Origin of the sequence: Chryseobacterium sp. PET-29, assembly GCF_025736815.1 — a bacterium.
GTDB classification, from domain to species: Bacteria; Bacteroidota; Bacteroidia; order Flavobacteriales; family Weeksellaceae; genus Chryseobacterium; species Chryseobacterium nepalense.
In genome coordinates this window covers 461371-519041 of record NZ_CP107053.1, presented here as the reverse complement: position 1 = coordinate 519041, position 57671 = coordinate 461371, and the positions used below count along the sequence as shown (strand labels likewise).

The window sequence follows — 57671 nt, the reverse complement described above, 5'->3', positions numbered from 1 at the left end:
TTTTGTAATCTTCCGAATCCGGAACATCCGCTGATCAGCCTTATTGATTACAGCAAAGTACAGTATCCGGTAAACGATACGGAGCTGAAATGGATCCAGAATTTCTACTCGGTAGGTCTGAAACGTAACGTTAATGCAAAATTCAATTACGGACAGCAGGAATACGATTTTGACTCCGGTGTACTGTGTTTTGTTTCGCCGCTTCAGTTCCTGAGCCTGGAAATGAAACCTGATGTGGTAGCGGAACCGACGGGCTATTTACTGCTCATTCACCCTGATTTCCTTTGGGGAACTTCCCTGATCAAAAAAATCAAATCGTACGAATTTTTCAGCTACCAAATCAATGAAGCACTTTTTCTATCAGATAAGGAAGAGAAAATCATCGTTGATCTTTTCAGGAATATTGAAAAAGAATACCAGAACAATACCGATAAATTTACCCAGGAGCTGATCGTCGCCCAGCTTGAACTGTTCATGATCTACGCCGAACGTTTTTATGAACGGCAGTTCTTTACCCGCAAAAAATCCAGCCACGAATTATTGGAAAAATTTGAAGAAACGCTTTCGCAATATTTCAGCAGCGGAAATCTTCTGGAAAAAGGGATTCCTTCGGTAAAATCCATCGCGGAACAACTGAGTATTTCCCCGAACTACCTGAGCAGCCTGTTGCGGATTCATACGCAGCAAAACACGCAACAGCACATCCAGAATAAGCTGATCGACCATGCTAAAGAACGTCTGAGCACGACCAATTTGTCCGTCAGTGAAATTGCTTATGAACTTGGTTTTGAGCATCCGCAGTCTTTCAGTAAGTTGTTTAAGCAGAAGGTGAAGCAGTCGCCGGGGGAGTTTAGGAGGGCGTTTAATTGAGATTATCTTTATAATCTTACAAAAAATCCGTTTTTTACTGATAATAATTTAAAGGTGTTTTTTTATTTTTGAATAGACTAATAACAATTCAAATTTTATAACATGAAAAAGATTCTTTATTATTATTTGTATTACACTCCTAAAGATCTTAAGAAATCAAACACCAATCCGACAATAGATATTGAAAGAAAAGCTGCCTTAGGTTTTCTTATAGTTTTTGCCATAGATATAATTAAAAAATAAAAAAAGAGAAGTCCAAAACTTCTCTTTTTTTTTATCCAAACTTCTTCTTCCTCAACCAGAAGAACAATCCTCCTAAAATCCCGATGATTACTAACGGCAGCAGCAAATTAAACCATTGCCAGTTGTTTTTCTCTTCGGTAATTCTTTGTCGGTCCAGAAGCCTTTCTTCGATATTTCGGTTTCTGAGTTCCATAAGGTTGCTGTCGTCCAGAAGATAGTCGAGGGCATTTCTCAGGAACTGTTCGTTGCCAAACTGTTCGTTGGTGAGCAGATCTACACCCAAAGGAAGAGGCTCGCCTTTCAGCACTTTATTTCGGCCTACGTCGCCGTCGGCAATCACGATCATTTTATTTTCAGGACTTGAATTTTTGAAATTCGGGTATGATTTTCTTTCAATCCTTGAAGCATACGCAGAATTGAACTTTCCTTCCAATGCTACTGCATAGATTTTCGGGGTGCTAGGTTTTTCCATTTGCCCAAGGCTGTCGACACTGGAAATTTCTTTTAAATCCACATAATTCGGAACCTGCTTGAGCAACGTTCTTTCACTTGATTCGAAAAGCACATTGGTCTTAATATTTTTTCTTCCGCCCAAGGTATCAATGGAGGTCGGGAATTCAAATTTCACCGGATTGATATTTTTGGTAATCGGATTTTTGTTTTCTGCGATTCCTAATGGATAATACGGCCACGGAAGACTGGTGTACTGAGGATTTCCACTCACTTCTCCGGTCACTAATCTCAACAGGGCAAATTTCTTCACATCTTTTACCAAAGCAGGGTTGATCCTGATCCCGTAGTTGAAGAAAAAGTCGGTCATATTGATATCTACCGGGAACGGCATTACTTTTTTAGACCTCATCAGCGTATCCATTTCCGCATTTACGGCATCAATCATCCACAACGTTTTACCACCGTTCATGATGTATTGGTCAAGGATCACTTTTTCTCCGTCGGTGAAGGCTTTTCTTGGTTTTGCAATGACAAGCGCACTCATCTGCTTCAGCATCGGAACATCAGCAAGGCTAAGCTCTTTCTGATTTTTAGGAATAATAGGTCCTGCATCATAACTTTCCGTTGCCAGCTGCATGAATCCCTGGAATTCAGTGGGGCTCAGCTCATCCTGGTTGATCAGTACCCCGATTTTTTTTCTCCGGTTTGCTGCAATATTTTTGATATTGGAAATCAGATTATATTCTAAATTTTCGATGGATTTTGTTAACTGCTGATCTGCATCAATTCCGGACTGCTGTACTACCAACGGAATGGAAACTCCTTTTTTGTCATATTTTACCACCGCATACGGAAACAGCATAATTTGCGAAACTTTCCCGTCTTTGATATCCGGAAGTACGGAAGGCTGCATTCCCATTGCCATCAGGGTATCCTGAGACATTTTGGTTTTGATGGGATCAATAAATTTGAAATCGATTTTCGGATTGATCTTCCTGAATTCTTCGAGCATGAATCTCGTTTCACTCTGAAGCTGCTTGAAGCTGGCAGGAAAATCGCCTTCCAGGTAAACGTCCACCACCAAAGGTTTATTTACCGATTCTAATACTTTAACGGTATTGTCTGAAAGTGTATACCTTTTTTCTTTGGTTAAATCCAACCTGATGCCTGAAACGGCGAGAATAATAACCAGCGGTAATATGACGAAAAGTAAAATTCCCAGCGGAGATTTAAATGATATCTTCTTCATAATTCTACTTTTTTTTATTAATGAAATGATTGGACAAAACTAAGGTAATACCGATGATCAGCACAAAATAAGCTACATCTTTAAAATCAATAAGTCCTCTTGTAAAACCTAAGAAATGCTGATAAAAGCCTACATTCTGTAAAATAAAGTCTGCGCCTCCAAGCAATTTATAACTTGCCAACTGCTCAATCCCGAAGTACATGATGAAACACATGAAAACACCCAACAGATAAGCCATGATCTGGTTTTGGGAAAGCGAAGAAGCCAGAATTCCAACTCCCGAAAATGCTGCAATTAAAATAATTAACCCGATATAACTTCCGAAGGTCATCCCTAGATCTATATTTCCTGCCGGAACACCTAGTACATAAACGGTGTATAAATAAATCAGTGATGGAATCAGGCATAAAATACCAACAATCCAAACGGACAAGAATTTTCCGAATACCAAATCCGAAATTTTTAAGGGTTGGGAAAACAGCCAGTTTAATGTTCCGGTCTGCTGTTCTTCCGCAAAAGTTTTCATCGAAAGAGCCGGAATGATGAACATTAATAGCCAAGGAACCAAAACAAAGTAGCTTTGTAGAGAAGCCATCCCGATCTCAAAAATATTGGAATCGTTGTCGAAAAAAAACAGAAACAGCGTCGTGATCAGACTGAAGGCGGCAATGATCACCCATGCGCTCCAGTTTCCGAAGTAACTCCAAAGTTCTTTTTTTAAAATTGCAATCATAGTTTTTATTGTCAAATGTTGTTAGTTAATTGTTGTTAGTTGTTAGCTTTTTACGATCAACCATGAGCAAACAACCATTAACCAATCATTACTTTTTCTTATTTTTATTAACCAATTTCACCGTCATCATAATTAAAAATACCAGAACGAAAAATCCGGTGATTAATTGCCACCAATATTCAATAACCTGAGATTTTAAGATCACCGTAAATACAACAAGGAACAAAATAAATGTCGCAATTTCATTCGCCTGTCTTAGTTTGATATTGGCAGTTTCCAAGGTATTTCCGTTCAGTTCTTTCAGTTGTAACACTTTTTTCCAGCACCAGTAATGGTAAATTGCGAGGCCGATAAGAAACGTGAGCTTCAGATGAAACCAAGGCGTTTTCATCAATCCTAAATTCAAGAAGATCATGGTTATTCCGCAAAGTGTCATGATTACACCCGCCGGAACGGTAATGATATTCCACAGCCTGCGTGCCATGAAGGTATACTGTTCTCTTAAAATTTTCTTTTTATCCTCGGCAAATTCGTCGGTATCTTTATAATAAACAAATATTCTTACAAGGTAAAAGATCCCTGCAAAATAGCTTACCATAAAGATAATATGAAGCGCTTTTATGATGGTATAAAGCATGTTTAATTAAAATAATTAATTTTTGAAATTCTGCATAATCTGTCATAGCTCTTAAGCTCTGAAAAAAATTTACGAATTAAAAATTTTAAAGTTATAATATTAATAAATAGAGATGTGATTCCTATTCCAAAAAAAAGAAAAGCAGTCTTATAATCAGACAATGATATCATATATATTGGTAATAAAAAAATAAAAATAATATATATTAAAACATCGTTATATAAATATCCTATTCTTACATCCAAGTAATTTTTCTCATTTTTTTTGATAAATTTTCCAGTTATGGTAGGGGAATTTTTCCATGTGCTTAACTGAATTTGAAAACTATTTTCACTTGTTGTACCTATATATTCTTTTCCTATATCAAAGATACTTTTAGACAATTTATCATCTATATTTGTTAATAACTCATTTTTAGATTTTGAAAATTCAATGATGTATTTGGATTTAAAAAACATTTAATTGAAAATTATGAGCAAAGATAAGTTTTTATATAAATTTTAAAAACAAAATTCTGTTGATTTGAAAATTCATTTATAAGAAAATGCTTCGACAGGCTTAGCATGACATTGTGATATTAATCTTTTTAAAGCAAATTTCTAGCGTTGCCGTGCTGAACTTGTGGAAACATTCCATCCAATATTATTAATTAAGAAATCACACCCAGCTCTTTTCCAACTTTTTCAAAAGCAGCAATTGCTTTATCGAGATGTTCTCTTGTGTGAGCTGCGGAAAGCTGAACTCTGATTCTTGCTTTTCCTTTCGGCACTACCGGATAGAAGAACCCGATTACGTAAATTCCTTCATCCATTAATTTTTCCGCCATTTTCTGAGCTAAAGGTGCATCATAAAGCATTACCGGAACAATCGCCGCGTCACCATCCGGAATATCAAAACCTTTTGATTTCATTTCCGTTCTGAAATATTCTGCATTTTCCATTACTTTATCACGCAGAGAAGTATCTTCGGAAATCATATCCAATACTTTCAATGCTGCTCCCACGATTCCCGGAGCCAGTGAGTTCGAGAATAAATACGGTCTTGAACGCTGTCTCAGCATATCGATGATTTCTTTTTTACCGGAAGTAAATCCTCCCAAAGCACCTCCCAATGCCTTTCCTAAAGTGGAAGTAATGATGTCTACTCTACCCATCACTTCGTTGGCTTCATGCGTTCCACGGCCTGTCTTCCCGATGAAACCTGTAGCATGAGAGTCGTCTACCATCACCAAAGCGTCATATTTATCTGCCAAATCGCAAACACCTTTCAGATCGGCAACAATTCCGTCCATTGAGAAAACACCATCCGTAACGATGATTTTAAAACGGTGATTTTTTTCGGAAGCTGCAATTAACTGGGCTTCAAGATCTTCCATATTGTTGTTTTTATAACGGTATCTTGCCGCTTTACAAAGACGAACGCCGTCGATAATGGAAGCATGGTTCAGCTCATCCGAAATGATCGCATCTTCTTCTGTGAATAATGGTTCAAAAACTCCTCCGTTTGCATCAAAACATGCTGCATAAAGGATCGTATCTTCAAGACCTAAAAAATCCGCAATCTTCTGCTCCAGTTGCTTATGAATATCCTGGGTTCCGCAGATAAAACGAACGGATGACATTCCGTAACCGTGAGATTCTATCATATCCTGAGAAGCTTTCATCACTTCCGGATGGTTGGATAATCCCAGGTAATTGTTGGCACAGAAGTTCAGCAGTCTTTTCCCGTTAGCTTCTATTTCCGCACTCTGCTGAGAAGTAATAATTCTTTCTCTTTTGTAAAGCCCGTCGTTGTCGATATTCTGCAGTTCATTCTGTAAATTTTCAAGATATTTTTTAGAGATCATTTTAGATAGATTTTTTGATGCGCTAATTTAATAAAATCACGGTAAAGTATTCTATTTTATGATTTTTATTCTGAGCGTTTAAATAAAAATTTAATATTTTTCCAAATAGTCTACAATTTAAGTAGACTAATCGTTATATTTGTTACTCTAAAATCAGGAAAATGAGATTATCACCAGTACAAAAAATTAAAAAAATAACATCCGAAGATTTCCTCAAAACCTATTTAAAACCTTCAAAACCAATTATCCTGGAGGATTTTGTAGACTCAAAAAGTCCCGCTTTTGAAAAATGGAATTATTCTTATTTTAAAAAAATCGCCGGAGAGCACAGAGTTAATATTTATGGAAGCGAAATTGAATCGCTGGACAGAGTCGCCAGCAAACCAATCGGGCAAAGTACTTTCTCAGAGTATCTGAACCTGATCACTTCTTCTCCCACTGAACACCGTCTTTTTTTATTTAATTTATTAACCGTTAAACCCGAACTTAAAAATGATATCCATTATAACGATGTTACGAAAGGAAAAATCATAAAATGGCTGCCTTTTATGTTTTTCGGTGGTGAAGGCTCAATTACCAGAAATCATATTGACATTGATATGTCTCATGTTTTTATCACCCAGTTCCAGGGAATTAAAAGAATCTGGCTTTTTCCGTGGGAACAATCTGATTTGATGTATAAGCTTCCTTACAACTTCCACAGTATCACCAATATTAAGGATCCTGATTATGAAGAATTTCCCGGACTGAAATATCTGGACGGATATGAAGCAATTATAAAACCGGGTGAAACCCTTTACATTCCTTCCGGCTGGTGGCATTATATCCAATACGAAACCGAAGGCTATTCTGTTTCTATACGGGCTTTACCTTCCAGTTTACTTGAAAAATGGCGGGGTTTTAAAAATCTGGTTCTGATAAGACATTTTGATAACCTGATGCGAAACATATTTAAACAGAAATGGTTTGATTTTAAAGTGGAAAAGGCAAAACGTAAAGCCAACAGGGCTATTAAGCGCCAGAAAAGTTTTCAGATTTAATTTAAATTTTAACCTTAAAAATATCAGCTATGGAACTCATTGATTTAGTATTGTCGGCAGAAAGATCATTAAACATCTATTATCCAATTCCAATTATTCATTTTTAAACAAAAAAACCTTCAGAGATTCTGAAGGTTTTGACCTGATAGGTACAGTTAATAATTACTTTTTTAAAAACTTTATATTCTTATCATTAATTTTAAGAATATACGCTCCGGGAACAAATTCTGATGTATTGATTGGTTTTCCGGGCTGATATATCCCTTTTTTTACGAGTTTTCCGTCTATGAAATAAATGGTAAATTCGGAGGATTTGTCAATGCCTTTGATATTAATTTGATTGTTGGCGGGATTCGGGTAGATTGTGAATTCATCTTTAGCCGTCTCTGCTGTTCCCAGCGTATTATCCTGGGCCACTGTTGAATTTTTTTCTAAAATCTGGTATTCATAATTAAATTCTATGCTGGCCACCGGAAAGGCCACGGATTGCGTGAAATACTGATTGTTTGTCGTATTATTTAATGCCAGATAGGCAACCTGCCCTCCGGTTCCGTTTACTTTAATCGGAAGAGGCATCTCAAAAAAGCTTACCGTAGGATTGCTTTGCGTCTGTGAAGCTCTTATGGTTAAAGTATTTCCTATCTGTTTCCAGCGGATAGTATAGGTGGGATAGCCCTGTCCGTAGATCCAGTCGTTGAAAAATTCTGTAAAATCTTTACCGGTGGAAGTCAATAAAGAAGCATTAAGATCCTGTGTTCTTACATAATTATAGGCAAGTGCAGGTCTTGAATGATATTCCTTAATAGCTTGGTAAAATGCTGCATCTCCAAGGATCCATTTAATCATTCTCAGTACATATCCGCCTTTTGCATAAGACAATCTTCCATTGAAAATAGTTCCCACACTCCAGAGATTTGAATCGGCAACATATACACTTCCACCTGTTGCGCTTGTAATATAGTTTTTCTGTCCCAGAAGATAATTTAAAAAGTTGGCATTGGTCATCAGCAGCTTTTCATTAGCTAAATGTTCACCAAATGTTGCGAAACCTTCATTAAGCCAGATATCATTCCATGCGCCGCAGGTTACTTTGTCTCCGAACCATTGGTGGGCAAGTTCATGGGCAATTAAATCTCTGGACCAACCGCCCATGGATGACATGGTCTGATGCTCCATTCCGCCGCCGGCCTGAAATTCCATATGTCCGTACTTTTCATTCCGGAAAGGATAAGGCCCGAAATAATTTTCAAAAGTATCCATCACTGTTTTCGTCCATTCAATATTGCTCATGCTTGTTGTATTGTTGGAAGTAGACGGAAAAATATAGTTTACAAAAGGGAATGGCGGATTTCCCATAGTGTCATTTAACTTAACAAAATTAGTAATAGAAAACGCGATAAGATAAGCCGCAGTAGGATATTGTGTTCTCCAGAAAGTACGTTTTTGTCCGTTTCCAAGAATGGTTTCAGACATAAATTTACCGTTTCCAGCCACACTATATTGGGAAGGCGTGGTTACTTTTATATCAAACTTTTCGATTTTATCATTTAAGCTTTGTTTGGTAGGAAACCAATCCTGCGCACCATACGGTTCGCTAAGGGTAGATAAAACCGCAGTTCCGCCCTGTGTTCCGTTAAAGAAAGCATTATTTGCCGTAGGCGGCGCTCCCGAATAGCTAATCGTAAGAGAATCCAGTACATTGGCAGCAAGTGGAGAAGCAAAATCAATTTTTACTTCCTTTGTAGAGAGCTGCTGAAAATTAAGATTGTTTCCATGATAGGCAACCTGTGAGACCGTCATCTGATCGTCGAGATCAAAATAGATGCTGCTGATATTCTGATTGGGTTTAAAATGAGAGGTTACGGAGCCTTCAATGCTATATATAGCCGGATTTACCGTAACATCCATTCTCTGATACTGCAGATCATAATTGAGCGTATTCGGATTTGTATTTCCGGCTTCCATTTTGTTGGCAAAAGATTTCATTTCTTTTGCGATCAGTCCCTTTCTTTCAATATTGTTTATGTCTTTTTGGGCGTACAATTGATGGATTGTAAAAACACCCAATAACAAAAAATAGATTTTTTTCATACTTAGTAAAAAATTGTATCAAAGATATAAAAAAACCTTTCAATCATTGATCAAAAGGTTTTTATCTTAATTAAATTTTAATAATACTATAAATCCAATGCAGGCTCAAGAATTTTCTCCATTCTTTTCTTTACCATGTCTACCGATCCCGTATAATTGTTCACCAATAAAGAAAAAACCAAAGTTTTCCCTGTATTGGTTTTCATATATCCTGCTAACGTTTTCACTCTGTTTAAAGTTCCTGTTTTTGCATAAATCTGCCCGTTTCCGACTCCGTTGAACATTCTTTTCAATGTTCCGGACTGGCCTCCTACCGGCAATGAATTCAGATATGTTTTATAATATTTTTCATCCATTAAAGAAGTTAAAAACTTTACCTGTGATATCGGCGTAACGTTATTGCTTCTTGAAAGTCCGCTTCCGTCAATATAATTTAACCCTAACATATCAAAGCCTTCTTTCTTCAGATGCTCGGTTACTACTTTTCTTCCTGATTCACTAGTCTGATCTCCCAAACTCTGGAAACCTACCGTTTTCAGCAATGCTTCGGCTAGACCGTTATCACTGTGCTGATTGGTATAAAAAATAATATCGCCTAAAGTTGGAGATTTATAGACCGAGATCATCTTTCTGCTTTCGGGATTAGCGTCCGTCATTTTCGGAGTCACTTTTCCTGTTACAGGTATCCCGCTTTTCACCAGAGTTGTTCTGAAAGAGTTGGCAAGATAGGCCGGTGCATCCGGCAATTTTGTTGTTAAAATGCCATCACCTTCATATTTATCGGCATACACCATTTGGTTGTTATAAGGAGAAACGTAGAAAAATTTCTTTTCATTTGAGAAATTGGCTGATTTTTTTACAATCAGTTTTTCATTGGCAGGATTGATCTCGTGCGTAGTTCCTGCAGGCAGGTAGTAATTATTATTCTCCAACCACACAACATTTTCCGGAAGCTTTGAAATATTGCCTTTGAAAAGCGCTGTCTGGATGATAATATCACCATTTACCTTTTTGATTCCCTCGCGTGAAAGTCCTTCCTTAAAATCTGAAATAATATCTCTGTACGCCCATGCTCCTGCTTTATTGGTCCCCAAAGAAGGATCCCCGCTTCCCACGATGTAAAGATTTCCGTTCAGAACTCCATTTTCATCAACACTTCCCGAATATTCCAGCTGCGTATTCCAACGGTAATTCTCACCCAGCATGTTCATTGCCGTTTCGGTAGTGAGTAATTTTGTGGTGGAAGCAGGAACTAAAGGAGTATTTTCATTATACGAAGAAATTATTTTCTTCGTTTTCGGATCGTACACTACGAATCCCCAGGTTGCATTTTTCAGCACCGGATCGGTCATCATTGTGTTTACATTAATGTCTACAAGCTCTTTTGCCGAGAGAATCGTTTTTTCCGCCATCGAAGTAATCGGTGAAGGCAGATTCAAACTGTTGTTCTGATTTTCGTAACCCGGAGCATACAGCACTGTAGAAACGGTAGACTGGGCAAGGAAAAATCCTGCGGCCAGCACCGCAACACCTGAAATATACTTTCTGAAATTTACCATCTATTTTTTCATTTTGCTATAGTTTGGATGGATTAAAAATCAATCGGTTAAATCGAAAGTTAAAACCCCAAACATATAATCAACGACCAAATGTAGAAAATATTGCAATTAGTAGGGATGCAGAAGGCTTATAAAACCCTATAAAATTTGTTAAAATTTGTTAAAAATCTACAAATACATCTTTTTTAATACTGTGGTATGCAGTAATTTCATCAAATTCTTCCAAACTTGTTAAAATCAATTTTTTATATTCTTCATATTTTTTTCCTCTGGGAAGCTTAAGAAGGATCTGGAACTGGTACAGGTTGTTAAGTTTTGCAATCTGCGCTTTTTCCGGCCCCAGTACACAATCTCCGGGAAGATATTTCCTCAAAATTGATCCTAGAAACTGAGAAGCTCTGTTCGCTTTATCTTCTCTTCTGTGTTTCAGCTCAATCATGATGAGTTTTGTAAAAGGCGGATAATGGAATTTCTTACGTTCCGTTAAAATATATTTATATACCCTTGCCGGATTATTCATTTTAATCAGCTGAAAAACGGAATGTTCCGGGTTATACGTCTGTATGATAATTTTTCCTTTTCCTGATACCCTGCCCGCTCTTCCGGAAACCTGTGTAATGAGCTGGTAAGCACGTTCTTCTGCTCTGAAATCCTGAACATACAACATTGAATCAGCCTTTGGAATTGCTACAAGCTCAATGTGATTAAAGTCCAGTCCTTTCGAAATCATCTGTGTTCCGACTACAATATCGGTCTCACGGTCTTCAATTTTCTCATACAATCTTTCGTACGCGAATTTTTTTCTCATCGAATCAACATCCATGCGGTCAACTTCGTTGTCGGGAAACAGTTTTGAGACTTCTTCATGAATCTGTTCGACTCCCACTCCTCTTTCATTCAGGTTTTCAGAATAACATTTGGGACAGGTTTTCGGTTTGGAAGCTCTCTGGCCGCAGTAATGGCATTTCATTTCATTGGCAGCTTTGTGATATGTCATTACGACGTCACAATTGGAGCAATAATTCACATAACCACAGGTTTCGCATTCTACCACGTTGGCGTAACCACGGCGATTATGAAGCACAATAATCTGGTTCTTTTCTTCAAGAACTTTTTTAATCTCATCAATAATCTGCAAAGAAAAGTTTCCGGAAACTTTTTTGGAATCCTGGGCTTCTTTAAAATTTATCAGCTCATATTCCGGAAGATTTACGTTTCCAAAACGTTCCTCGAGAAAAACATAGGCCATTTTATCTTTCCTGGCATTGTAATAACTTTCAACAGAAGGTGTTGCAGAACCTAAAATGACCCGGGCACCATAAAAATTTCCCAATACCAGTGCTGCATCTTTAGCATTGAAATAAGGAGACACTTCGCGAGGCCTGTATGCGGAATCATGTTCTTCATCCACCACAATCAAACCTAAATTCCGGAAAGGCAGGAACAAAGAGTTCCGTGTTCCGATCAGGATTTTAATATCATTCTGGCGGATTCTTCTCCAGACCTCCACGCGTTCAAAATCTGTCAGTTTCTGATGGTAAAACCCAATCTGTCTTCCGTATTTTTTTTCTAATCGTTGAGTAATCTGCTTGGTTAAAGAAATTTCAGGAAGGAGAAATAATACGTTTTTGCCTTCATTGATACATTCTTCTATTTTTTCAAGATAAATATGGGTCTTTCCTGATGATGTCACCCCATGAAGCAGCGCGTTTTTTCCGTCCTCAAAGGCTTCATCAATTTCCGCTTTTGCATTTTTCTGAGATTCTGAAAGCTCTTCTATTTCTTCTATTTCCCCTTCATAGCTTTCAAGCCTGTCTTTCTGCATGTAATATTCCTCAACCAGATTCTTATCTGCCAATGCTTTAAAGTGTGAACTTACAAAATAACCATCTTCAAAAAGCTCTGATTTTTTTATGTGAAGATCCGGATTTTCCGTCTGCTTTTCGAGAATATGAAGGAAAAGGTCTTTCTGCTTCTGCGATCTTTTTAAGGTTAAAAGTATTTCCGTAAGGTTCTGGTTTTTTAAAACCTCATCTTTTACTTTTACGTATGCAACTTCCTTTGCTTTGTACTTTTCGGCGATTTTTTCATCAATCTCGATATATTGAAGATCAATTAAAGAATTGATGGTTCTGATGATATCTTTTTTGGGGATAAATGCTTCAATATCCGTCAGATTAATCAGCTGCCGTACTTCCAGAGCCTGGATCAGGTACATTTCATTGACATCCAGATTTTCGAAATCAACCGTTATATTCGGCTTTAATTTTAAATAAGTTTCGCTTTCCAGCTTCAACGAAGAAGGAAATGCAAAACGGTAAATTTCACCCAGCCCGCACAAATAATAATCTGAAAGCCAGTTCCAAAACTCAATCTGCTCGTGCGGAACAATAGGCTGATCATCCAAAAGGCTGATAACTTCTTTTGCGACAAATGCTTCCGGCGCATCATTATGAAGTTCAAATACAATTCCGGTATAGATTTTTTTACCACGAAACGCAACCAAAACCCTCATTCCAACCTGGATTTCGGATTGCAGTTCTTCGGGAACTTTATAGGTAAAAGATCCTTTTAAATTTAAGGGTAAAACAATCTGGGCGTACTGCAAAGGAAAATATTTAAAATGTAAAATTAATTGATTCTTTCGGTAACTGCAATTTTTTATATTTTTATCGTTCTTATATTAACTAATATTTCAATAAATAAACCATGAAAAAATTACTTTCAATTATAACTGTATTTCTGATCATTTTAACTTCTGCCCAGGAAAAAATTTCTTTAAACAAAGGAGAAATTACAGTTCCCATTGGCAAAAAAATTCTACTGAAACCTGAAATAAAAAACAATAAAATTATAAGTTTTGAAATTGTAAAAGAAGATAATATTACTCAAAAAGTGGATTTGTTTGATACATTAGAAAATTTCAAAAAAGATGAAGTTAAAGATAACAGCATTGAGCTTACTTTCGCAGAAGGCTTTATGATGACCTCAACAATGTATGTTTTAATTGTTATTCAAAAAACAGGAAAAAAATTACTTTTTAAGGCTAAAATCAGATTAAAAGGTAATTCTTCATATCAATCAACTTCTATTATGCCGGCCATAAGCAATTCTGTACTTGTGGAGCAATGGAAAGATCACATTGATTCTATTATTTTATACGATTTCGAGCTTAACTAAAATAACATTTCAAATCACTAATTCTTTGCATCCCAAAGGCTCATAACCTTAATTCCTTCAATTGGTTTTGAAAGGATGATTTTCTTTGAGGTTTTTGGAAGCAGATCAAAAAAGTTATCGCTGAAATGGGTATCCCCAATCAAATAGACATCTTTAGCAAGCACATCCGTAAAAATTTCAATTTCCGTGGGAGAGATTTTCCTGATGGTCAGATTGGGTTTTGGTAGTTTTAGATCTTTTGGTTTTGCAAAGAAATAGTTGGTTTCTGCAATTACTTTTTCATTTTTTTCATCTCTTAACATTATATGTAAAAAAATTTCATTTCTGTCTGCATTTCCTATGATTTCTTCCAACGAAAAAGAATCAAAATTCAGCACTCCGTTTGATTCTAAAATTCTAGTCTCTGCCGCTGCTCCTGAACCTTTTTTCTCACCGTTAAATTTTAGAATATCAAAATCTAAAGATACATTTTCAAACGTTTTCAATCCGTCATTAATAACATAAAAGTCTAAAATTTCATCTTTTTCCTGCGGTAAAATCACCTGGTTTTCAAAACTTCTTTTCACCTGGTAATGCAGTGCTTTCCAGTTTCCCAGATAATCAATTGATGACCAGGAAACCACCGGCCAGCAATCGTTCAGCTGCCAGTACAACGTTCCCATATTGTATGGTTTTGCACGGCGGTGTGCTTCAATAGCAATCTGCATTCCGCGGGCCTGAAGCAACTGGGAAATATAGTTGTATTTCACAAAGTCTTTCGGAATGTTATAATCCCGTTTCATATAATTTTCGATAATCTCCCAGCCTCTGGAATGTTTTTCGTGCGCTTTGATAATTCCATTTTGCAAATTTAACTCTGGTTTTCCTGAAAACATGGATTTTGTAGTTTCCAGTGTCGGCATTCCCTGAAAACCATACTCAGAAGCAAAACGGGGAACTTTTTCATTATATATTTCAAATGGCTGCTCACCCCACCAGACGCCCCAGTAATGAGAATCCCCCTCTGTTAAACTTTCTTTATGTCCCCATCCTATAGAAGGCGAACTTTCCCAGTAAATCTGCTTATCCCGTGACGCATATTTTTGAATAGCATTGGGAATTATTTCATGGAAAATGGTCTTATAATCTTTCCATACCTGAAGAGAATCTTCTTTGGAATATTTAAACTGCTTCTGATATCCCCAGTTGACTATCGCTTCATCGATTTCATTATTTCCGCACCATAAAGCCAGGGAAGGATGATTTTGAATCCTTTCTATCTGGTCTCTCACTTCCAGTTCCACATTTTTCTGAAATTTTTCATCTGCCGGATAAAAGCTTCCCGCAAACATAAAATCCTGCCAGACTAAAATTCCGTTTTCATCACAGGCTTTATAGAATTCGTTGTCTTCGTAAATTCCGCCGCCCCAGACCCGGATCATGTTCATATTGGCTTCTTTACAGTCTTTGATGAGTTTTTGGTATTTTTCTTTGCTCATTCTTGGTGAAAAGCTGTCTCCGGGAATCCAGTTGGCTCCTTTGGCGTACATTGGTTTTCCATTCACTTTGAAATAAAAAGATTTTCCTTTTTCATCTTTTCCCTGAACTAATTCTATGGTTCTTAAGCCAATGCGCTCAGTTTTTTTATCTAAAATATCAATTCCTCTTTTGACAGAAATTTCAAAATCATACAATTTCGGCTTTCCCACTCCGTTCGGCTGCCAAAGTTCCGGATTAAAAATCTTATAGGGAATTTCAATAAAATTTATTCCTTTTTTCAGAAGCACGGAAACTGATTTTTCATTTAAAAAGACAATGGTTTTATTCTGTTCGTTACTTTCAGAGAAAATCTCGGCTTTCCATACCAAAACAGCTTGTTTCTCTCCTAGATCAAGCGTTTCGTACTGAATATTGTTAATTTTCGCATGATTCCAGAATTCCAGCTTTACATTTTTCCAGATTCCGGCAGTAACGAGTCTTGGTCCCCAGTCCCAGCCAAACTGGTATTGTGCTTTTCTTACAAAACTTCTGGGAGATTCAGGCATAGTAAATGGTACTTTTGCAGCCAGTTCATTTCCGGTTTTTACTGCAGATCTGAATTTAACCTGTAAAATATTTTCTCCTTTTTTTAAATAAATCTTTACAGGAACTGTCCATTTTCTGAACATATTATCTGTCGTCTGAATCAATTTTCCGTTCAAATAAATATCGGAGAAAGTATCAAGTCCCTCAAAAACCAGATCTATATTCTGATTTTCCAGTTCTTTTCCCGAAACGGTAAATTGAGTCTGATAATCCCAGTTTTCATTTTCTATCCACTGCACTTTTTTTTCATTTTCATCTTTGAAAGGATCCGGAATGATATTATTTTTCATCAAATCCAAATGTACTGTTCCCGGCACGGAGGCTGTGAGCCAGTTATTTTCTTTGGCATTTTTAAAGTTCCATTTTTCTGAGGATAAATTACGCTCTGAAAACTGAGCGTTGATTAAAATTTGTGTGAAAAAGAATGTGAAAAGTAAAATTTTTTTCATTATAATTTATTTACTATTCGATGGATGCCATCTTTAATAAGTGTTGTATTAAAGTTAATAAGAAGCCCAAGTTTTATGTTTGCTAATTTTAAATAAGTTAATAATTGGGCGTTAAAAACAGGATGTATTTCCAGTACGGATTTCACCTCAATTATTACTTTGTCTTCGATAAGCAAATCAATTTTGTAAGCATTTTCAATATTCATTTTTTTATATTGTAAGGGCAGATAAATTTGCTGTTTAACATTGAATCATGATTGTTTTAGTTCATATGCTAAAGCTGATTCGTAAGTACTTTCTAATAAACCGACTCCAAGATTTTTGTGTACTTCGATTGCTGATCCTATTATTTTGTAGGATAATTCATTTTCTATCATTTATTATTGTGTTTTTATTTTTTAACGCAAAGATTTAATTTTAGTAATTACTAAATTTTAAGTGAGCAAAGAAGAATCAATTAAAAATTGATTTTATGAAGCTAAGGTTCTAGCCATTCAGCTTAATCAGCGACTTTGTCGCAATACTTTGCTTCCTTATAAATATAAAATTAAATAAATCTTTGCGTTAAAATTTCATATTATTATTATTTATTCTTCATAGCAACAATCTCTTCAGAATTCGCAAAATTTTCTGTTAACATTAAATCCTGATTGTTTCAGTTCATATGCTAAAGCTGATTCGTAGGTACTTTCTAATAAACCAACTCCAAGATTTTTGTGTACTTCAATTGCTGATCCTATTATTTTATAGGATAATTCATTTTCTATCATTTATTATTGTGTTTTTATTTTTTAACGCAAAGATTTAATTTTAGTAATTACTAAATTTTAAGTGAGCAAAGAAGAATCAATTACAAATTGATTTTATGAAGCTAAGGTTCTAGCCATTCAGCTTAATCAGCGACTTTGTCGCAATACTTTGCTTCCTTAGATAAATATAAAATTAAATAAATCTTTGCGTAAAATTTCATATTATTATTTATTCTTCATCGCAACAATCTCTTCAGAATTCGCAAAAACACCACCATCGGTAATTGCTGAAGAATGGTAATATCCGGCTTTAGTAAACTCACGGATTTCTTCGATATTGGAAGAACGAAGTCCGCCACCGACAAGAATTTCAATTCTGCCGTTGGATAACTCTACCAGTTTTTTAAGATTTTCTTTGCCTTCTAAGACATTGGCTTTTTGTCCGGAAGTAAGAATGGTTTTAAAACCACAATCAATTATTTTTTCCAGAGAATTTTCTAAATCTTTTGCACGGTCGAAAGCTCGGTGAAAAGTGCAGGGATAAGGACTTGCCAGCTCAACTAAAGCTCTATTTTGCTGAATATTAACCTCATCATTTTCATCCAAAATCCCGAATACAAAGCCGTCTGCACGTAATGATTTTAAATGAATTAAATCTGATTTCATCTGCTCAAACTCTTCATCTGTATAAGTAAAATCCCCACCACGAGGACGAATCATCACAAACATCGGAATGTTGATTTTTCCACGAAGCTGCTGTACGGTTTTAAAATCCGGTGTGGTTCCGCCTTCGCTTAATCCTTCGCACAGTTCTATTCTATCTGCTCCGTTTTCAAAAGCGATTATTGCCGATTCGGGATTAAAGCACGCTATTTCTATTTTTGACATCGTTGTAATTTAAGTTTGGACTAAAGCCAATATTTTTTTATTTCGAAAAATAAGCTAAAGCCCGTTACTATTAATCTTTTCTAATTGTTTGATTACAAAAAATTTATTTTAATGCAAAACCCGGCTTTTCCAGGCGGTTTCCTTTGTGGTCGTAAACAGCAAAATTAAACCCATCCTGAATGCAGTATGAGCCGTATTCTCCTTTTTTATTAATGGCAATAAAACCTACCTGGATGTCCTTCAGATTTTTATTTCTTCTCTTCGTAATCTGTACAATTCTCTCCACTGCTTCTTTACAGGCCTGCTGCGGCGTTCTTCCTTGTCTCATTAATTCTACGACCAAATGTGTTCCCACCGTTCGGATCACTTCTTCGCCATGACCTGTCGCTGTTGCTGCTCCGACTTCATTATCTACAAACAAGCCCGCTCCTATAATCGGAGAATCTCCTACTCTTCCATGCATTTTAAAAGCCATTCCGCTGGTGGTACAGGCACCGGAAAGATTTCCATGAGCATCCATCGCAATCATCCCGATAGTATCGTGATTTTCTATATTGACAACCGGTTGATATCTGCTGTCTTTGAGCCATTCTTTCCATTCTTTTTCTGATTCGGGGGTAAGAATATTTTCTTTTTTAAATCCCTGTGAAACAGCAAATTGCAATGCTCCGTCTCCTACCAGCATTACATGAGGTGTTTTTTCCATGACTGCTCTTGCCACAGAGATCGGATTTTTGATATTTTCAAGACATGCTACTGAGCCGATATTATAATTTTCATCCATGATGCAGGCATCCAGAGTTACCCTTCCGTCTCTGTCGGGTCTGCCTCCGTAACCGACGCTTCTTTCATCCGGATCATCCTCTACAAGCCGGACGCCTTTTTCTACGGCATCCAAAGCCCTACCTCCTTTATCTAAAATTTTCCAGGCTTCTTCATTGGCTTTCAAACCAAAATTCCAGGTGGAAAGAACAATCGGTTTGTTAATTATTGTATTGTTGTTTTCAGGAAGGTCTTTAGCCAGTACATCCAATGGACTTGCCGCTAAAGCCAGCGAAGCGATTGCCGATTTTTTCAGAAACTTTCTTCTACTTTGCATGCTTAGATTTATTTGGCTCCAAATTAAGGATTTTTCGCATTTGCAGGAAATAAAAAAGCGGTAGATTTCCTACCGCTCAAATGATTTTTATTGAAAATTAATGAGGTAACTTTTCCCTGAAATATCCATAAACCCAGGTTCCGAAAATGGCGCTGATTAAAGTAACAACAATCGCCAAAGTTCCGGTTCCGATCTGAGCGAAAAGCGGACCGGGACACGCTCCCGTTATGGCCCATCCAAATCCGAAGATCAATCCGCCATAAATTTGGCCTTTATTGAATTTCTTTGGAGCAATGGAAATTTTTTCGCCATAAATGGTTTTGATGTTTAATTTTTTAATAATAAACACTGAAATCATTGCGGTTACAACAGCACTTCCTATAATTCCGTACATGTGAAAAGATTGCAGACGAAACATTTCCTGAATCCTGAACCAGCTGATGACTTCCGCCTTCACAAATACAATTCCAAAGAGAATTCCCACTACGAGATATTTTAAATGATGATACCACTGATGTTTAAGGTGACTTTCGTTGGTACAGATACTGTCCTGATGCCGTATATCTTGTTCTTTTTTCATTTTTATTTAATTAAAGTGAAAGGATGACTGGCAGAATTACATTCGCCATTAAAAAACCTCCTGCCATAAAACATATTGTTGCAATAAGGGATGGCCACTGCAAATTAGACAGTCCCATAATGGCGTGTCCGCTGGTACATCCGCCCGCATAACGCGTCCCGAAACCGACCAGAAATCCGCCGACAACCATAATAATGAAACCTTTCAGAGTAAAAAGACCGGCAAAATTCATGAGCTGTACCGGAACCATATTGCTGTAGTCTGTAATTCCGTAAGTTGCTAATTCGGATTTAAGAGCTGCACTGACAGAAATTTCTCCCGGATTTATCAAAAATCGAGAAGCAATAATTCCTCCCAATAGAATTCCGAAAACGAAAAATAGATTCCACATCTCTTTTTTCCAGTCGTATTTGAAAAACTTGATGTCTGAAGGAATACATGCTGCACACACATGCCTCAGCGATGAACTGATCCCGAAAGATTTATTGCCTAAAATAAGTAAAGCCGGAACGGTAAGTCCTATTAACGGCCCCGCAACATACCATGGCCAGGGTTGTTTGATTATTTCTAACATTGATTGTAAATTTATTTTTATTTTAAAACTTTACTCTGACACACAAAATCACTTACAGGAACCTCAGTTTGGGAAATCGCATTAAATCCACCTTCGATTTCACTGAAATTTCTGTAGCCTCTCGCCTGAAGAATACTTGCTGCCATCATGCTTCTGTAGCCTCCTGCGCAATGAAGATAAAAATGTTCTGCCGGACCAATTGAACCGATCCATTCATTAATATAGGCTAGCGGTTTATTAAATGCCTGATCGACGTGTTCTGCATTATATTCGCTTTCTTTTCGGACATCGATAATTGTTGCATCTTTATCTTTGGTTTCTTTTTCAAATTGTTGTACTGAAATTCTGTTAACGTAATCCGTTTCCTTTCCGCTTGTTTTCCACGCTTCAAAACCACCTTTCAGAAATCCGAGAACATTGTCGAATCCTACCCTGCTCAATCTGGTCATGGTTTCCTCTTCTTCATTTTGGCCAGCGATAAGAAGGATCGGCTGTTTTACATCCACTATCAAAGCTCCGACCCAAGGTGCAAAATCGCCATTCAGACCAATATTGATTGATTGCGGAACAAATCCTTTCGCGAAATCTTCATTATTTCTTACATCTAAAATTAACGCTCCGGAATGTTCTGCGATTTCTTCAAATTCATCCGGAGAAAGAGCCTGTAAACCTTTTGACAGGACCTCATCAAAACTGCTGTATCCTTTTTTATTCATAGCCACATTCATTCCGAAGTAAGCCGGAGGCGGAAGAAGACCTTCTGTTACTGCTTTTATAAAGCTTTCTTTATCCTCTTGGTTCAGCGCATAATTGGTTTTCTTTTGATTTCCCAATGTATCTATCGTTTCTTTCTGCATATTTTTTCCGCAGGCAGAACCCGCTCCGTGAGCCGGATAAATGGTAATATCATCGTCTAAAGGTAAAATTTTGTTGTACAGGCTTTCATATAACAACCCGGCCAGTTCTTCCTGTGTCAGATTTGCTGCTTTCTGTGCTAAATCAGGACGACCAACATCTCCTAAAAACAAAGTATCCCCGCTAAATAAAGCTGTTTCTTTTCCATTCTCATCAATCAGCAGAAAAGATGAACTTTCAAGGGTGTGACCAGGAGTATGCAGCACTTTTATTTTAATATTTCCTACCTCAAAAATCTGATTGTCTTCTGCAATGATGGCTTCAAATTCAGGTTTTGCGGTCGGCCCGTAAACAATAGGTGCATTTGTTTTTCTGCTCAGATCCAGATGTCCACTTACAAAATCTGCATGAAAGTGTGTTTCAAAAATATATTTAAGTTTAACATTGTCTTTTTCCAGCCGGTCGATGTAAGGCTGAGTTTCTCTCAATGGGTCTATCATTACTGCTTCACCATTAGAAATGATATAATATGCTCCCTGAGCTAAACATCCTGTATAAATCTGTTCTATTTTCATTTTTGATGATTTTAAATTTTACTTATTATTTATTGATACAAATTTCCGGGTTTGGGATTGGGTGTACAGCTACTTTTGTTACAGAACGGGATTTTTTTAAACATGAAGTTCGCAGGTTTCGCAGATGAAGCGAATGTTTTTGAATGTTTTTACTTTATCAGGAGATTATCATGCTGGAAGCATCTCGGTGTCGTTATATATTTTTAACGCAAAGAACGCAAAGAGTTTTTTGACTATTAACTGTTTTTTTAAGTTCGCAAAGGCGTTATACTTAGCCAAGTCCGCAAAGTGAAATTATTACAGAAAGCAAACTAAATTTAATTCTCGCTGATTCCGCAGATGACGCAGATTTATTTGAACGCTTTTACTTTATCAGGAGATTGTCATGCTGGAAGCTTCTTGATATCCGAATTTTTTTTAACGCAAAGAACACTAAGATTTGTGACTACTAAACGTTTTTAAGTTCGCAAAGGCGTTTCACTCAGCTAAGAGCGCAAAGAATTTGGAAAGTAATACAGTTTATTTTCTCACGCAGATTTTACGGATGACGCAGATTTTGTAACCTTTACTTATCAGGAGAGTGTCATGCTGGAGTTTCCCGATATCCGAAATATTTTTTAACGCAAAGGCCGAAAAGTTTTTTTGACGACTAACTGTTTTTTTTAAGTTCGCAAAGCCGTTTCACTCAGCAAAGGTTAAAAGATTTTACTTTATCGGAAAATTGTCATGCTGGAAGCTTCCTGATATCCGAATTTTTTTTAACGCAAAGAACACTAAGATTTGTGACTACTAAACGTTTTTAAGTTCACAAAGGCGTTTCACTCAGCTAAGAGCGCAAAGAATTTGGAAAATAATACAGCTTAATTTCTCACGCAGGTTTACGGATGACGCAGATTTTGTAACCTTTACTTATCAGGAGAGTGTCATGCTGGAGTTTCCCGATATCCGAAATATTTTTTAACGCAAAGGCCGAAAAGTTTTTTTGACGACTAACTGTTTTTTTTAAGTTCGCAAAGCCGTTTCACTCAGCAAAGGTTAAAAGATTTTACTTTATCGGAAAATTGTCATGCTGGAAGCTTCCTGATATCCGAATTTTTTTAACGCAAAGGACACTAAGATTTGTGACTACTAAACGTTTTTAAGTTCGCAAAGGCGTTTCACTCAGCTAAGAGCGCAAAGAATTTGGAAAGTAATACAGTTTATTTTCTCACGCAGATTTTACGGATGACGCAGATTTTGTAACCTTTACTTATCAGGAGAGTGTCATGCTGGAGTTTCCCGATATCCGAAATATTTTTTAACGCAAAGGCCGAAAAGTTTTTTTGACGACTAACTGTTTTTTTTAAGTTCGCAGAGCCGTTTCACTCAGCAAAGGTTAAAAGATTTTACTTTATCGGAAGATTATCATGCTGGAAATAGCTGCCATAAAAAATTAAAAGAAAATTTCTTTTATGATGATATAAATTCCCATCAGGAGAATAAACCACCCGAAAGCAGGTTTAAGTTTTTTACCTTCGATTTTTTTGGACAGCCGAGAACCGATAATAATTCCTATAACTGCAATTAATGATATGATTGCCAGGAATTTCCAGTCGATCACAACATTATGCATTGATGAGAAAAAACCGATAAGTGAGTTGAATGAAATGATGACAAGAGATGTCCCGATAGCTACTTTCATGGGGGTTTTGAGAAGACTGACCAAAGCCGGAATAATCAGAAATCCGCCGCCTGCGCCCAGGAGACCTGTCAGGATTCCGACGATTGAGCCTTCTCCGGCCGCGAGAAGTATATTATTTCCACGGTTTGTTTCAGGCTGATATTCTGTATTTTTCCTTATCATCTTGTAAGAAGCCAGCATCATTAATCCCGCAAAAATCAACAGCAGTAAAATATCTTTTGTCACCACAAAATTATCAACTGTAAATACATGATCGGGAATTAAAGGTAAAATATAACGACGTGTAAGAAAAATGGAAATAATTGAAGGAATTCCGAAAATAAAAGCTGTTTTAAAATTTACCAATCCTTTTTTGAAGTACGAAACCGAACCGACAACACTGCTTATTCCTACAATAAAAAGTGAATATTCCGTAGCCAGAAAAGCGTCTAATCCAAAAATATAAACCAGAACGGGGACAGTAAGAATACTTCCGCCACCGCCGATTAACCCCAATGAAATCCCTATTAAAACCGATGCGATATATCCAAAAATTTCCATTTTCTCAACTTTATGATGCAAAATTGAATATATCGGAAAAGATATACCGCTACTTTTGTTACAGAAGGTTTTTTTTTAACGCAAAGGTCGCGAAGATTTTTTTTAACTACTCAATGTTTTTAAGTTCGCAAAGCCGTTTCACTCAGCAAAGATTAAAAGCTGTTACCTTATCAGCAGATTGTCATGCTGGAAGCATCTTGATATCGTTATATATTTTAACGCAAAGATTGCGAAGATTTTTTGACTACTCAATGTTTTTAAGTTCGCAAAGCCGTTTCACTTAGATAAGCACGCAAAGAGATTCATGGAAGTACATTAAATGCTGAACTACGTTTGTAAACCTTCATATTACACTCAGCAAAGCCGCTAAAAAGTTTTAAATGTCTTCCAAAATGGTAATTTTATTTCTTCCAAGCTGAAGTTTACCCGCATCTTCCAGCTGTTTCAGCAATCGGGAGACCACAACTCTTGCCGTTCCGAGTTCATTGGCAAGCTGTTCGTGTGTAATAATTATTGTTTTGGAATTTAAAATTTCCGATTTTTTGTGGAGAAGATTCAGCAGCCTCTCATCTACTTTTTTAAAAGCGATGGCATTGATAATATCCAAAAGCTCTTCAAAACGTTTATGATACAGTCTGAAAATATAATCCAGCCATTCCGGATATTCTTTGATGAATAAAGAAACTTTATCTATCGGCAGAAAAAGAATTTCGGTATCTTCTTCTACTTCGGCTTTTACGATGCTCTTTTCATTGTGCATTCCGCCCAGAAAAGACATGATACAGCTTTCTCCTGCTTTAATGTAATACAGAAGAATTTCCCGGCCGTCTTCTTCGGTGCGGATCACCTTCAGCATTCCTTTCATCACGATCGGAATTGAACGGATGGATGAATTTTCATCCAATATAATATCGCCTTCGTGATACGTCTTCGTGATCCCATACTGATATAGCTTTTCTACCAGTTCAGGCGAAGAAGTAAATTCTGAAGAAAGAACCGAATCCTGCATAATAAAATTTCTAAGGCTAATTTACACCAATTTCGTCAACAAAAAGCCATGCTTTGGAATCTGCACCCGGATTTCCGGCAGGGATAATTCCAGCGTTTTCTATATTAACTTTAATATATTTTGAATTCTGAATGCCTACATTCACTTTGATTTTACCTTTTGCTGAAAGGATTTCCTCTTTTCCGATTTCTTTAATGAGTTTAAAATCCGTTCCGTTGTCTGAAACGAAAATCTGAGCTGATTTTGCGAAATGAATCCAACTTCCTTTGTTGTCTAAAGTATTAAAGTACACCTCTGAAAACCGCGTTTTCTGTCCGAAATCAATCGTAGCCACAACATCTTTTCCCTGAAAGCCAAGCCATGTTTTTCCCAATTGCTTTTGATTTCCGATAATTCCGTCAACTAAAGTGAATTCACCTCCGAATGAATAATTTTCATCAGGTTGGCTTTCTAATGTTATGGGTTTTCCGGTAGTTTTAGAAATCACAAAATCTTGCGAAGAAACGGCACTTTGAAGTCCACCTTCAAAATAAGCTGATTTAATGGTCATGGTTTTTGAAACGGGAATTGGAACGTCATACGTTTGGGAATTTTCTGTGGGAACACTCCCGTCTGTTGTGAAACGAATTCCTTCCGGCTTCTGCGATGTTGAAAGTTTATACGAAATACCTCCTACTCTCGGTTGCACTTTCCCATTGATATTGTAAATACTTTTCGCATAATTGATACCCATTTTATCCAACACCTTAAATTCATTAATTACTCTTCCTTCAAATTCTTTATAATTTTTAGGATCAGCTGTTCCCCAACCAACTTCAGAAAGAGCGAATAATCTCGGGAAAATCATGTATTGAACCTGCTTAAAATCAAGAATATACTCCGTCCACAGATTTGCCTGAACCCCTAAAATATATTTTGACTGTTCTGCATTCAGTTCTTCCGGAATTGGATTGTAAGAATACACTTTATCTAAAGGGGTAAATCCTCCGAAAGCATTCGGTTCCGTTGCAGGATCTCCCTGATAATGATCGAAATAGCAATAAGATCCTGGAGTCATGACTGCAAAATGACCTGTTTTTGCAGCTTCCACACCGCCTTTTATGCCCGTCCAGCTCATTACAGCAGCATTCGGGGCCAGTCCGCCTTCCAGAATTTCGTCCCATCCTATGATTTTTCTTCCTTTTGAATTGACATATTTTTCAATTCTGTGGATAAAATAGCTTTGAAGCCCATGTTCATCTTTCAGATTATTTTTTCTGATTAATTTCTGGCAATGCGGACATTCTTTCCATCTGGTTTTCGGGCATTCATCGCCACCAATGTGAATATATTGTGAAGGAAAAAGCTGAATTACCTCATCCAGAACATTTTCTAAAAATGTAAAAGTTTCCTCTTTCGGACAAAAAACATCATCAAAAACGCCCCATTTTGTAGCCGGCTCAAAAGGACCTTTTGTACAGGCCAATTCCGGATAGGCAGAAAGTGCTGCTAAAGCGTGACCCGGCATTTCAATTTCCGGAACAACAGTGATATGTCTTTCCTGAGCATATTTTACCACTTCTTTTATCTGATCCTGGGTGTAAAAATAAGGCCCATAAGGCTTTCCGTCGAAGGTATTATCAACATAGGCTCCGATCATCGATTCCTTTCTTTTTGAACCGATCTGTGTCAATTTCGGGTATTTTTTGATTTCAATTCTCCAGCCCTGATCGTCGGTTAAATGCCAGTGAAACGTATTCAGCTTGTACATCGCAAGATAATCGATGTACTGCTTCACCTCATCAACCGTAAAGAAGTGGCGACAAACGTCAAGGTGCATTCCTCTCCAGGCAAATTTTGGTTCATCCTCAATTTTCATTGCCGGAATTTTTCCCGAATCTTTGTATTGTTCCAATAACTGAATTAATGTCTGAAGGGCGAGAAAATATCCCTGGTCCGTATTGGAGCTGATAACAATTGCCCTGGGTGAAATGTCAATTGAATATTTTTCTTTTTTCTGCTGACCGATTACGGATTGTGGAGTAAAAAGAGTATTAACCAAGTGAGCGCCTTCCTCCTTTTTCCCGGAGCTGAAAGTAAACATTCCCGCTGTTCGCTTTTTAAAATAAGCAGTTTCTTTTACCGGAAGATTTTTATCAAATTTAAAATTTTCAGGAATAATAAATTCTCCTTTCTGAAATTCAACTTTCTGCGGATATGGAATGAGGTGAAGTTTATTTTGCGAAAAAGCCACTCCTGAAAAGAAAAGAAGAATAAGTAAGAAAGCGCGTATCATGTAATTTTTAGGTTTTTGCTAAGATACTTATTTCTCGAATAATTTTCGCGCCTTTAATTTTCTGCCTTAAAATTATCCTTATAAACAAAAAACCTTGCCAGCGACAAGGTTTGTATTTATTTAAAACTGCATTTCAGGAATTTCACCTTCTATAATAAGATCAGCTTCTGTTGATTTTATGATGTGTTCTACGGAAACTCCCGGAGCTCGTTCAATAAGTTTGAAACCTTCAGGCGTAACATCCAGCACGGCCAATTCGGTGACAACTCTTTTAACACAATTTACTCCTGTTAAAGGAAGCGTACATTTTTTGAGGATTTTGCTTTCTCCTGCTTTGTTGACGTGCATCATGGCGACAATAATATTTTCTGCAGAGGCCACAAGGTCCATCGCACCGCCCATTCCCTTCACCATTTTTCCCGGGATTTTCCAGTTGGCGATATCTCCGTTTTCTGCAACTTCCATGGCACCAAGAATGGTAAGATCTACTTTTTTGCTTCTGATCATCCCGAAACTGAAAGCAGAATCAAAGAAGGAACCTCCGTCCAGAATGGTAATCGTCTGCTTCCCTGCATTGATGATATCTGCATCCTCTTCACCTTCATACGGAAACGGTCCCATTCCCAACACTCCGTTTTCACTCTGAAATTCTACATTAAGATTTTCCGGAACGTAATTGGCAACCAATGTCGGGATTCCGATTCCTAGGTTTACGTAATACCTGTCTTTTACTTCTCTGGAAATTCTTTGTGCAATTTGTTCTTTCGTTAGCATAGCTTAATCTTATCCTGCCAAATTAGCCATTTTTACGGAATTACAAAATACCTTTCTTTCTTATCCTATGATATATTTTGAATCTCTATTTGTTGTAACTTTGTACGTTTTTAATTTTACCGATGAAAATTTTATTACATTACCTTAAACCTTACAAATGGCTGATTATCATTTCACTGTTCTTAGCCTCTGTTAATCAGGTTTTTTCTTTATTTGCACCCGCTATTACCGGAAACATATTAGATAAACTCGTAACGCATCCCAATTTTTTCGATAAAGAGAAAACGCTCCCGAGAAATATGAATGAATATCTTTATGGAACTGATATTTATCATGGTGTTTTCTATTTTCTGGCCCTGTTAGTTGGTACTGCCATGATCAGCCGTATTGCTAAAGCTTTCCAGGATTATGTGGTGAATGTAATTATTCAGAAGTTTGGTGCCAAAATTTTCACAGATGGCTTAAAACATTCGATGCGACTGCCTTTTCAGGAGTTTGAAGATCAGAGAAGCGGTGAAACCCTTTCCATATTAACAAAGGTGCGTGAAGATACCGTGAAATTCATCAATAATTTCATTAATGTATTCTTCGGAATTCTGGTGAGTATTATCTTCGTGTCGGTGTATGCCATTCGTCTTCACTGGTCGATCATGCCGGTTTACGTTGTGGGAATTATTCTTATCGCGGTAGTAACCAATTTGCTGAGTAAAAGAATCAAAACCATTCAGAAAAATATTGTTACGGAGACCACCAATCTTGCGGGAAGCACCACGGAAAGCCTCAGGAATATTGAAATCGTAAAAAGTTTAGGACTCACCAGCCAGGAAGTTGAGCGTCTTAACAACAATACCTATAAAATCCTGAATCTGGAACTGCGAAAAGTAAAAAGCATCCGTTCCCTGAGCTTTGTACAGGGAACACTGGTCAATTTTTTACAGCAGACCATTACTTTTACTTTATTGTTATTGATTTTTAAAAACATTGTAACTCCGGGACAGTATTTATCGTTAATGTTTTACGGATTCTTCATTTTCGGGCCGATGCAGGAAATCGGGAATATCATTATTTCCTATCGGGAGGCACAGGCTTCGCTGAACAATTTCGACCGGGTGATGAAAAAAGAAGTTGAGCCTAAGCCTTTAACTCCGAAGAAAATCGGGGCTATTGAAGAGCTTGAATTTCAAAATGTTTCTTTCCAACATCAGACTGCCCATTATAAAGCTTTAAATTCTATCTCATTCAACGTAAAAAACGGGGAAACAATTGCCTTTGTAGGACCGAGCGGTTCAGGAAAAAGTACTTTGGTAAAACTTCTTGTAGGATTGTACAGACCTCAGGAAGGTTCTATTTTATACAATAATATTGACGGAAAGGAATTCGATTTTGATGAACTGAGGAACCAGATCGGGTTTGTGACCCAGGACACGCAGCTTTTTGCAGGAACCATAAAAGAAAATCTTTTGTTTGTGAATCCTTCCGCAACGGAAGAAGATCTGCAGTTGGCATTAAAAAAATCGAGCTGCAGCAATCTTTTAGAACGTGCAGAAAACGGAATTGAAACCGTAATCGGAGAAGGAGGTTTGAAATTAAGCGGTGGTGAGAAACAGCGAATTGCCATTGCCAGAGCCTTGTTAAGAAAACCGCATTTACTGATTTTTGATGAGGCAACTTCCGCTTTAGACAGTATTACGGAAGAAGAAATTACCACTACCATTAAAGAAATTTCTAAGGAAAAAGAACAGATTACCGTTCTTATTGCCCACAGATTAAGCACCATTATGCATGCAGACCGAATTTTCGTTCTGGAACGCGGACAGATAGTAGAAACTGGTTCTCATCTCAATCTTATTGAAGAAAAAGGATTGTATTATGCAATGTGGAGGCAGCAGATTGGGGAAAGGAAAACTTTAGTATAGATGAGATGAAAGTTGGAAGCTGGATGATGGAAGTTTATGTGACTGTGAGATTCTTCACTTTGTCAGAATAACAATTAGTACTTTATAACTAAAATAAATTACCCCGAAAGTTGATTTCGGGGTATTATTTTTCAAGAACTGATAAAAAATTAATCTCTTTTTCTAACCGTTCTCTGCTCGATTCTCTTTTCAAATTTTTCTCCCTGGAAAATTCGCTGGATCATGATTCCCGGAATGTGAATCTGGTTGGGATCCAATACTCCTGGTTCTACCAGTTCTTCCACTTCAGCGATGGTAATTTTTCCTGCACCGGCCATCGGATGATTAAAATTTCTTGCAGATCCTTTGAAAATAAGGTTTCCTGCGTGATCTCCTTTCCATGCTTTGACGATTGAAAAATCTGCTTCAAAGGCATATTCCAGAATATGAGGTTTCCCTTTGAAATCTTTCACTTCTTTTCCTTCCGCCACTTCAGTACCGAAGCCTGCAGGCGTATAAAAAGCAGGAATTCCGGCTTGTGCTGCTCTGCATTTTTCTGCCAGTGTTCCCTGTGGTGTCAGTTCCACTTCCAGTTCTCCGGAAAGCATCTGTCTTTCAAATTCTGCATTTTCACCTACATAAGAGGAAATCATTTTTTTGATCTGCCTTTTTTTCAGAAGCAGTCCCAATCCGAAATCATCAACGCCGGCATTGTTTGAAATACAGGTTAAGTCTTTTACATCACTCTCCACCAGTGCATTAATTGAGTTTTCAGGTATCCCGCAAAGTCCGAATCCGCCCAGCATCAATGTCATTCCATCCTTAATTCCCTCAATGGCTTCCTTTGCATTTTTTACTCTTTTATCTATCATGAAATATTAGATTTTCTGTTGGCTTAAATTTAATACTTTTTCTCAGATTTCAGAATAATGGATCGTCATTTAAGCATTTGTTGTACCGGATCACCGATAACCATCCTGATGATGGTCTGGATTTTGGTTAAGATATCTACACCTTATCACATAAATACAGTATTATGGAAACGAAAAACATTTCAAGAGTTGCTCTTGGCGCATTTCTTATCACCGCAGGAATCGGACATCTCACATTTGCAAGAAAAGAATTTCAGGCGCAGGTTCCCGAATGGGTTCCTCTGGATAAAGATGACACTGTTGTCTATTCCGGAATTGCGGAAATTGCTTTAGGCACCGCCATGATTGTAACACCAAAAAAATACCGGAAAACAATGGGAAAAATTGTAGCAGGATTTTTTGCAGCCGTACTCCCCGGAAATATTGCCCAATATAAAAACAGACGCGATTCTTTCGGACTAAATACCGATAATCAAAGATTTGCCAGGCTTTTTATGCAGGCACCTTTAATAGCATGGGCACTGAAATCTACTGATGAATAAATATAAAAATCGGCAAAAATTAAAATTTTTGCCGATTTTTGATGTGGGATTATTTTTTTATCCATTGGACGTAAGTCCAATGTTGGTTTAGGTCGTCCCTCCGGGACTCTTTATCGGATATATTTTAATCTAATTATTATTTTATTCATTGGACTTACGTCCAATGCTGTTTTAGGTCGTCCCTTCGGGACTCTTACTGAATGATTAATTTTAAAGTAAATAATTTTCTGGTATGTACTTTTACAAAATAGACGCCTTTCGGAAGGTTTTCATTCACCAGGGAGAAACGCTGGTTGTTGATATTTTTTGATTCATAGAGAAGATCTCCGTTTGCTGAAAGCAATTCTATTTTTTCTATGGGATAATCACTCTTTATAAAGGTAGGTTCTCCCGGTTTTGTAGGATTCGGATACAAGATTACATTTTTCTCAGTAGTTTTTGTTTCTCCCGTTCCCAATGTCGGGCCGGTTACCTGAAACTGTACCCTGTTGGATACCTCGGTATACGAATCATTGGTAAACATTACCATGTAATAATTTCCGGGTGTTGTTGGAACTGCTGTTCCCTGAATGGTTTTTGTACCTTGGGTAATTCCTTCAAAATACGTATAAGAAATAAAATTATCATCTGGAACGGTAATATTCTGAGGATAAATTCCCAGCCAGTCTTTGATGATACCCGGAGAATCGGTCCAGGAAGCGGTAATATTTTCACCTAATGTGTAAACAGGCTTATTGGTCCAGAGTTCGGTTACAATATCTCCGACTTTAAAGAAAACTTTTTCGCCTATTGTCGTGTAACCATCTTCTAAGAAATACTGTGCATAATAATATCCTTTTGCAAGACCTGTGAAATTGAGTGTACCAGAAGCCGTGGTCACGTAGCTCCATTGTGTAGAATTTACATTCCCCGGCGTATGTCCCATTTTATAGATTCCGATCCAGTCTTTGGTAAGATTTGGTCCGTTGGAGAAATTAACAGTTACCGTTCCGCCAACAGGATACACATCAGAAGTTGTTGAAAGCACCACTTTCGGTCCTACATAAAAGTTTTTCCTTGGGGTAATTTCCGTATAGCTGTTGTTCGCAAAAAAGCCTGCAAAATACTGACCTTTAGTAGCAATTCCGTTCGGAAATGAAGCTGTTCCCGATGTCTGTCCGTTGGTATAAACGTAAGCCTGGGAAGTTACCGCCGCAGTATTCTGGCCTTTCTTGTAAATTCCTACCCAATCCTGATTATTTCCCGGGCCATCTGTAAAATTGGCTGTAATTGGTTCGTTTTGGAGATATTCTGTTTTATTTAAAGTAAAAACAGGATTTGAAACAACACTTCCGGTTACCGAAAATTCTTTTACATCGCTCCAGTCACTCCATTCCATATTTCGGTCTCTGTAGCGTACTTTCACATAATAAACACCATTGGTAATAGAATTTGCACCGATCGTAGCTTTTGTAATATCAACGCCGGCATTAAGGTTTTTGGTAATATCAGGCGTTCCGTTTCCGTCTTTCCCAAACCAGTTTTCGTAATCTCTGTAAAATTCCTTTTCAATAATGGAAAAATCGGCAGCTTTACTAATTAAAAACTGAGTCGTATTCAGCAATTCTCCGTTCGAACTTGAAAATGCACTTCCGTTTAAAGTTAAAGGCAAAGTAACCGGCGTAGTAAATATATTTGAAATAGAAGGTTTTGCAGGTTTCGGCTGATTTTTATACCGGTGGAACGTATCAATCAGTTCATTATATTTTTTGTGATACACTCCTCCGATGGAATAAGATTCAACATCTACTTTTCCTGTGTTCACATCTACTTCCACGATCTGGTACGTCCAGTCAGTAAGGGTTTTCTGAACATCATCAAAATCCTGTTCGGTAGACATTCCCCAATACTGGTCCCATGCAACACCACCGGAAATAATCTGGTAATTCGGTGTATTTTTCAGCTGTCCCCTGTGATACAAATGGTGATGCGCTCCGACGTGCATTAAATATTTTGAAGAAGTGGTTAAAAGAGGAACAGCACTGTTTCTTACCCACGTTGAAATATCTCCTACATATTGCTCTGCCTGGTAAGGTCTGTGACTTAAAGAAATAATCCAGTCTACAGTAGAATCGTTCTCAGCTGCATTTAAAATCTGCTGCAGCCAGGTCATCTGCGCAGAACCGGTATGTTCAGAACTTAAACTGATAAACAAAACATTTCCTGCCTGCTGAGCGTAATAGTTCTCATTTCCGGATGAGATATTTTTATATTTTATTTCATCAATATAAAAGTGGGCATAATAAGAATTCATTCCAAGAGTTCCGTAGGTTTCGTGATTTCCTACCGTGGTCTGTATAGGAAGATATGGTGAAAGATTGATATTCTTTTTAAAATGAACATTTTCATAATGATCGAGTGTTCCCACATCCACCTGATCTCCGACCATAAAAGTCAAAGCAACATTATCGGAAGGATCAGAATTTGGACCGAACTTTTCCTTTAGCTTTTTATAGGCATTTAGCGTTAAGGTGTCATATCTCGGTTCTGCCTTGATTTGATTGTCTCCCATAATCAGGAAACGGATTTTCCCGTTAGCCGTTGCAGCCTGCCCCGGCAAAGGCAGTGTTCTGAAATTGTAAACCGCAGATTCGCTGCTTCCTGTTCTGATTTTGTAATAATATTTCGTGTTCGGCTGAAGGTTGGTGATTTTTGCCGTATGATAATAATAATTATTGTTGTAACCGGTATCGGAAAATATATTAGTGGTTCCGGTAAAGGTCACATTAAGATTGGCTGGATTGGTTCCGTAAAAAACGGTTGTTTCGGTATTTGATGATGTTTTCCAGCTGACAATCATTGAATTCGGTGTCGGATTTTGTAAATAAGGATACAGAGCCTGCCCGAAAGCCATCTGGACGGCAAAGCAAAAAAAGAATAAAAGCTGTTTCATGAGTACAATTTGTATAATGTTTTAATAGTTTAGCTGATAACAGTAAGGCTGAAGAAACCCTTTTTATCATCGTGCAAAAGTAAAATACACATGTAAACTGTATCTGATGGTAACTTCAAGGAAATATTAATTTATACCCGGAATTTTCTTTAAAATTTCATTATATTTTAATGGTAATGTGTTTGGAATATTGAAAAAAAGATTTGTATATTTGCAACCTGTTATTCAACCTCTGACGAAGTCCGTGTAAGTTGCTTAGCTTAAACATTTTATTTTATTAATAATGGATTTATTAAAGTACGTACAAGACAAGTACATTACAAAAAAAGAATTCCCTGAATTCAAAGCGGGTGATACGATCACTGTTTATTACGAGATTAAAGAAGGTCAGAAAACAAGAACTCAGTTCTTCAAAGGAACAGTTATCCAATTAAGAGGTACCGGTTCTACAAAAACTTTCACGATCAGAAAAATGTCTGGTGATGTAGGAGTAGAAAGAGTATTCCCAATCAACATGCCTGCTCTTCAAAAAATTGAAGTTGACAGAAGAGGTAGAGTTAGAAGATCAAGAATCTACTACTTCAGAGACCTTAGAGGTAAAAAAGCGAGAATTAAAGACGCTGCTTACAAGAAGAAATAATTCAGACAACAATACATACGGAAAGAGACTGCTTACTTTAAGCGGTCTTTTTTCATTTTTAGCTTTGGCAGCACTTTCATATTGCTACAATATTTGATTTTTATTCAATAAATTTAAATATATTTGTGATTATCAAATAGTCATTCTTAAAAATACCCCATAATATTTAATAATTAAAACAACTATGAAACGAGCCATCCTACTATCCGCTTTTTTATTGTCTCAATTTGGGACATCGCAGCTTTTAAAAACCAACGGCCAAAAAATCGTTAACGACAAAGGTGAAAATGTACAACTGAGAGGTCTGGGTCTTGGAGGATGGATGCTTCAGGAAGGCTATATGCTGAAGACGGCAGATTTTGCCGGACCTCAATACAAAATCAAAGAAAAAATTGCTGAACTCATCGGAGAAGACGGAATGAATGAGTTTTACAAAGCATACCTTAAAAACGGCATTACCAAACAGGATATTGATTTTTTGAAGAAAGCCGGATTCAATTCGATAAGACTTCCGATGCACTACAATCTTTACACCTTACCTATTGAAAAAGAATCTAAAAAAGGTCAAAATACCTGGCTGGAAGAAGGTTTTAAGATGACCGATGATCTTTTAAAATGGTGTGCCGACAATAAAATGTACCTGATCCTGGATCTGCACGCTGCTCCGGGCGGACAGGGAAATGACGTGAATATTTCCGACAATGACAAATCAAAACCTTCTCTTTGGGAAAGTGAGGAAAATCAGAAAAAAACAATTGCGCTATGGAAAAAACTGGCAGAAAGATATAAAGATGAGCCATGGATCGGAGGATATGATTTAATCAATGAACCCAACATCAATTTCACCGGAAAAAATCCGAACGGAACCGATGAAATGTCGAATGCACCGCTTTGGAAACTTCAGAAAGATATTACGGAAGCTATACGTACGGTTGATAAAAAGCACATCATCATCATTGAAGGAAACGGCTGGGGAAATAATTACAATGGACTTACGCCGCTTTGGGACAACAATATGGTTTTCAGCTTTCATAAATACTGGAATTATACGGATGATGCTACGATTAAATTTGCATTGGATCTTCGTGAAAAGCACAATATTCCGATCTGGCTGGGCGAAACAGGTGAAAACTCAAATGTGTGGTTTACGGAGCTGATTCAGCTTTTGGATAAACACAACATCGGTTATGCATTCTGGCCAATGAAAAAAATCGATAATATTGCAGGAGTTACCAACGTAAAAATCACTCCCGAATATCAGAAATTGTTGAATTACTGGCAGAACGGCGGCGAAAAACCTTCGAAAGAATTTGCCAAAAAAGCGCTGATGCAGATTGCAGAAAACTATAAATTCAGCAATGTTGAGGTTAAAAATGATGTGATTGATGCGATGTTCAGGCAGACAACGGATGCTTCCACAAAACCTTTTAAAAATCTTCAGGCTCCCGGTAAAATTTTGGCAACCGATTATGATCTGGGAAGAATGGGTTCAGCTTACCTTGATAATGATTATGTGAATCTTTGGGTAAGTGATCCGGCGAAAAGATCCGAATGGAATTCAGGAAACCAGCTGAGAAATGATGGCGTCGACATTTATAAATCCAATACCAATGAATATTACGTAGGAAAAACGGAAAGCGGAGAATGGCTTCAATATACCATTAACGCCAAAACCGACAAAACCTATACTTTCGATTTTAATTATGCAAGCAGCAATGCAGCAAAAATCAGGATTGAAGATGCTTCAGGAAAACAATTATCTACTGTTTCATTAGCATCCACAGGCGGCAATGAGAACTGGAAAACCCTTTCTGTGAAAGGTATCAGACTTAAAAAAGGAGAAAATAAAATCCGGATCTATTTCGAAAATGATGGTATAAACCTTAATTATTTTGAGGTGAAATAAGAAAAAATCTTAAATTGCAAATCCCTTTTAGTTATCTGAAAGGGATTTATTTTTTTAATTTTTTAACCGCAAAAGAAACAACAGATTTTAGCACTAATCTTTATTATACAATAGAATACATTAGCTAAAATTTCTGAGTTTATTATTTTGCAGACTTTAAATAAGCTAAAATATTAACACTATAAACTATCTTTTACCTCTTGCGGTAAATATCAAACAAAATATTATGAAAAAAATCGGGTTATTATTTGTTTTGATTTCGGCATTTGTTTTTGGCCAGCAATCTGTTTTAGAACAAAAAATCAACGCAATTATTAAAGATAAAAATGCTACGGTAGGAATTTCCGTTCTGGGTTTTGAAAATGGTTTTAAATACAATAAAAATGCCGACAAGAAACTCCCGATGCAAAGCGTTTTTAAATTTCATATTGCTGCAGCTGTCCTGGATTATATTGATAAGGGAAAACTGTCACTGAATCAAAAAATCCTTTTAAATAATGCCAATTTACATGAAAATACCTGGTCGCCGCTTCGCGATAAATATCCGAAGGAAAATGTTGAAGTACCTCTAAGCGAAATCCTTGAATATACGGTCGCTAAAAGTGATAATAACGGCTGCGATATTCTCCTGAAATTACTGGGAGGAACACAAAAGGTACAGAAATTTATGGATGCTAAAGGATTGAAAGGCTTTCAGATAAAATTTAATGAAGCAGAAATGCATAAAGACTGGAATGCACAATATCAAAACTACAGTACCGCATCTTCCGCAACGGATGTTCTGAAAAAATTCTATGATGGAAAATTACTTTCAAAAAAATCTACGGACTACCTGATGAAAGTAATGCTTTCTACCTCTACCGGAAAAAATAAACTGATTGAACAACTTCCGGAAAATACACCCGTAGCGCGAAAAACGGGAGCTTCCGGAAAGAACAACGCAGGCTTAACGGGCGCTGAAAATGAAATTGCCATCGTTACTTTACCGAATGGCAAACATTATGCAATAGCTGTATTTGTCAGTAACTCAACGGAAACGAATGTGGTCAACTGCAAAATGATTTCGGATATATCAAAGTCGGTCTGGGATTATTTTAATAAGTAAAAATTTAACCTTAATTTTAAAACCGTTAAAATGAAAAAAATATTATTAACAATAGGGCTATTCAGCACAGTATTATTCTTTGCACAGAAAAACGAAAATTATCTTGTCGTGGGTTATCACAGCATTTGCTGCGGTACGCCTTCCGATAAGCCGGTAATGGATTTTATCAATACATTCAGGACCAAAAATAAAATAAAAAATTTTGAAGTTTACCGACAGAACGGACTGGGAAGAGAAGGAGAATTCAATCTGTATATCGGAACCGATACATTTTCTAAAACTCAGAAAATGCAGTTTGTAAACGGTCTGAAAGCAGCAATTGATGCCCAAAACAGAATGAAAAAGCCTAACCGAGACGGTAATGTAAGCTTTGACGAGACTGAAGTCATCAAAAAAGCCGATCTTTCAAACGCAAGAAATTTAACCCTAATCAAATAAAAATTAATTAACTAAATAAGGAAAAATGATCAGAAACATTGTCGTTATCGGAGCCGGAACCATGGGAAATGGTATTGCCCATACTTTTGCACAAAGTGGTTTTAAAGTAAACCTGGTAGATGTATCTCAGGAAGCTTTGGACAGAGGGCTGAAAACCATTACTACCAATCTCGACAGAATAATTGCAAAGGGAAACCTTACAGAAGAACAAAAAGCTGAAACATTAGGCAATATTAATACTTTCACTGCACTTCAGGATGCGGTGAGCTCTGCAGATCTTATCGTAGAAGCAGCAACGGAAAATCAGGAATTAAAACTGAAAATTTTCGGTCAGATGGATGAGTTTGCACCGGAAAACTGCATTCTGGCCACCAATACCTCTTCTATTTCCATTACGAAGATCGCGGCTGCCACCAAAAGAGCGGATAAAGTAATCGGGATGCACTTTATGAATCCTGTTCCTATCATGAAGCTTGTAGAGATCATCAAAGGATATTCTACTTCCAAAGAAACTTTTAATGCGATTTACGAAATGAGCAAAACGTTAGGAAAAGTTCCTGTAGAAGTTAATGATTATCCGGGATTTGTGGCTAACAGAATCCTTATGCCGATGATCAATGAATCTATCGAAACCTTATACAACGGTGTTGCCGGTGTTGAGGAAATTGATACGGTAATGAAATTGGGAATGGCTCATCCGATGGGACCGCTTCAATTGGCAGATTTCATCGGTCTTGATGTTTGTCTGGCAATCCTGAATGTAATGTACGATGGCTTTAAAAATCCGAAATATGCACCAAATCCATTATTGGTAAATATGGTGATGGCTGGAAAATTAGGGGTAAAATCAGGAGAAGGCTTCTATGATTATTCTGAAAGCAAGAAAGCTGAAAAAGTGGCGAAAATGTTTTCGAAATAAGGAAAATGAATAGTGGATGATCAACTGTGCATTTTAATTGATTTGCGTTACAAAATTGATTAATTTCACCATCCATGAAATTTAAAGAACGAAATATTCAGATATCAATGATCATCATTACGTTAATGATGATCATTTTGCGTTTTTTACTGAACGAAAAAGGCAGAACCAACCCGGATTCTATCCGTTATATGAGGTTTGCCCATGTTTTTCCGACGATTGATAATACCACTACTCCTTTAGGTTATCCTGTAAGCATTAAGATTTTTACTTTTTTTGGGGCGGATGAATTCTGGAGCAGTAAAATTGTAGGGATTTCAGCCTTCCTGTTTATTCTTTTTTTTACCTGGAAAAAGAAATTCTTCTTTAAAGAATCTGTGGTTTTATGTGCACTTTTCAGCTTTCTGTCGATTTACTCCTATACGATGAGTGAAGCACTGATACTGCCTTTTGTGCTGCTATTTCTCTACACCTGTTCTTTAATTATTGAAGGCAGGCTGGAAAAAGGCAAAGCTGTTTTTTATCTTTCATTATCCTTAATTGCACTGTACAATATACGGTACAGTTCGCTTTTTATTATGGCCGGGACCGGACTTTTCGGATTGATTTTTTTGAAAAGAAAGTACTCGGCGGTCTTTATTATTTCAGGTTTGACCGGTGGTATATTCGTGGTTTTATATAAATTTTTATTCATTGATTATTTTAATCAAAACTACGTCAATGAATTTCTCGAAATCGGTCTGCATTCTACTTCCAGGCTTTTGGTGGAACTATTTCAGGGGTTATGCACCACTTTTAATCCTTTCATTCATATTGCAAATCCGGGAGGAGGAATCATCAATTATGCCATCTATGGTATCGGGCTTTTAAACATCCTTTTGATATGCTGGTTATTTATCAGATTTAAACTTTCCGAGATTGAATTTTTCTTTGTTTTCATCAGCATTTCGGGGATTGTCTGTTCCTATTTGATACAATATTTTTATTCTGTAAATCCTATTGATTACCGTTTAATGGCTCCGTTCAGCTTTGCAGTATGGCTGGTATATTTCAGAAAGCTTTTCCTTCTATTCAACAATAACGTATATGCGATCGGTTTTTTAAGTCTTGCTTCAGGAATGCTTTTCACCTGGTTATCCAAAGGCAATTACCTGGAAAACAGAAAGCAGATGAAACAGTTTTTACGATCAGAAAAACTGGATAAGGTACCTTTGAAATTCTATCTGGAAACTGCCGAAGATCTTGACAAAATACAGGTAGCGGAACTGATAAGCACCGTAAATCCGAATGTTACCCTGAGTTTTAAGCCGAAAGACACTTTAAGTAAAACAACATTAACGAGGCATAAAGTTTTGCAAAAAATAAAGATAGACAAGAACAAATACCAATAATTTTATTATCTTTGATTCAAAGTTAAAACATTAAAAAAATGAAATTACCAAAGTTTTTATTAGCAGATAATTCGGAATTTCCAGAAGATTTGTTCGTAGTTCACACAGAATATCCGAGATTCATCCTGAATGTTGAGGAGGAAGAAGTAGAATGGCTGGATGATCTTGAAGGTGATGATGAGGAAACTATGGCAGATGAAGCTACAAAAGTGGTAGAAGCTGCGTTTAAATGGTGTGATGAAGAGTTGGCTAAGTACGACGAAGAAGAGGAAGATTAATAACAATCTAAACATAAAAAAGGAACTCAGACGAGTTCCTTTCTTTTTATTTTATTCTGCCTTATTGAATTTTAACAGCAGGAGATTATCCTGATACAATTCAAGAACATTTCCTGTGATGACATATTTATTAGCTTTAGACATCATATCCATAAAGTTCTTTTCTACGCTCATATTCTCACAAGCCATTTTGGTAGAACCCATCTGGCTGGCAGAGAAATTACCTGTGGAAGGCTCTACTTTAGCTGTTCCGAAATAGTTGTTGCATCCCGTATTTCCATTGATCTTTTCACCATCAATATTCAGGGTAGGAATCTTTCCTTTCACATTTTCAGCCAAAGCCCATTTAGTACCGGAAAGTGAAGGCTGCGCCTTACCTACTTTTGAAGCAGAACCGGACATTGCTCCGCAGGAAACCAAAACCACTGCAGTACATAAACTTAAAAAAAGATTTTTCATTTTTTTCTTTTTGATTGAAATCAAATTTACGGAAATATTATTATTTAAAAAGGGTTGCAAAGATTTTATTATTCTTTTAACGGTAGTTTTCAATGAAAATTTTTAAGAATATATAGATGTAATCATCGTTTCTAAGGCAGCAGATCGTGATTTAGAATTTCTATTTATTACGAAATATTATTTTTATATTATGTTTTGGGTAAAACCAATGGCATTTGGTTGTAATAAAAAACGGGCTTCCTTCGACATGCTCAGGATAATAGCCCGTTTCTATTGATGTATTTAATCTTTATATTTAAAATAACAATTAGCCTCTCAATTCCGCATTGAATTCTTTCTGGAATGATTTGATAAGTGAATCCATTACTGCCGTAATTTCTTTCTCTTCAAGCGTTTTTTCCTCATTCAGGAGCTCAAAGCTCATAGCATAGGATTTTTTACCTTCCGGAAGATTTTTCCCCTCATATACATCAAACAGATTGATGTTTTTGATGTATGGAGATTTATTCTTTTTGGCGGTTTGATAAAGGTCTTCGTAATTTACATTCTTATCAATCAATAATGCCAAATCTCTTCGGATTTTGTTGAATTTAGGAATGTCCTTAAATTTCAGATCATTGTCAGAGCGCAGTTTCTGGGCAAATTCAAGTTCGATTTCTGCATAAAAACATTCCTGATCAATATCAAAATCTTTCAGCATCTGAGCGGAAACTTTTCCTATTCTTACCAAAACTTTACCGTCAACCTCGTAAGCCAGCGCATCGGAGAATCTTTCCTCTGAAAGAGCCACTTCTTTATAATCAATGGCTAATCTTTCCAGCAAAACTTTAACGTAAGCTTTCAAATTGTAAAAACTTGTTGCAGACTTCGGCTGCAGCCAGTTTTCAGCAACATCTCTTCCCGTAACAAGAATTCCAAGCTGCTTTCTTTCTTCGTATTTTTCTCTTTTATGATAGATTTTCCCAAATTCGAAGAATTTGATATCCTGATTTTTCCTGTTGATATTATAGATGGCATTCTGTAAGAGTCCTTCCAATAAAGACTTTCTCATGAATGCAAGATCACTGCTTAATGGATTTAACAATTTTACGGCGTCCTTCTCATCTTTCACCGAAGTTAATGAATTATTCATCACTTCGTTGAAGCCAAGGCTTTGCAATATTCTTGCCCAGCTGTTTTCCAGCTCATCCTGATCTTTGGCATGAAGTTTAACCGGAGTAAAAGATATCTTTTGAGGAGCATCAATTTTATTGTAACCGTAAATTCTTAAAATCTCTTCGATGACGTCAATCTCTCTCGTCACATCTGCTCTGTAAGCCGGTACAGAAATTTCAAGTCCGTTCTGAATTTCATTTAAAACCTGAATATCAAGTGCCTTTAAGATTTCTTTTACTTTTTCCCTGTGAATTTTCGTCCCTAAAATTTGTTCGATTTTAGAAAATCTGATGATTACATAATTATCTTCAATTTTCTTAGGATATTCTTCCAGCAAATCACCTGCTAATTTTCCTTCAGCTAATTCCTGAATTAATTTAATGGCATGAGTAATGGCTGTTCTGGTAATGTTAGGATCTACCCCTCTTTCAAACCTGAAAGAAGCATCCGTATTCAACCCGTGGAATTTGGCACCTTTTCTTACGGCAACAGGATTAAAATAAGCACTTTCCAGGAAAATGGTTTTAGTTTCAGCGGAAACACCTGAATTGGCACCACCGAAAACTCCGGCAATACACATTGGATTGTCTTTTCCGTCTTTGATCATGATCTCAGAACCGTTCAGCGTTCTTTCCACACCGTCAAGAGTTGTGAATTTCGTTCCTTCTTTTACAGTTCCTACTTTTACGGTCTTATCTGCAATCTTATCTGCATCAAAAGCGTGCAACGGCTGGCCGAAACCGTGAAGAATGTAGTTGGTAATATCCACCACATTGTTGATAGGGCTTAATCCGATCGCTTTCAGCCGGTCTTTCAGCCATGACGGAGACTCGCCTACTTTTACATTTTCAATTACTGCTCCGATATATCTGGGAGATAATTCCGCATCTTCCACTACCAATTTAAAATCGTGGGTTCCCTCATTGCTCAGCACAACAGAAGAAACTTTCTCAAAATCGGATTTTTGTTTATTTGTAGAAAGATAAGCATGAAGGTCCCTTGCCACACCATAATGAGACATAGCATCGGTTCTGTTTGGCGTTAAACCGATTTCAAGAACTTCGTCATTTATAATTTCAAAATAGTAAGCGAATTTTTTTCCTACTTCAAACTTTTCTTCATCAAGCACCATAATTCCTCCGTGGTCATCACTTAATCCCAGTTCATCTTCCGCACAGATCATTCCCTGGGAAACTTCTCCCCTGATTTTGGCTTCTTTAATTTCAAAAAAGCTCCCGGATTTATCATAGATCTTTGTTCCGACTACTGCTACAGGAACCGTTTGTCCGGCTTCTACATTAGGAGCACCGCAAACAATATTTAATATTTTCCCGTTTCCAACGTCTACCGTTGTTTTTTTGAGCTTGTCTGCATTCGGATGCTTTTCGCAGGTTAATACTTTACCTACAACAATTCCTTCCAGGCTGCCTTTTATACTTTCAAATTTTTCTATCCCTTCAACTTCAAGACCTATATCCGTAAGGAACTCACCGATTCTTTCAGTTTTCAATTCCGTTTTGATAAAGTCTTTAAGCCAGTTATTCGATATTTTCATCTGATAATTTTTATTTTTTCTAAGCCAGATGTAATCTTACGGTTTCATCTGATATATTTGAAAAATTGAGTTGAATTTTAAGTTTACAAATGTCGTGTTTTTTTGAGAAACAGGGAAATTTATAACAAACTTTAAAGGTTTAATTTCTATACAAATTTTAATGTGCCCGCGAAATATTACCCAAGTTTATCAGTAGTTTTTTGAATAGGTCTTTTTTTCCGCAAGATATTCTGCCTTTGTTCCATTACCTGTTTTAAAAAGAGTTTTTACGGTTTTCATAAGCTTATCAGCGGTAGTGCTGGAAAGATAAGTTACAAAATGTAAATGCGGTCCTTTACTCCATCCCGTATTTCCGCTCAAACCAATTACGCTGCCCTTCTTTACCTGGTCTCCTATATTGACTTTCACTCCATTTTGTTTTAAGTGATAATACTGGGCAAATGTTCCGTCCGGATGCAAAATCGTTATATAATTGGCTTTATCTGCGCAGCTTCTCGTAGGACATGAAAAATTATTATTGCTCACCAAATCTACTACTATTCCTTCCCGTGCTGCTACAATTTCTGTTCCCTCAGGCATGGTAAAATCCAAAGAATTTTCATTCTGGTGAGAAAATGAGCCGTTATATCCCTGAAAAACCGTGAAAGATTTACCAGTCTTAAAAGGAAGATCATACTGATAGTCTGAATCAAAATTTTTAATGGTTACATCTCCAATATACGTCATGTATCCGGGCATCTTTTTTATACTCCATTTTTTAGAATCATCAATTATAATAAAACTTGCCACTTTATTTTTAACTGATTTTGGAGGAAAAACCTGAGTCATTCTAAAAGGTTCAGGACTTTTCATATTTTCTACTTCCGGCTGGTGGACAAAAACAAATGATACAGGATAGATCTCCTGATTATCTGTGTAATAAGTGATGGTGTCTCCTTTTTTCTGATGGTAAATTTTAATATTTTGCGAAAACGAGATAAGAAACTGTAATAAAAAGATTAATGTTAAAATGTTTTTCATGGCAAAAATTGATTGTTCATTCACTAAAAAAGAGGCTTTGAAAAAATCAAAACCTCTTATATTTTATTTAAATTAATACTACAACCCGATTACCGGCATTGATAACATTAAGATACTTTCGTTTTCTTCGAGACCATCAAGAGGCTCGATAATTCCCGGTCTGTTAGGCTGGGACATTTTCATGGTGATATCGTCTGATCCAAGAATGGTAAGCATTTCCGTTAAGAATTTAGAACTGAACCCGATATTGATATCTTCACCGTTATAATCGCAAGGGATCTGCATGTCTGCTTTATTTGCATACTCGGTATCTTCCGCATGAAGATGAAGAATATTGGCGGATAATTTAAATCGTACCTGGTTGGTAGATTTGTTCGACATGATGGAAGCTCTTTTGATTGCTCCCAAAAGAAGATTTCTGTTGATCGTTAATACATTAGGGTTTTCTTTCGGAATTACTGCCGTATAGTTCGGATATTTTCCATCGATCAATCTACAGATCCAGGTATGTTTTCCGAAAGTAAATCTTGCCATATTCTCATTGAAATCGATCGTTACATCGTCATTTGAGCTTGCAAGAATATTTTTGAAAATGTTGAGCGGTTTTTTCGGCATGATGAATTCCATTGGCTCGGCATTCATCAGATCATTTCTTTTATATACAACCAGTCTGTGGGAATCAGTAGAAACAAAATTGGTTTCATTTTCCCCGAACTGGAATAAAACTCCCGTCATCACAGGACGAAGAGAATCGTTGCTGGTTGCAAAAAGCGTGTTGGTAAGTGCTTCAGATAAAACTCCTGCAGACATGGTAACGCTTTGTGCGGCATCAAATTCCGGAAGCTCCGGATAGTCGTCTGCATTATCCAACGCTACGGCAAAGTTATCTTTTTCATCTAAAATCTCAAGCTGACTTCCGGTACCTTCAGCATTATCTTTTACAACAAGCGTTAATGGCTGTTCTCCGTAGGTCTTGATAAAATCCTGAAAAATCTTTGCAGGAACGGCAAATTTACCGGTATCATCGGACTTTACTTCCAGAGAAGTAACAAGAGTCGTCTCGCCATCAGATGCTGTAATGGTAACCTGAGTTCCGTCTAATTCAAAAAGATAATTTTCTAAAATCGGTCTCGACTGAGAGCTTGATATTACGCCACTTACAGTTTGCAAAGCTTTCTGCAGTTCACCACTTGAAATAATAAATTTCATAGATTCAAAAATAAATTTTTACAAATATAATAAATAGAAAACAGATGGAAAAGAATAATCCTGAGAGTTATTAACAACCATCAAAAGATTCAGATTGTTTCCGTTTCTTTTCCGATATCAACAGTATCAAATTGATAATGACTAAAGATAAGCATTTTCTTCAAGCAAATAATTATATTTGCAAATATCTTTTCACTATGCGAAAACCGCCTCTTCATAACAGTTTTTTCAATGCTTTCCGCGGAGTTTTGATGATGGTGAAAAGTGAAAGGAATTTCCAGATAGAAACCGCCGCATTTTTTATTAATCTTTTTTTGATTTTTTACCTAAAACTTACTACAACTGATGCGGTTTTGATTATCATTATATCCTCTGCCGTATTAGCTGCTGAAATCTTTAATACGGCTATTGAAAGGATTTGTGACATAATTCAACCTGAATTTGATAAGAGGATTGGTTTTATAAAAGATATTTCTGCCGGAGCAGTACTTCTTCTGGCCGTGGCATCAGTCATTACAGGAATTTTAATTTACTGGAAATATATTTAAACTTCATCTTTAATTAAATGTTTTAACAGATATACTTCGAAGTTAGCTCATTATTATTCTTACATAAGATTATTTTCCGACATAAATGAAGCCTGACTTTCCTGATTTAAAAACACTTTCCACCCTTTTATAATCATCCACTTCATATTTATCGGCCTGTAGAATTTCTTCGTCTGTAACTTCAAACAATACCCCTTCCACTTCATCTTCCGGATTTCCTGAAAATTCCAGAATCGGATGATATTTTTCCTTGCTTTTCCGTAAAACTTCAGGATCTTTAATTTCCAGCATTTTAAGCTTGTAGCCTGTGAGAATGTCTTTTTGTCCTTGTAAAATTCTTCCGAAAGTTTCGATTTGGACTTGTTCTTTTTGCAGTGTTCCGTAGGAAAACAGATTAGGCATTGATGATTTTTTTTAATTAAATTAAAACAATAAGATTTTGATTAAAAAGTTGAAGATTATTAAGATGCTTCGGCAGGCTCAGCACAACATTATTAATACCAATCGTTATTCTAATCAAATAATCAATCCAAAACTAATGTAATATTTTTATGTGATCCAATAATTTCAACTAAAATTTCAAATAAGGTTTGTCCGTTTCCATCCACCAGTTCATCTAGCTTTTGCTGAATTAATTTGGTATCAAAAGGCTTCCCTTGTCTGATTTTAATTTCGTAAAATTCCTTAGTCAGATTTACCCCTAAATTTTCTTTCGATTTTTGAGAATTTTTCCAGATAATTCCACCCTTAAATCCGTATAAAATATCATCGAAACCATCCAGTGTCCCGACTTTCCATTCTTCATCCTTTAAGAAAAGCCGGGAAATTTCTTCATAGAAACCTTCCAGATTTGAAAAATGACTGCCATTGATGACAGTCATTTGTTTATTTGAATTATTATTCATTTATTTTTAACATTTTAAAGCCAAAGCTAATTGCTAAAAGCCAGCAACTTATTTAAAGTATTCCACTCCATTTTTAAAGATATTGTGATAATTCGCTGTAGGAATATTTTTCATCAAACCTTCTGCAAAACGTTCCGGGTGTCCCATTCTTCCGAAAATTTTTCCGTCCGGACTTGTTATTCCTTCAATTCCGAACAATGAATTATTTGGATTGAATGGCATTCCGTGAGCGATATTTCCTTCTAAATCTAAATACTGCGTTGCAATCTGTCCGTTTTCATATAATTTCTGAATTTCAGCTTCCGATGCCATAAAACGACCTTCACCGTGAGAGATCGGAATGGTGTAAACCTGACCTTTCATTCCCTTTAACCAAGGCGATTCATCGTTCAGAACTTTTACGTTCACCATCTGGGAAATATGTCTTCTGATCGCATTGTGAGCCAACGTTGGAGAATTTTCATCCAAATCTTTGATTCTTCCGTAAGGCAGTAATCCTGATTTCACCAACGCCTGGAAACCGTTACAGATTCCGATAATCATTCCGTCTCTGTCTAACAGTTCATGAACGGCGTTTCTCATTTTCTCGTTTTTCAAAACATTCACGATGAATTTTGCAGAACCATCCGGCTCGTCACCTGCAGAGAAACCTCCTGAGAAAGCTAAAATCTGAGAAGTTTTGATTTCTTTAACCCAGGCATCAATGCTTTCATCCAATAGCTGGTGATTGATATTGATTAAAGGTAAACTACTGATTGCTGCTCCTTCTTTAGCGAAAGCATTCAGCGTATCGTACTCACAGTTGGTTCCCGGGAAAACCGGCGCGAATACTTTTGGCTGAGCGATTCCATGCTTTTTAATGATGATATTTCTTGGATTGACTGAATTTAATTTTTCATCCGGTTCAACCGTAATTTTTCCTTTTTCGATTGTTGGGAAAAGATTTTCAAATGTATTGGTATTAGCTGCTAATAATTTGTTGATGGTTGTTGGCTGATTGTTGATCGTTAAAACTTCGTCTGAAACAACTTCTCCGATTAATTGAAGGTTTACAGAGCTTAATTCCTCTTTAGATTCGATAATTAAGCTACCGATATTTTTAGCTAATAAAACGTTTTCATCAACTGTAATTTCAGCACCTAACCTGTTTCCGAAACTCATTTTTGCTAAAGCAACGGCAACTCCGCCTTCTTTCACTGTTTTTACAGAAATAATTTTTCCGGCTTTAATATTTTCGAAAATAAATTCATAAATACCTTTTAAAGCATCATAATGCGGAAGTCCGTTTTCCTGAGCGACATGATTGAAGAAGTATATTTTATTTCCTGCGTTTTTAAATTCAGGAGAGATGATATTTTTCTTTTCTCCGTTGGCACACGCGAAAGAAATCAATGTTGGCGGAACATTCAGATCCTGATACGTTCCACTCATTGAATCCTTACCTCCGATGGCTGCCAAACCGAGGTTCATCTGTGCATCATAAGCTCCCAATAAAGAAGCCAGCGGCTTGCCCCATTTTTCAGGGCTCTGACCTAATTTTTCAAAATATTCCTGGAAACTTAATCTGATATTTTTATAGTCACCACCCATGGCTACGATTTTCGCAACACTTTCCACTACCGCATAAGAAGCTCCGAGCAAAGAATTCAGTTTTGAAATTTCAGCATCAAAACCCCAGCTTGCCAAAGAAACCGTTTCAATATCTTTTGCCCCGATAATTGGCAATGTCTGAACGCTTCCTTCCATCAGAGTCTGCTGATATTTTCCACCTAAAGGCATCGCAACCGTAGTCGCACCAATAGAAGAATCGAACATTTCCAGCAAACCTTTTTGAGAAGCAACATTTTTATCGCTTAATATTTTTAAGAAATTCTCTTCATTAAATGTCTGAGTTTCTTCTTTTACTTCATTAAGGTGAGTAATTTTAACTTCCTGACTTTTTGAACAACCGTTGGTATCAAGAAATGCTCTTGAAAGATCAACAATTTTATCACCTTTCCAGAACATCTGCATTCTTCCGGAATCAGTTACTTTTGCAACCTCAACAGCAACAATGTTTTCAGCTTCACAGAACTTGATGAATTTTTCTTTATCTTTTGGTTCAACCACAACTGCCATTCTTTCCTGAGATTCGGAAATAGCAAGTTCGGTTCCATTCAAACCTTCGTATTTTAAAGGTAAAACATCCAAATTAACTTCCAAAGAATCAGCGATTTCACCGATTGCAACGGAAACACCGCCGGCTCCGAAATCATTCGATTTTTTAATCAATTTCGTTACCTCGGGATTTCTGAATAATCTCTGGATTTTACGTTCTTCAACAGCATTTCCCTTCTGAACTTCAGAACTCATCGTGTGGATGGACGTTTCGTCCTGTTCCTTTGAACTTCCGCTGGCTCCTCCTACTCCGTCACGACCTGTTGCCCCGCCTAAAATGATGATAGAATCACCAGCTTCAGGTTTTTCACGTCTTACCCAATCCACAGGAACCGCACCGGCAACAAAACCAACTTCCATTCTTTTCGCTTTATAGCCTTCATCATAAATTTCAGAAACCATTGTAGTCGCAAGACCAATCTGGTTACCGTAAGAAGAATATCCGTTTGCAGCCTGCTTTGTGATTGTTTTTTGAGGTAATTTACCCGGTAATGTCTTATCCACTGGCTCAAGTACATCTGCCGCACCCGATAATCTCATCGCCTGGAAAACAAAAGAACGTCCTGATAAAGGATCTCTGATAGCGCCTCCCAAACACGTTGAAGCACCACCAAAAGGTTCGATTTCTGTTGGGTGATTGTGTGTTTCATTTTTGAATAATAAATACCACGGTTCTTTTTTACCATCGTATTCCGCTTCGATTTGAATCGTACAGGCATTGATCTCATCGGAAACTACCAAGTTCTCCAATTGACCTGTTTTATGGAAATATCGGGCGCAAACGGTTGCTAAATCCATTAAGGAAATAGGTTTTAATTCACGGCCGAGAAATTTTCTTTTTTCGATATAATCATTGAAAATTTTTTCCAATGTATGTTTAAACTGTCCTTCAAACTCAATGTCTGATAACTGTGTTTCAAAAGTTGTGTGACGACAATGGTCGCTCCAGTAGGTATCTAAAACTTTCAGTTCAGTTTCCGTAGGGTTTCTTTGTTCTGATTTAAAATATTCCTGAATGAATTTCAAATCATCCAGGCCTAATGCAAAACCGTGAGAATTATAAAATATTTCTAACTGCGCATCATCAAAATTAATAAAATTTTCGTGGATGATTACTTTTGAAGGTGTTTCTTCTGCAGGAATATCTAAAATGGTTAAATCTTTTTCCTGTGATTCAACCTTATTGATAAGAAGATCTTTTATTTTAACCAAATCCGATTCTGAAATTCCTTCGAATTCTATTAATTTACCACTTCTTACTTTAGACTTTTCATTTTCAGTGAGCAACGCAATACACTGTTGTGCAGAATCTGCGCGCTGATCATACTGGCCAGGTAAAAATTCCATTGCGAAATAAATTCCTTTTGCCGGATTTTCTTCGTGCAGAATATCGGTTACGGGATCTACGAAGGTACTGTTGACTACTTTTTCAAATTCTCCGTCATTCAGTCCGAAGATATCGTACACATTGTACACTTTTACTTGCTGTACTTCGGATACTACTGCTTTTACTTCATCAAAAATTTTTGGACTTTCCACATCGAAAATTCCTCTTTTTTCTACGAAAATTCTTTTGTTTTGAGACATTAGATGTCAGATTTTATTAGATTTATTTTTTATTTCAAATTTTATGTGGCTGCACCGCCTTTTCATCTTACAAAGATAGCATTCCTACGGAATGCGTGCATTATTTAATTTTATTCCTACACAGATTTCATTCCTACGGAATGATATAATTTTCTAATGTGATTCCGTAGGAATCATAGCTGTGTAGAAAACCTGTTTAAATTAAATTTGCAGTCCGTAGGACTGCTATTTTCATTTCATTGGAAGTTTCAAAATAATTCTGCAATCACAAAATTATTTTTCTTCATCATAGAATTCAAACAAATATTCATTCTTAAATTCAATTTCAAAAACATTCAACATTTCAATATATTCTTCTTTGAAAGTTTTTTTTGAATGATGTTTTTCCTGGTTTAATACATAATTTACAACTTTATCTTTCTGACTTTTTGCATAAGAAAAAGCACCATAACCTTCTTGCCAGGAAAATTTACCAAAACATAATGTCTTTTCATTAATAAAATTTGTAGACTCAATTTTAACCGTTTTAATTAATTCCGGAATTGTTATTTGCAAATTTTTATAACTAAAGAAAACATGAAGATGATCAGGATTTGCATAAATCGCTAATACTTTTTGTTTCTTATTGTTAAATATTCCACAAATATATTTTTCAATTTCAGCTCTAACTTCTGATTTAATTTTAATATTTCTTCCTTTTGTAGCAAAAACAACCTGAATATAAATTTGGGTATAGGTATTTGGCATATTTTATTTTCATCATTTTTGCAAAAATAGCATTCCTACGGAATTCATATCGTTTAAATCTTAATTCCTACACAGATTTCATTCCTACGGAATTAAACATTTTCAACATTTTTCATTTACTTAATTTATTCGGATGATCCGGATGTTCTTTCTGAAATTGCGCGGCTTCCTTCTTTTCATTTTCAAGCCATTTTTCAAAAGAAATCTTTTCATTATCATCATCCAACGCAAAAATGGTTTTGCCGTTTTCTGAGATTAGAAATTTAAAATCATACATCAATCCTGTTTCTACTTTTCTGTAATCATAGGTATTTACCTGATAAAACGGGAAATTTTCCTTTGGCCTTTCTACGATCTCAAAGAATAATTTCTTTTCATTTTCAGATAATTCTGTGTAATGATTAACATAATATAGTTCTGAAATTTTTTTGTTATGCTTTTCGAAAAACTGAAGAATAGTCTTCTCTTTTTCATTGTATCTGAATGGATTCGGATAATATTTTCCGTCCACTTCAACCGTATTTTCAGATTTTGAAACAGGCTTTATAATTTCTCCTTTGAAATTCATCATACCCCATGTTCCTCCAACGATTGCTTTGTGCTCGTCTTCAGTTTTTTCCCAGTCACAGCCGTCACAAAAAGCAGCATATCCATAATTAAACGAAGATACAAAATCATGTTCAGGCTTAATGATAACCGTTCCGTTTCTGTCTACAAATCCCACTTTTCCATTTTTAACAAACCTTCTTACCCCTTCGGAGAAATAATCGGCTCCGTTGTCATAAAAGAAAGGTCTATAAAGGAAATTCCCCTTTCTGTCATAGACATATCCCCATGCATTTTTTTCCTGTTTCTCGTCTCGTTTTGGTCCGTCAAAATAAATGGTTTCTCCTTTTACCAATTCTCCGTCTTTCAAATAAGAAAAAATTTTGAACTGAGCCGGAACAATAATTTTACCATCCTGATTTTTCACCCCAACCAAAGAATCTTTTGATTTAAAATACTTTAAAATTTCTTTATCCTGGGAAAAAGAAAGTATAGGCATTAATAAAATGGCTAAAAGTATTTTTTTCATATGGATTATTTGGTGTGATTAAAATAAAATATGCAGCCCAAAAGACTGCATATTGTATTATACTTTAAGATCAGCCTCCAATCCGATCAGATCTTTATTCTGGTCGATAATCGGCTGTACTTCGTTTTTGATAAATTCCTCTGTCTGGATGGGGGCAAAACCGATGAAATTCTTCGGATCAAGCACTTCTTTTAATTTCGACTTATCCAGTTTTAATGAATGGTCATTCAGGATTCTTTCGATAAGATCGTTTTCTTTTCCTTCCACTTTCACCTGCTTGGAAGCTTCCATAGAATGAACCCTGATTACTTCGTGGATTTCCTGACGGTCGCCACCAGCTTTCACTTCTTCCATGATGATATATTCTGTCGCCATAAAAGGAAGCTCTTCCATAATATGTTTGTTGATTCTGTTCGGATACACTACAATTCCGTTCATGATATTATTCCAGATTAATAGAATTGCATCAACTGCCAAGAACGCCTGAGGAATCGTTAATCTCTTGTTAGCAGAATCATCCAGTGTTCTTTCAAACCATTGTGTTGAAGCTACCATTGCAGAACTTGTTGTAAGAGACATCACATATTTTGCCAATGCTCCGATTCTTTCGCTTCTCATCGGATTACGTTTGTACGCCATTGCAGACGAACCGATCTGGTTTTTCTCAAATGGTTCTTCAATTTCTTTAAGGTTCTGAAGCAAACGTAAATCGTTGGTGAATTTATGGGCAGATTGAGCAATATTTCCTAATAAAGCAACTACTTTAGCATCAATTTTTCTATCGTAAGTCTGTCCGGAAACTCCGAAAACTTTTTCAAAACCGAATCTTTTGGACAATTCTTTGTCTAAATGCTTAACTTTAGAGTAATCACCATTAAAAAGCTCAAGGAAACTCGCAGCAGTTCCGGTTGTTCCTTTTACCCCTCTGAATCTTAATGTTTCCAGGAAGAAATCAAGTTCTTCTATATCCAGCACTAAACTTTGCAGCCAAAGCGTTGCTCTTTTTCCGACAGTAGTAAGCTGAGCAGGCTGGAAATGGGTAAAACCTAAAGTCGGTAAATCTTTATATTGAATAGCAAAATCTGCTAAATTCTTCATTACGTTAACCAACTTTTTCTTTAAAATTAAAAGTCCGTCACGAATCTGAATCAAATCTGTATTATCTCCTACAAACGCCGAAGTTGCTCCCAAGTGAATAATTCCTTTGGCTGAAGGTGCCACATCACCATAAGCGTGAACGTGAGCCATTACATCATGTCTGAATTTTTTCTCATATTCAGCTGCTTTTTCGTAATCGATATTTTCTGCATTGGCTTTCAACTCAGCAATTTGCTCGTCTGTGATTTCAAGGCCAAGGTCTTTTTCGATTTCAGCAAGGGCAATCCAAAGCTTTCTCCAGTTCTGGAATTTATTGTTGTGAGAGAAGTTAAACAACATTTCTTCGCTGGAATAGCGTTCTTCCAATGGATTTTTGTAGGAATTCATTCTTTCTTTTACTTTTTAGCTATGCAAAAATAGGGTTTTTCCTTGAGAGTTGAAAATCGTTTTTTGCGACTGAATCATGTTACAAAATATCAAATGAATAAGAATTAAATAATAAAACCCACTCCTGAGAATGGCTTTGTGTTTATTAATGATAAATTACTACATCATTTTTCTTAATCTGATACCCTTTTTTCTTGTAAGGAATTAATACATAACTATCTTTAATTGCCTTTTCGCTTTTCCACACTTTGCTTTTGCCTTGTCTTTCAAGGATAATACTTTTTGCGGCGCCGTCCGGAATAAATATTTCTGCTTTTTTCATGTTTTTGCTGAAAATAACCGCAGTCATTGAAGCGTAACCTTTATCGGAATCTACTTCTTTGAGCTTGATTTTTTGTTCAAAAACGCGTACACATTCATTTCTTATCTGGGAATATGTATAGCCTGCTGAGCCAATACATCCGTGAACATCTCTGTCATTTCCTACAACCGGAGTCTTTTTTTGAGCCGGCATTAAGGAAAAAAGAAACATCAAAGTGAATAAGATTGTTTTTTTCATATGTTTTATTTTAAAGTTTTCTGGTGGTTAATCTTACTCTAATATACAAAAAAGTCACTCAAATTGAGTGACTTAAAGTTTATTTTGTCCAGTTGATTTTCGAATGTTTTACATCTTCAGAACTTGTTCCGATCATGATATCAAATTCTCCCGGTTCCCAGTCGTATTTCAGGTCTCCGTTGTAGAATTTCAGATTTTCCGGACTGATGTTAAAGGTAACCTTTTTAGATTCTCCTTTTTTAAGCATTACTTTCTGGAATCCTTTCAATTCTTTTACCGGTCTTGTAATACTTCCTACCATATCTCTGATGTAAAGCTGTACAACCTCTGCCCCATCAAAATTTCCGGAATTCGTAACTGTTACCGAGGCCTGAATGGTTTGATTTCCTTTTGGATTGGCGTTGGAAACCGTAACATCAGAATAGTTGAATTTTGTATAGCTCAACCCATATCCGAAAGGATATAGCGGTGTATTACACTCATCCATATAATTGGAACGGAATCTTTGGTATTCGCATTTGTCAACTAATTTCTGATCCAACGGTCTTCCCGTATTTTTTGCATTATAATAAATAGGCACCTGTCCTAAGCTTCTCGGGAAGGTCATCGGCAGTTTTCCTGAAGGATTTACTTTTCCGAAAAGAACGTCTGCAATGGCATTTCCTGCTTCAGAACCCGGGAACCATGCATTAAGAATAGCATCCGGAGCATCTTTAACATTCGTAAGAGCCAGCGGGCGGCCAGTGAAAAGAACCATTGCAATAGGCTTTCCTGTTTTTTTCAATTCGTTTAATAAATCTACCTGAGACTGCGGAATGGTGATTTCCGTTCTTGAAGAAGATTCCCCGCTCATTTCGGCAGATTCCCCGATAGCAAGAACGATTACATCTGCATTGTTGGCTACTTCAACAGCCTCTTTCAATAAAGCTTCTTTCGAACGATTGTCTCTGTCTGTCTTCTTACCGTGAGCCGCATAGATTTCTTCCAGCTTTGCATTGTCATCAATATTAGCTCCTTTTGCAGAAATGAATTTCACATTTTTACCGTAATTCGCCTGAAGTCCCTGTACCAGATTAACCGACTTGTCATGCTTTGCCGCAACACTCCATGTTCCGGTCATATTGATGGCATTATTTACCAGTGGTCCGATTACCGCCACTGTTCCGGTAGCTTTTAAAGGCAAGGTCTGGTTTTCATTTTTTAATAAAACCATAGACTGGGCAGCAGCATTTCTGGCAATATTCCTGTTTTCCTGGCTGAAAACTTCTTTAGCTGCTAATTTAGCATCTCCATGTTTGTAAGGATTATCGAACAGTCCAAGATCATATTTAGCTTCGAGAACTCTTCTGGCTGCCATATCGATTTCTGACTGGGTAACTTTTCCTTCAGACAGGGACTTTTTAAGTGTCGTTAAAAATCCTTCGCCTACCATATCCATATCCACACCCGCTTTCAGCGCCAGTGCAGAAACCTGCTGAAGATCTCCCATTCCGTGATCCACCATTTCGTTGATCCCGGTATAGTCGGTCACTACAAACCCTTTGAATTTCCACTGATTTCTCAATACTTCGGTCTGAAGCCATCTGTTTCCGGTAGCCGGAACACCATCCACTTCATTAAATGAAGCCATTACAGAAGCTACTCCTGCGTCTACAGCTGCTTTATAAGGAGGGAAATATTCATTGAACATTCTCACGTGACTCATATCAACCGTATTGTAATCTCTACCCGCTTCTCCGGCACCGTATAATGCGAAATGCTTTACACATGCTAAAATAGTATTTCCAGAAGAAAGGTCTTTGCCCTGATATCCGTACACCATATTTTTAGCAATCTCACTTCCTAAGTACGGATCTTCACCGGAGCCTTCGGATACCCTTCCCCATCTTGGTTCGCGGGAAATGTCCACCATTGGAGAAAATGTCCAGTTGATTCCGTCTGATGAAGCTTCTTTGGCAGCCACTCTTGCAGATTGCTGAACGAGGTTCATATCCCATGAAGAGGCAAGACCTAAAGGAATCGGGAAAGTGGTTTCATATCCGTGGATCACATCCATTCCGAAGATCAATGGAATTTTGAGGCGGCTGTTTTCAACGGCTACTTTCTGAACCGCTTTGATTTTGTCAGCTCCTTTTATATTGAATAGTCCTCCAACTAATCCCTGCTCGATTTTCTTACCAATATCAGAACTTTTTGCCAGACCTGTGGTAAAATCACCTGAACTCGGCAAATTCAGCTGTCCAATTTTTTCATCCAAAGTCATTTTTGACAAAAGATTA

47 protein-coding genes and 1 pseudogene (2 of these 48 only partly in view) are annotated in these 57671 nt (G+C 36.8%); 14 read left to right on the top strand and 34 right to left on the bottom strand.

Annotated elements, in window-relative coordinates:
* Together ODE14_RS02235 and ODE14_RS02230 are read left to right on the top strand one after the other, a co-directional pair.
* Positions 1 to 870, top strand: partial view of a helix-turn-helix domain-containing protein gene (locus tag ODE14_RS02235; protein ID WP_263602804.1) — the 3' portion only. Its footprint begins 45 nt before the window's first position; the window shows 870 of its 915 coding nt (coding positions 46-915); its start codon lies off the left edge, out of view; the stop codon is at positions 868 to 870.
* A gap of 102 nt (positions 871 to 972) precedes the next feature.
* Positions 973 to 1113 (top strand): hypothetical protein, encoded by a 141-nt coding sequence (locus tag ODE14_RS02230; protein ID WP_263602803.1) that lies wholly within the window; start codon positions 973 to 975, stop codon positions 1111 to 1113.
* A gap of 31 nt (positions 1114 to 1144) precedes the next feature.
* On the opposite strand, the gene gldG is transcribed toward ODE14_RS02230, so the two are convergent.
* The 5 genes from gldG to kbl form a co-directional block, all read right to left on the bottom strand.
* The gene (gene gldG / locus ODE14_RS02225; protein ID WP_248393873.1) at positions 1145 to 2815 is read right to left on the bottom strand and encodes a gliding motility-associated ABC transporter substrate-binding protein GldG; all 1671 of its coding nucleotides are present in this window, start codon (positions 2813 to 2815) and stop codon (positions 1145 to 1147) included.
* A gap of 4 nt (positions 2816 to 2819) precedes the next feature.
* Positions 2820 to 3548, bottom strand: a complete 729-nt coding sequence (locus ODE14_RS02220) for an ABC transporter permease (protein ID WP_263602802.1) — start codon at positions 3546 to 3548, stop codon at positions 2820 to 2822.
* A gap of 88 nt (positions 3549 to 3636) precedes the next feature.
* Entirely contained in the window at positions 3637 to 4185 is a 549-nt protein-coding gene (locus ODE14_RS02215) for a CopD family protein (protein WP_263602801.1), read from the bottom strand.
* Positions 4186 to 4187: 2 nt separating this feature from the next.
* The gene (locus ODE14_RS02210; RefSeq protein ID WP_263602800.1) at positions 4188 to 4643 is read right to left on the bottom strand and encodes a hypothetical protein; all 456 of its coding nucleotides are present in this window, start codon (positions 4641 to 4643) and stop codon (positions 4188 to 4190) included.
* A 191-nt stretch (positions 4644 to 4834) separates the two neighbouring features.
* Entirely contained in the window at positions 4835 to 6031 is a 1197-nt protein-coding gene (gene kbl / locus ODE14_RS02205) for a glycine C-acetyltransferase (RefSeq protein WP_263602799.1), read from the bottom strand.
* A gap of 161 nt (positions 6032 to 6192) precedes the next feature.
* Here kbl and ODE14_RS02200 point away from each other — a divergent pair, with 161 nt between their 5' ends.
* A complete protein-coding gene (locus ODE14_RS02200; protein ID WP_263602798.1) occupies positions 6193 to 7071 on the top strand; it encodes a cupin-like domain-containing protein in 879 nt (292 codons plus the stop codon).
* A 162-nt stretch (positions 7072 to 7233) separates the two neighbouring features.
* Here ODE14_RS02200 and ODE14_RS02195 read toward each other — a convergent pair whose 3' ends face one another.
* The 3 genes from ODE14_RS02195 to priA form a co-directional block, all read right to left on the bottom strand.
* Complete coding sequence (locus ODE14_RS02195; protein ID WP_263602797.1) at positions 7234 to 9162, bottom strand: M1 family metallopeptidase; 1929 nt, start codon at positions 9160 to 9162, stop codon at positions 7234 to 7236.
* A gap of 86 nt (positions 9163 to 9248) precedes the next feature.
* Positions 9249 to 10721 carry a D-alanyl-D-alanine carboxypeptidase/D-alanyl-D-alanine-endopeptidase gene (gene dacB, locus ODE14_RS02190; protein WP_263602796.1) on the bottom strand — a complete coding sequence of 491 codons (1473 nt, stop codon included), beginning with the start codon at positions 10719 to 10721 and terminating at the stop codon, positions 9249 to 9251.
* Positions 10722 to 10881: 160 nt separating this feature from the next.
* Positions 10882 to 13329: a primosomal protein N' gene (gene priA, locus ODE14_RS02185; RefSeq protein WP_263602795.1), complete on the bottom strand. Its 2448-nt coding sequence runs from the start codon at positions 13327 to 13329 to the stop codon at positions 10882 to 10884.
* A 101-nt stretch (positions 13330 to 13430) separates the two neighbouring features.
* Between priA and ODE14_RS02180 the strand changes: the two genes are divergently transcribed.
* A complete protein-coding gene (locus ODE14_RS02180; RefSeq protein ID WP_248393881.1) occupies positions 13431 to 13901 on the top strand; it encodes a hypothetical protein in 471 nt (156 codons plus the stop codon).
* Positions 13902 to 13918: 17 nt separating this feature from the next.
* On the opposite strand, the gene ODE14_RS02175 is transcribed toward ODE14_RS02180, so the two are convergent.
* The 12 genes and pseudogenes from ODE14_RS02175 to ODE14_RS02120 form a co-directional block, all read right to left on the bottom strand.
* Positions 13919 to 16414, bottom strand: coding sequence for a beta-mannosidase (locus ODE14_RS02175; RefSeq protein ID WP_263602794.1), 2496 nt, complete (start codon positions 16412 to 16414; stop codon positions 13919 to 13921).
* A pseudogene (locus ODE14_RS02170) lies at positions 16414 to 16791 on the bottom strand (GxxExxY protein). Before ODE14_RS02170 ends, ODE14_RS02175 begins: the two are co-directional and overlap by 1 nt.
* Positions 16792 to 17025: 234 nt before the next feature.
* Entirely contained in the window at positions 17026 to 17184 is a 159-nt protein-coding gene (locus ODE14_RS02165; RefSeq protein WP_263602793.1) for a GxxExxY protein, read from the bottom strand.
* A gap of 204 nt (positions 17185 to 17388) precedes the next feature.
* Positions 17389 to 18051 carry a copper homeostasis protein CutC gene (locus ODE14_RS02160; protein WP_263602792.1) on the bottom strand — a complete coding sequence of 221 codons (663 nt, stop codon included), beginning with the start codon at positions 18049 to 18051 and terminating at the stop codon, positions 17389 to 17391.
* A 103-nt stretch (positions 18052 to 18154) separates the two neighbouring features.
* Positions 18155 to 19150, bottom strand: a complete 996-nt coding sequence (locus ODE14_RS02155; protein WP_263602791.1) for an isoaspartyl peptidase/L-asparaginase family protein — start codon at positions 19148 to 19150, stop codon at positions 18155 to 18157.
* Positions 19151 to 19247: 97 nt separating this feature from the next.
* Complete coding sequence (locus ODE14_RS02150) at positions 19248 to 19730, bottom strand: YeeE/YedE family protein (protein WP_263602790.1); 483 nt, start codon at positions 19728 to 19730, stop codon at positions 19248 to 19250.
* A gap of 10 nt (positions 19731 to 19740) precedes the next feature.
* A complete protein-coding gene (locus tag ODE14_RS02145) occupies positions 19741 to 20304 on the bottom strand; it encodes a YeeE/YedE family protein (RefSeq protein ID WP_263602789.1) in 564 nt (187 codons plus the stop codon).
* Between the two features lie 17 nt (positions 20305 to 20321).
* Positions 20322 to 21734 carry an MBL fold metallo-hydrolase gene (locus ODE14_RS02140; protein ID WP_263602788.1) on the bottom strand — a complete coding sequence of 471 codons (1413 nt, stop codon included), beginning with the start codon at positions 21732 to 21734 and terminating at the stop codon, positions 20322 to 20324.
* Between the two features lie 1432 nt (positions 21735 to 23166).
* Positions 23167 to 23955: a sulfite exporter TauE/SafE family protein gene (locus tag ODE14_RS02135; RefSeq protein ID WP_263602787.1), complete on the bottom strand. Its 789-nt coding sequence runs from the start codon at positions 23953 to 23955 to the stop codon at positions 23167 to 23169.
* A gap of 376 nt (positions 23956 to 24331) precedes the next feature.
* Positions 24332 to 24964 carry a Crp/Fnr family transcriptional regulator gene (locus ODE14_RS02130; RefSeq protein WP_263602786.1) on the bottom strand — a complete coding sequence of 211 codons (633 nt, stop codon included), beginning with the start codon at positions 24962 to 24964 and terminating at the stop codon, positions 24332 to 24334.
* 16 nt (positions 24965 to 24980) lie between these two features.
* Positions 24981 to 27239 carry a family 20 glycosylhydrolase gene (locus ODE14_RS02125; RefSeq protein WP_263602785.1) on the bottom strand — a complete coding sequence of 753 codons (2259 nt, stop codon included), beginning with the start codon at positions 27237 to 27239 and terminating at the stop codon, positions 24981 to 24983.
* Positions 27240 to 27359: 120 nt separating this feature from the next.
* On the bottom strand, positions 27360 to 28013 hold the full coding sequence (locus tag ODE14_RS02120) for a CoA transferase subunit B (protein ID WP_263602784.1): 654 nt from the start codon (positions 28011 to 28013) through the stop codon (positions 27360 to 27362).
* Between the two features lie 122 nt (positions 28014 to 28135).
* Between ODE14_RS02120 and ODE14_RS02115 the strand changes: the two genes are divergently transcribed.
* Positions 28136 to 29929, top strand: a complete 1794-nt coding sequence (locus ODE14_RS02115; protein ID WP_248393900.1) for an ABC transporter ATP-binding protein — start codon at positions 28136 to 28138, stop codon at positions 29927 to 29929.
* Between the two features lie 149 nt (positions 29930 to 30078).
* On the opposite strand, the gene ODE14_RS02110 is transcribed toward ODE14_RS02115, so the two are convergent.
* Complete coding sequence (locus tag ODE14_RS02110; RefSeq protein WP_248393901.1) at positions 30079 to 30780, bottom strand: CoA transferase subunit A; 702 nt, start codon at positions 30778 to 30780, stop codon at positions 30079 to 30081.
* Between the two features lie 164 nt (positions 30781 to 30944).
* Here ODE14_RS02110 and ODE14_RS02105 point away from each other — a divergent pair, with 164 nt between their 5' ends.
* Positions 30945 to 31322 (top strand): hypothetical protein, encoded by a 378-nt coding sequence (locus tag ODE14_RS02105; protein WP_263602783.1) that lies wholly within the window; start codon positions 30945 to 30947, stop codon positions 31320 to 31322.
* A 193-nt stretch (positions 31323 to 31515) separates the two neighbouring features.
* On the opposite strand, the gene ODE14_RS02100 is transcribed toward ODE14_RS02105, so the two are convergent.
* Complete coding sequence (locus ODE14_RS02100) at positions 31516 to 34254, bottom strand: fibronectin type III domain-containing protein (RefSeq protein ID WP_263602782.1); 2739 nt, start codon at positions 34252 to 34254, stop codon at positions 31516 to 31518.
* 283 nt (positions 34255 to 34537) lie between these two features.
* Here ODE14_RS02100 and rplS point away from each other — a divergent pair, with 283 nt between their 5' ends.
* The 7 genes from rplS to ODE14_RS02065 all read left to right on the top strand — a co-directional run bounded on the left by rplS (position 34538) and on the right by ODE14_RS02065 (position 40931).
* Positions 34538 to 34894 (top strand): 50S ribosomal protein L19, encoded by a 357-nt coding sequence (gene rplS, locus ODE14_RS02095; protein ID WP_034709455.1) that lies wholly within the window; start codon positions 34538 to 34540, stop codon positions 34892 to 34894.
* Between the two features lie 184 nt (positions 34895 to 35078).
* A complete protein-coding gene (locus tag ODE14_RS02090; RefSeq protein WP_263602781.1) occupies positions 35079 to 36800 on the top strand; it encodes a cellulase family glycosylhydrolase in 1722 nt (573 codons plus the stop codon).
* Positions 36801 to 37026: 226 nt separating this feature from the next.
* Complete coding sequence (gene bla-A, locus ODE14_RS02085) at positions 37027 to 37905, top strand: CGA/CIA family class A beta-lactamase (protein WP_263602780.1); 879 nt, start codon at positions 37027 to 37029, stop codon at positions 37903 to 37905.
* A gap of 30 nt (positions 37906 to 37935) precedes the next feature.
* The gene (locus ODE14_RS02080; protein ID WP_263602779.1) at positions 37936 to 38343 is read left to right on the top strand and encodes a hypothetical protein; all 408 of its coding nucleotides are present in this window, start codon (positions 37936 to 37938) and stop codon (positions 38341 to 38343) included.
* A gap of 28 nt (positions 38344 to 38371) precedes the next feature.
* On the top strand, positions 38372 to 39262 hold the full coding sequence (locus tag ODE14_RS02075; RefSeq protein WP_248394955.1) for a 3-hydroxybutyryl-CoA dehydrogenase: 891 nt from the start codon (positions 38372 to 38374) through the stop codon (positions 39260 to 39262).
* A 74-nt stretch (positions 39263 to 39336) separates the two neighbouring features.
* Positions 39337 to 40653 carry a hypothetical protein gene (locus ODE14_RS02070; RefSeq protein WP_263602778.1) on the top strand — a complete coding sequence of 439 codons (1317 nt, stop codon included), beginning with the start codon at positions 39337 to 39339 and terminating at the stop codon, positions 40651 to 40653.
* 38 nt (positions 40654 to 40691) lie between these two features.
* On the top strand, positions 40692 to 40931 hold the full coding sequence (locus ODE14_RS02065; protein WP_002977986.1) for a hypothetical protein: 240 nt from the start codon (positions 40692 to 40694) through the stop codon (positions 40929 to 40931).
* A 51-nt stretch (positions 40932 to 40982) separates the two neighbouring features.
* Here ODE14_RS02065 and ODE14_RS02060 read toward each other — a convergent pair whose 3' ends face one another.
* The 4 genes from ODE14_RS02060 to dnaN all read right to left on the bottom strand — a co-directional run bounded on the left by ODE14_RS02060 (position 40983) and on the right by dnaN (position 46329).
* Positions 40983 to 41390, bottom strand: a complete 408-nt coding sequence (locus tag ODE14_RS02060; RefSeq protein WP_263602775.1) for an META domain-containing protein — start codon at positions 41388 to 41390, stop codon at positions 40983 to 40985.
* Between the two features lie 307 nt (positions 41391 to 41697).
* Positions 41698 to 44100 (bottom strand): phenylalanine--tRNA ligase subunit beta, encoded by a 2403-nt coding sequence (pheT, locus tag ODE14_RS02055; RefSeq protein ID WP_263602774.1) that lies wholly within the window; start codon positions 44098 to 44100, stop codon positions 41698 to 41700.
* Between the two features lie 189 nt (positions 44101 to 44289).
* Positions 44290 to 45120: a M23 family metallopeptidase gene (locus tag ODE14_RS02050; RefSeq protein ID WP_263602773.1), complete on the bottom strand. Its 831-nt coding sequence runs from the start codon at positions 45118 to 45120 to the stop codon at positions 44290 to 44292.
* Positions 45121 to 45198: 78 nt separating this feature from the next.
* Entirely contained in the window at positions 45199 to 46329 is a 1131-nt protein-coding gene (gene dnaN, locus ODE14_RS02045; RefSeq protein ID WP_169230932.1) for a DNA polymerase III subunit beta, read from the bottom strand.
* A 197-nt stretch (positions 46330 to 46526) separates the two neighbouring features.
* Here dnaN and ODE14_RS02040 point away from each other — a divergent pair, with 197 nt between their 5' ends.
* Complete coding sequence (locus tag ODE14_RS02040; RefSeq protein WP_248393913.1) at positions 46527 to 46877, top strand: diacylglycerol kinase family protein; 351 nt, start codon at positions 46527 to 46529, stop codon at positions 46875 to 46877.
* Positions 46878 to 46946: 69 nt separating this feature from the next.
* Here the strand turns inward: ODE14_RS02040 and ODE14_RS02035 are convergent, their stop codons facing one another.
* The 8 genes from ODE14_RS02035 to bglX all read right to left on the bottom strand — a co-directional run.
* Complete coding sequence (locus tag ODE14_RS02035; RefSeq protein WP_263602772.1) at positions 46947 to 47279, bottom strand: gamma-glutamylcyclotransferase family protein; 333 nt, start codon at positions 47277 to 47279, stop codon at positions 46947 to 46949.
* 122 nt (positions 47280 to 47401) lie between these two features.
* On the bottom strand, positions 47402 to 47782 hold the full coding sequence (locus tag ODE14_RS02030) for a ribonuclease inhibitor (RefSeq protein WP_263602771.1): 381 nt from the start codon (positions 47780 to 47782) through the stop codon (positions 47402 to 47404).
* 48 nt (positions 47783 to 47830) lie between these two features.
* Positions 47831 to 51526, bottom strand: coding sequence for a phosphoribosylformylglycinamidine synthase (locus ODE14_RS02025; RefSeq protein ID WP_263602770.1), 3696 nt, complete (start codon positions 51524 to 51526; stop codon positions 47831 to 47833).
* Positions 51527 to 51799: 273 nt separating this feature from the next.
* Entirely contained in the window at positions 51800 to 52273 is a 474-nt protein-coding gene (locus ODE14_RS02020) for a transposase (protein WP_263602769.1), read from the bottom strand.
* Positions 52274 to 52385: 112 nt separating this feature from the next.
* Positions 52386 to 53348, bottom strand: coding sequence for a WG repeat-containing protein (locus tag ODE14_RS02015; protein WP_263602768.1), 963 nt, complete (start codon positions 53346 to 53348; stop codon positions 52386 to 52388).
* 57 nt (positions 53349 to 53405) lie between these two features.
* Positions 53406 to 54833: an adenylosuccinate lyase gene (gene purB, locus ODE14_RS02010; RefSeq protein ID WP_248393920.1), complete on the bottom strand. Its 1428-nt coding sequence runs from the start codon at positions 54831 to 54833 to the stop codon at positions 53406 to 53408.
* 145 nt (positions 54834 to 54978) lie between these two features.
* On the bottom strand, positions 54979 to 55392 hold the full coding sequence (locus ODE14_RS02005) for a hypothetical protein (protein WP_263602767.1): 414 nt from the start codon (positions 55390 to 55392) through the stop codon (positions 54979 to 54981).
* Between the two features lie 79 nt (positions 55393 to 55471).
* Positions 55472 to 57671 carry the 3' portion of a beta-glucosidase BglX gene (gene bglX / locus ODE14_RS02000; protein ID WP_263602766.1) on the bottom strand. The gene runs 131 nt beyond the window's last position, so only the last 2200 of its 2331 coding nucleotides appear in the window; its start codon lies off the right edge, out of view — the gene reads right to left on this strand; the stop codon is at positions 55472 to 55474.

Bases quoted from the DNA above. Each gene is read 5' to 3' on its own strand.
- ODE14_RS02210 (WP_263602800.1), bottom strand. From the start codon at position 4,643: ATGTTTTTTAAATCCAAATACATCATTGAATTTTCAAAATCTAAAAAT.
- ODE14_RS02155 (WP_263602791.1), bottom strand. From the start codon at position 19,150: ATGCAAAGTAGAAGAAAGTTTCTGAAAAAATCGGCAATCGCTTCGCTG.
- ODE14_RS02130 (WP_263602786.1), bottom strand. From the start codon at position 24,964: ATGCAGGATTCGGTTCTTTCTTCAGAATTTACTTCTTCGCCTGAACTG.
- ODE14_RS02135 (WP_263602787.1), bottom strand. From the start codon at position 23,955: ATGGAAATTTTTGGATATATCGCATCGGTTTTAATAGGGATTTCATTG.
- ODE14_RS02175 (WP_263602794.1), bottom strand. From the start codon at position 16,414: ATGAAAAAAATTTTACTTTTCACATTCTTTTTCACACAAATTTTAATC.
- gldG (WP_248393873.1), bottom strand. From the start codon at position 2,815: ATGAAGAAGATATCATTTAAATCTCCGCTGGGAATTTTACTTTTCGTC.
- ODE14_RS02140 (WP_263602788.1), bottom strand. From the start codon at position 21,734: ATGAAAATAGAACAGATTTATACAGGATGTTTAGCTCAGGGAGCATAT.
- ODE14_RS02050 (WP_263602773.1), bottom strand. From the start codon at position 45,120: ATGAAAAACATTTTAACATTAATCTTTTTATTACAGTTTCTTATCTCG.
- ODE14_RS02065 (WP_002977986.1), top strand. From the start codon at position 40,692: ATGAAATTACCAAAGTTTTTATTAGCAGATAATTCGGAATTTCCAGAA.
- ODE14_RS02025 (WP_263602770.1), bottom strand. From the start codon at position 51,526: ATGTCTCAAAACAAAAGAATTTTCGTAGAAAAAAGAGGAATTTTCGAT.
- ODE14_RS02080 (WP_263602779.1), top strand. From the start codon at position 37,936: ATGAAAAAAATATTATTAACAATAGGGCTATTCAGCACAGTATTATTC.
- ODE14_RS02195 (WP_263602797.1), bottom strand. From the start codon at position 9,162: ATGAAAAAAATCTATTTTTTGTTATTGGGTGTTTTTACAATCCATCAA.
- kbl (WP_263602799.1), bottom strand. From the start codon at position 6,031: ATGATCTCTAAAAAATATCTTGAAAATTTACAGAATGAACTGCAGAAT.
- ODE14_RS02165 (WP_263602793.1), bottom strand. From the start codon at position 17,184: ATGATAGAAAATGAATTATCCTATAAAATAATAGGATCAGCAATTGAA.
- ODE14_RS02100 (WP_263602782.1), bottom strand. From the start codon at position 34,254: ATGAAACAGCTTTTATTCTTTTTTTGCTTTGCCGTCCAGATGGCTTTC.
- ODE14_RS02115 (WP_248393900.1), top strand. From the start codon at position 28,136: ATGAAAATTTTATTACATTACCTTAAACCTTACAAATGGCTGATTATC.
- ODE14_RS02040 (WP_248393913.1), top strand. From the start codon at position 46,527: ATGCGAAAACCGCCTCTTCATAACAGTTTTTTCAATGCTTTCCGCGGA.
- rplS (WP_034709455.1), top strand. From the start codon at position 34,538: ATGGATTTATTAAAGTACGTACAAGACAAGTACATTACAAAAAAAGAA.
- ODE14_RS02160 (WP_263602792.1), bottom strand. From the start codon at position 18,051: ATGTCAAAAATAGAAATAGCGTGCTTTAATCCCGAATCGGCAATAATC.
- pheT (WP_263602774.1), bottom strand. From the start codon at position 44,100: ATGAAAATATCGAATAACTGGCTTAAAGACTTTATCAAAACGGAATTG.
- ODE14_RS02215 (WP_263602801.1), bottom strand. From the start codon at position 4,185: ATGCTTTATACCATCATAAAAGCGCTTCATATTATCTTTATGGTAAGC.
- ODE14_RS02060 (WP_263602775.1), bottom strand. From the start codon at position 41,390: ATGAAAAATCTTTTTTTAAGTTTATGTACTGCAGTGGTTTTGGTTTCC.
- ODE14_RS02035 (WP_263602772.1), bottom strand. From the start codon at position 47,279: ATGCCTAATCTGTTTTCCTACGGAACACTGCAAAAAGAACAAGTCCAA.
- ODE14_RS02150 (WP_263602790.1), bottom strand. From the start codon at position 19,730: ATGAAAAAAGAACAAGATATACGGCATCAGGACAGTATCTGTACCAAC.
- dnaN (WP_169230932.1), bottom strand. From the start codon at position 46,329: ATGAAATTTATTATTTCAAGTGGTGAACTGCAGAAAGCTTTGCAAACT.
- ODE14_RS02105 (WP_263602783.1), top strand. From the start codon at position 30,945: ATGGAAACGAAAAACATTTCAAGAGTTGCTCTTGGCGCATTTCTTATC.
- ODE14_RS02070 (WP_263602778.1), top strand. From the start codon at position 39,337: ATGAAATTTAAAGAACGAAATATTCAGATATCAATGATCATCATTACG.
- ODE14_RS02230 (WP_263602803.1), top strand. From the start codon at position 973: ATGAAAAAGATTCTTTATTATTATTTGTATTACACTCCTAAAGATCTT.
- bla-A (WP_263602780.1), top strand. From the start codon at position 37,027: ATGAAAAAAATCGGGTTATTATTTGTTTTGATTTCGGCATTTGTTTTT.
- ODE14_RS02200 (WP_263602798.1), top strand. From the start codon at position 6,193: ATGAGATTATCACCAGTACAAAAAATTAAAAAAATAACATCCGAAGAT.
- purB (WP_248393920.1), bottom strand. From the start codon at position 54,833: ATGAATTCCTACAAAAATCCATTGGAAGAACGCTATTCCAGCGAAGAA.
- ODE14_RS02030 (WP_263602771.1), bottom strand. From the start codon at position 47,782: ATGAATAATAATTCAAATAAACAAATGACTGTCATCAATGGCAGTCAT.
- ODE14_RS02220 (WP_263602802.1), bottom strand. From the start codon at position 3,548: ATGATTGCAATTTTAAAAAAAGAACTTTGGAGTTACTTCGGAAACTGG.
- dacB (WP_263602796.1), bottom strand. From the start codon at position 10,721: ATGGTAAATTTCAGAAAGTATATTTCAGGTGTTGCGGTGCTGGCCGCA.
- ODE14_RS02120 (WP_263602784.1), bottom strand. From the start codon at position 28,013: ATGCTAACGAAAGAACAAATTGCACAAAGAATTTCCAGAGAAGTAAAA.
- ODE14_RS02180 (WP_248393881.1), top strand. From the start codon at position 13,431: ATGAAAAAATTACTTTCAATTATAACTGTATTTCTGATCATTTTAACT.
- ODE14_RS02015 (WP_263602768.1), bottom strand. From the start codon at position 53,348: ATGAAAAAAATACTTTTAGCCATTTTATTAATGCCTATACTTTCTTTT.
- ODE14_RS02020 (WP_263602769.1), bottom strand. From the start codon at position 52,273: ATGCCAAATACCTATACCCAAATTTATATTCAGGTTGTTTTTGCTACA.
- ODE14_RS02145 (WP_263602789.1), bottom strand. From the start codon at position 20,304: ATGTTAGAAATAATCAAACAACCCTGGCCATGGTATGTTGCGGGGCCG.
- ODE14_RS02090 (WP_263602781.1), top strand. From the start codon at position 35,079: ATGAAACGAGCCATCCTACTATCCGCTTTTTTATTGTCTCAATTTGGG.
- ODE14_RS02005 (WP_263602767.1), bottom strand. From the start codon at position 55,392: ATGAAAAAAACAATCTTATTCACTTTGATGTTTCTTTTTTCCTTAATG.
- ODE14_RS02125 (WP_263602785.1), bottom strand. From the start codon at position 27,239: ATGATACGCGCTTTCTTACTTATTCTTCTTTTCTTTTCAGGAGTGGCT.
- ODE14_RS02110 (WP_248393901.1), bottom strand. From the start codon at position 30,780: ATGATAGATAAAAGAGTAAAAAATGCAAAGGAAGCCATTGAGGGAATT.